General features: G+C 61.4%; 49 protein-coding genes, 1 pseudogene and 1 riboswitch (1 of these 51 cut by a window edge). Of the genes and pseudogenes, 31 read left to right on the forward strand and 19 right to left on the reverse strand.

Annotated elements, in window-relative coordinates:
- Positions 1-158: 158 nt before the first annotated feature.
- A complete protein-coding gene (locus FBY03_RS11080; protein WP_147172379.1) occupies positions 159-950 on the reverse strand; it encodes a hypothetical protein in 792 nt (263 codons plus the stop codon).
- 1,785 nt (positions 951-2,735) lie between these two features.
- Positions 2,736-4,301: a PAS domain-containing methyl-accepting chemotaxis protein gene (locus tag FBY03_RS11085; RefSeq protein WP_147172381.1), complete on the reverse strand. Its 1,566-nt coding sequence runs from the start codon at positions 4,299-4,301 to the stop codon at positions 2,736-2,738.
- A gap of 301 nt (positions 4,302-4,602) precedes the next feature.
- Between FBY03_RS11085 and FBY03_RS11090 the strand changes: the two genes are divergently transcribed.
- Complete coding sequence (locus FBY03_RS11090) at positions 4,603-6,036, forward strand: mannose-1-phosphate guanylyltransferase/mannose-6-phosphate isomerase (RefSeq protein ID WP_147172383.1); 1,434 nt, start codon at positions 4,603-4,605, stop codon at positions 6,034-6,036.
- Positions 6,037-6,137: 101 nt separating this feature from the next.
- Here the strand turns inward: FBY03_RS11090 and acnA are convergent, their stop codons facing one another.
- On the reverse strand, positions 6,138-8,879 hold the full coding sequence (acnA, locus tag FBY03_RS11095) for an aconitate hydratase AcnA (RefSeq protein ID WP_147172385.1): 2,742 nt from the start codon (positions 8,877-8,879) through the stop codon (positions 6,138-6,140).
- A gap of 171 nt (positions 8,880-9,050) precedes the next feature.
- Here acnA and rlmM point away from each other — a divergent pair, with 171 nt between their 5' ends.
- Entirely contained in the window at positions 9,051-10,106 is a 1,056-nt protein-coding gene (gene rlmM / locus FBY03_RS11100; protein WP_147172387.1) for a 23S rRNA (cytidine(2498)-2'-O)-methyltransferase RlmM, read from the forward strand.
- 21 nt (positions 10,107-10,127) lie between these two features.
- Here rlmM and FBY03_RS11105 read toward each other — a convergent pair whose 3' ends face one another.
- A complete protein-coding gene (locus tag FBY03_RS11105) occupies positions 10,128-10,319 on the reverse strand; it encodes a hypothetical protein (RefSeq protein WP_147172389.1) in 192 nt (63 codons plus the stop codon).
- A 144-nt stretch (positions 10,320-10,463) separates the two neighbouring features.
- Here FBY03_RS11105 and tusA point away from each other — a divergent pair, with 144 nt between their 5' ends.
- Both tusA and FBY03_RS11115 read left to right on the forward strand, forming a co-directional pair.
- Complete coding sequence (gene tusA / locus FBY03_RS11110) at positions 10,464-10,727, forward strand: sulfurtransferase TusA (protein WP_147172391.1); 264 nt, start codon at positions 10,464-10,466, stop codon at positions 10,725-10,727.
- Positions 10,727-11,323, forward strand: coding sequence for a gamma-glutamylcyclotransferase family protein (locus tag FBY03_RS11115; protein ID WP_147172392.1), 597 nt, complete (start codon positions 10,727-10,729; stop codon positions 11,321-11,323). Before tusA ends, FBY03_RS11115 begins: the two co-directional genes overlap by 1 nt.
- Here the strand turns inward: FBY03_RS11115 and FBY03_RS11120 are convergent.
- Positions 11,281-12,363 carry a DUF3080 family protein gene (locus FBY03_RS11120; RefSeq protein ID WP_147172394.1) on the reverse strand — a complete coding sequence of 361 codons (1,083 nt, stop codon included), beginning with the start codon at positions 12,361-12,363 and terminating at the stop codon, positions 11,281-11,283. The genes FBY03_RS11115 and FBY03_RS11120 overlap by 43 nt on opposite strands.
- Positions 12,360-13,742: an MATE family efflux transporter gene (locus tag FBY03_RS11125; protein ID WP_147172396.1), complete on the reverse strand. Its 1,383-nt coding sequence runs from the start codon at positions 13,740-13,742 to the stop codon at positions 12,360-12,362. The genes FBY03_RS11120 and FBY03_RS11125 overlap by 4 nt, the downstream gene beginning before the upstream one ends.
- A 157-nt stretch (positions 13,743-13,899) precedes the next feature.
- Here FBY03_RS11125 and pdxB point away from each other — a divergent pair, with 157 nt between their 5' ends.
- Positions 13,900-15,042 (forward strand): 4-phosphoerythronate dehydrogenase PdxB, encoded by a 1,143-nt coding sequence (pdxB, locus tag FBY03_RS11130; protein ID WP_147172398.1) that lies wholly within the window; start codon positions 13,900-13,902, stop codon positions 15,040-15,042.
- A gap of 199 nt (positions 15,043-15,241) precedes the next feature.
- On the opposite strand, the gene FBY03_RS23045 is transcribed toward pdxB, so the two are convergent.
- Entirely contained in the window at positions 15,242-15,412 is a 171-nt protein-coding gene (locus FBY03_RS23045; protein ID WP_178090634.1) for a PA1571 family protein, read from the reverse strand.
- A 174-nt stretch (positions 15,413-15,586) separates the two neighbouring features.
- Here FBY03_RS23045 and FBY03_RS11135 point away from each other — a divergent pair, with 174 nt between their 5' ends.
- The 4 genes from FBY03_RS11135 to FBY03_RS11150 all read left to right on the forward strand — a co-directional run bounded on the left by FBY03_RS11135 (position 15,587) and on the right by FBY03_RS11150 (position 19,420).
- Positions 15,587-16,702 carry an ATP-NAD kinase family protein gene (locus tag FBY03_RS11135; RefSeq protein ID WP_147172400.1) on the forward strand — a complete coding sequence of 372 codons (1,116 nt, stop codon included), beginning with the start codon at positions 15,587-15,589 and terminating at the stop codon, positions 16,700-16,702.
- Positions 16,703-16,774: 72 nt separating this feature from the next.
- A complete protein-coding gene (locus FBY03_RS11140; protein ID WP_147172402.1) occupies positions 16,775-17,215 on the forward strand; it encodes a thiol-disulfide oxidoreductase DCC family protein in 441 nt (146 codons plus the stop codon).
- Positions 17,202-17,609, forward strand: coding sequence for a DoxX-like family protein (locus FBY03_RS11145; RefSeq protein WP_147172404.1), 408 nt, complete (start codon positions 17,202-17,204; stop codon positions 17,607-17,609). Before FBY03_RS11140 ends, FBY03_RS11145 begins: the two co-directional genes overlap by 14 nt.
- A 32-nt stretch (positions 17,610-17,641) precedes the next feature.
- Positions 17,642-19,420 (forward strand): ABC transporter transmembrane domain-containing protein, encoded by a 1,779-nt coding sequence (locus FBY03_RS11150; RefSeq protein ID WP_147172406.1) that lies wholly within the window; start codon positions 17,642-17,644, stop codon positions 19,418-19,420.
- Positions 19,421-19,458: 38 nt separating this feature from the next.
- On the opposite strand, the gene rhtA is transcribed toward FBY03_RS11150, so the two are convergent.
- From rhtA to FBY03_RS11165, 3 genes are all read right to left on the reverse strand, one after another.
- On the reverse strand, positions 19,459-20,346 hold the full coding sequence (gene rhtA, locus FBY03_RS11155; RefSeq protein WP_147172407.1) for a threonine/homoserine exporter RhtA: 888 nt from the start codon (positions 20,344-20,346) through the stop codon (positions 19,459-19,461).
- 74 nt (positions 20,347-20,420) lie between these two features.
- The gene (locus tag FBY03_RS11160) at positions 20,421-20,702 is read right to left on the reverse strand and encodes a pyrimidine/purine nucleoside phosphorylase (protein ID WP_147172409.1); all 282 of its coding nucleotides are present in this window, start codon (positions 20,700-20,702) and stop codon (positions 20,421-20,423) included.
- A 79-nt stretch (positions 20,703-20,781) separates the two neighbouring features.
- Positions 20,782-21,324, reverse strand: coding sequence for an exonuclease domain-containing protein (locus FBY03_RS11165; protein ID WP_147172411.1), 543 nt, complete (start codon positions 21,322-21,324; stop codon positions 20,782-20,784).
- 93 nt (positions 21,325-21,417) lie between these two features.
- Here FBY03_RS11165 and FBY03_RS11170 point away from each other — a divergent pair, with 93 nt between their 5' ends.
- The 4 genes from FBY03_RS11170 (at position 21,418) to FBY03_RS11185 (ending at position 27,041) form a co-directional block, all read left to right on the forward strand.
- Entirely contained in the window at positions 21,418-22,296 is an 879-nt protein-coding gene (locus FBY03_RS11170) for an NAD(P)-dependent oxidoreductase (RefSeq protein ID WP_147172413.1), read from the forward strand.
- A 274-nt stretch (positions 22,297-22,570) separates the two neighbouring features.
- Entirely contained in the window at positions 22,571-24,790 is a 2,220-nt protein-coding gene (locus tag FBY03_RS11175) for an EAL domain-containing protein (protein WP_147172415.1), read from the forward strand.
- A complete protein-coding gene (locus FBY03_RS11180; RefSeq protein WP_147172416.1) occupies positions 24,790-26,688 on the forward strand; it encodes an ATP-binding protein in 1,899 nt (632 codons plus the stop codon). The genes FBY03_RS11175 and FBY03_RS11180 overlap by 1 nt, the downstream gene beginning before the upstream one ends.
- A 92-nt stretch (positions 26,689-26,780) precedes the next feature.
- Complete coding sequence (locus FBY03_RS11185) at positions 26,781-27,041, forward strand: YkgJ family cysteine cluster protein (protein ID WP_147172502.1); 261 nt, start codon at positions 26,781-26,783, stop codon at positions 27,039-27,041.
- 153 nt (positions 27,042-27,194) lie between these two features.
- On the opposite strand, the gene gltA is transcribed toward FBY03_RS11185, so the two are convergent.
- Complete coding sequence (gene gltA / locus FBY03_RS11190) at positions 27,195-28,469, reverse strand: citrate synthase (protein ID WP_147172417.1); 1,275 nt, start codon at positions 28,467-28,469, stop codon at positions 27,195-27,197.
- 361 nt (positions 28,470-28,830) lie between these two features.
- Here gltA and sdhC point away from each other — a divergent pair, with 361 nt between their 5' ends.
- The 10 genes from sdhC (at position 28,831) to FBY03_RS11240 (ending at position 41,476) form a co-directional block, all read left to right on the forward strand.
- Positions 28,831-29,205, forward strand: a complete 375-nt coding sequence (gene sdhC / locus FBY03_RS11195; RefSeq protein ID WP_025166397.1) for a succinate dehydrogenase, cytochrome b556 subunit — start codon at positions 28,831-28,833, stop codon at positions 29,203-29,205.
- The gene (gene sdhD / locus FBY03_RS11200; RefSeq protein ID WP_025166396.1) at positions 29,199-29,567 is read left to right on the forward strand and encodes a succinate dehydrogenase, hydrophobic membrane anchor protein; all 369 of its coding nucleotides are present in this window, start codon (positions 29,199-29,201) and stop codon (positions 29,565-29,567) included. Before sdhC ends, sdhD begins: the two co-directional genes overlap by 7 nt.
- A gap of 3 nt (positions 29,568-29,570) precedes the next feature.
- Positions 29,571-31,343: a succinate dehydrogenase flavoprotein subunit gene (gene sdhA, locus FBY03_RS11205; RefSeq protein WP_147172418.1), complete on the forward strand. Its 1,773-nt coding sequence runs from the start codon at positions 29,571-29,573 to the stop codon at positions 31,341-31,343.
- Positions 31,344-31,354: 11 nt separating this feature from the next.
- Positions 31,355-32,059, forward strand: coding sequence for a succinate dehydrogenase iron-sulfur subunit (locus FBY03_RS11210; RefSeq protein WP_147172419.1), 705 nt, complete (start codon positions 31,355-31,357; stop codon positions 32,057-32,059).
- A gap of 247 nt (positions 32,060-32,306) precedes the next feature.
- A complete protein-coding gene (locus FBY03_RS11215) occupies positions 32,307-35,138 on the forward strand; it encodes a 2-oxoglutarate dehydrogenase E1 component (RefSeq protein ID WP_147172420.1) in 2,832 nt (943 codons plus the stop codon).
- Between the two features lie 66 nt (positions 35,139-35,204).
- Entirely contained in the window at positions 35,205-36,422 is a 1,218-nt protein-coding gene (gene odhB, locus FBY03_RS11220) for a 2-oxoglutarate dehydrogenase complex dihydrolipoyllysine-residue succinyltransferase (RefSeq protein ID WP_147172421.1), read from the forward strand.
- 112 nt (positions 36,423-36,534) lie between these two features.
- Positions 36,535-37,971: a dihydrolipoyl dehydrogenase gene (gene lpdA / locus FBY03_RS11225; RefSeq protein WP_147172422.1), complete on the forward strand. Its 1,437-nt coding sequence runs from the start codon at positions 36,535-36,537 to the stop codon at positions 37,969-37,971.
- A 219-nt stretch (positions 37,972-38,190) separates the two neighbouring features.
- Positions 38,191-39,357 carry an ADP-forming succinate--CoA ligase subunit beta gene (sucC, locus tag FBY03_RS11230; RefSeq protein WP_147172423.1) on the forward strand — a complete coding sequence of 389 codons (1,167 nt, stop codon included), beginning with the start codon at positions 38,191-38,193 and terminating at the stop codon, positions 39,355-39,357.
- Positions 39,357-40,244 carry a succinate--CoA ligase subunit alpha gene (gene sucD, locus FBY03_RS11235; RefSeq protein ID WP_025166389.1) on the forward strand — a complete coding sequence of 296 codons (888 nt, stop codon included), beginning with the start codon at positions 39,357-39,359 and terminating at the stop codon, positions 40,242-40,244. Before sucC ends, sucD begins: the two co-directional genes overlap by 1 nt.
- A 164-nt stretch (positions 40,245-40,408) precedes the next feature.
- On the forward strand, positions 40,409-41,476 hold the full coding sequence (locus FBY03_RS11240) for an ABC transporter substrate-binding protein (RefSeq protein WP_147172503.1): 1,068 nt from the start codon (positions 40,409-40,411) through the stop codon (positions 41,474-41,476).
- Between the two features lies 1 nt (position 41,477).
- Here FBY03_RS11240 and FBY03_RS11245 read toward each other — a convergent pair whose 3' ends face one another.
- From FBY03_RS11245 to FBY03_RS11255, 4 genes are read right to left on the reverse strand one after another with little or no spacing between them, the layout of a single operon-like run.
- Complete coding sequence (locus FBY03_RS11245) at positions 41,478-41,699, reverse strand: DUF2970 domain-containing protein (protein ID WP_147172424.1); 222 nt, start codon at positions 41,697-41,699, stop codon at positions 41,478-41,480.
- 16 nt (positions 41,700-41,715) lie between these two features.
- The gene (locus FBY03_RS11250) at positions 41,716-42,354 is read right to left on the reverse strand and encodes a sigma-70 family RNA polymerase sigma factor (RefSeq protein ID WP_178090636.1); all 639 of its coding nucleotides are present in this window, start codon (positions 42,352-42,354) and stop codon (positions 41,716-41,718) included.
- A gap of 23 nt (positions 42,355-42,377) precedes the next feature.
- Positions 42,378-42,551, reverse strand: coding sequence for a hypothetical protein (locus FBY03_RS22965; protein WP_156088614.1), 174 nt, complete (start codon positions 42,549-42,551; stop codon positions 42,378-42,380).
- 9 nt (positions 42,552-42,560) lie between these two features.
- On the reverse strand, positions 42,561-42,818 hold the full coding sequence (locus FBY03_RS11255) for a VOC family protein (RefSeq protein WP_147172426.1): 258 nt from the start codon (positions 42,816-42,818) through the stop codon (positions 42,561-42,563).
- 184 nt (positions 42,819-43,002) lie between these two features.
- Between FBY03_RS11255 and FBY03_RS11260 the strand changes: the two genes are divergently transcribed.
- The 4 genes from FBY03_RS11260 to FBY03_RS11275 all read left to right on the forward strand — a co-directional run bounded on the left by FBY03_RS11260 (position 43,003) and on the right by FBY03_RS11275 (position 48,896).
- Positions 43,003-43,503, forward strand: coding sequence for a cytochrome C (locus FBY03_RS11260; protein WP_218570771.1), 501 nt, complete (start codon positions 43,003-43,005; stop codon positions 43,501-43,503).
- Positions 43,504-43,580: 77 nt separating this feature from the next.
- A riboswitch (cobalamin riboswitch) is annotated at positions 43,581-43,717 on the forward strand.
- A 121-nt stretch (positions 43,718-43,838) separates the two neighbouring features.
- Positions 43,839-48,149, forward strand: a complete 4,311-nt coding sequence (locus tag FBY03_RS11265) for a cobaltochelatase subunit CobN (RefSeq protein WP_178090638.1) — start codon at positions 43,839-43,841, stop codon at positions 48,147-48,149.
- Positions 48,149-48,619 (forward strand): MotA/TolQ/ExbB proton channel family protein, encoded by a 471-nt coding sequence (locus FBY03_RS11270; protein WP_256677915.1) that lies wholly within the window; start codon positions 48,149-48,151, stop codon positions 48,617-48,619. The genes FBY03_RS11265 and FBY03_RS11270 overlap by 1 nt, the downstream gene beginning before the upstream one ends.
- Positions 48,600-48,896 (forward strand): DUF2149 domain-containing protein, encoded by a 297-nt coding sequence (locus tag FBY03_RS11275; RefSeq protein WP_147172428.1) that lies wholly within the window; start codon positions 48,600-48,602, stop codon positions 48,894-48,896. Before FBY03_RS11270 ends, FBY03_RS11275 begins: the two co-directional genes overlap by 20 nt.
- 448 nt (positions 48,897-49,344) lie before the next feature.
- On the opposite strand, the gene FBY03_RS23245 is transcribed toward FBY03_RS11275, so the two are convergent.
- Together FBY03_RS23245 and FBY03_RS23250 are read right to left on the reverse strand one after the other, a co-directional pair.
- Positions 49,345-49,974 (reverse strand): MATE family efflux transporter, encoded by a 630-nt coding sequence (locus FBY03_RS23245; protein WP_256677916.1) that lies wholly within the window; start codon positions 49,972-49,974, stop codon positions 49,345-49,347.
- Between the two features lie 232 nt (positions 49,975-50,206).
- Positions 50,207-50,611, reverse strand: a pseudogene (locus FBY03_RS23250) (MATE family efflux transporter); the annotation flags it as partial.
- On the opposite strand from FBY03_RS23250, the gene FBY03_RS23255 reads away from it, so the two are divergent.
- Entirely contained in the window at positions 50,561-50,740 is a 180-nt protein-coding gene (locus tag FBY03_RS23255; protein WP_256677919.1) for a hypothetical protein, read from the forward strand. The pseudogene FBY03_RS23250 and the gene FBY03_RS23255 overlap by 51 nt on opposite strands.
- Before the next feature lie 148 nt (positions 50,741-50,888).
- Here FBY03_RS23255 and FBY03_RS11285 read toward each other — a convergent pair whose 3' ends face one another.
- Positions 50,889-51,356 (reverse strand): OsmC family protein, encoded by a 468-nt coding sequence (locus FBY03_RS11285; RefSeq protein ID WP_147172429.1) that lies wholly within the window; start codon positions 51,354-51,356, stop codon positions 50,889-50,891.
- A gap of 210 nt (positions 51,357-51,566) precedes the next feature.
- On the opposite strand from FBY03_RS11285, the gene FBY03_RS11290 reads away from it, so the two are divergent.
- Both FBY03_RS11290 and FBY03_RS11295 read left to right on the forward strand, forming a co-directional pair.
- Positions 51,567-52,496, forward strand: coding sequence for a ZIP family metal transporter (locus FBY03_RS11290; RefSeq protein ID WP_147172430.1), 930 nt, complete (start codon positions 51,567-51,569; stop codon positions 52,494-52,496).
- A gap of 68 nt (positions 52,497-52,564) precedes the next feature.
- Entirely contained in the window at positions 52,565-53,359 is a 795-nt protein-coding gene (locus tag FBY03_RS11295; RefSeq protein WP_218570772.1) for an alpha/beta fold hydrolase, read from the forward strand.
- 318 nt (positions 53,360-53,677) lie between these two features.
- Here FBY03_RS11295 and FBY03_RS11300 read toward each other — a convergent pair whose 3' ends face one another.
- The gene (locus FBY03_RS11300; protein WP_147172432.1) at positions 53,678-56,152 is read right to left on the reverse strand and encodes an autotransporter outer membrane beta-barrel domain-containing protein; all 2,475 of its coding nucleotides are present in this window, start codon (positions 56,150-56,152) and stop codon (positions 53,678-53,680) included.
- Positions 56,153-56,565: 413 nt separating this feature from the next.
- On the opposite strand from FBY03_RS11300, the gene FBY03_RS11305 reads away from it, so the two are divergent.
- Positions 56,566-56,758 carry the 5' portion of a Fe2+-dependent dioxygenase gene (locus FBY03_RS11305; RefSeq protein WP_147172433.1) on the forward strand. The gene runs 464 nt beyond the window's last position, so the window shows 193 of its 657 coding nt (coding positions 1-193); it begins with the start codon at positions 56,566-56,568; its stop codon lies off the right edge, out of view.

Below are 56,758 nucleotides of genomic sequence, written 5' to 3' on the forward strand. Positions count from 1 at the left end.
ACCGTGGCATCGCCCGGCGCCTCCCTGCGATTGGATGAGCTTGAGATTATCAGCCTGCGGATTGGCTGACAGCAGGTTTTTCTACAGCCTCAACGACTAAGCTAAGGGGCAGGCTTTAGCCTGTCCCAGTGAGCGAAGCGAACGACTTGAGCGCATTGTTATGTTGCATGGCGCGATGATTTTCTTGACAGAATTATGCATGCGGAAAAGTAAGCGCAGAGGAAGAGTACGAAAAAGTTTGCTGCAAGCCATTTATTCCGAACAGACAACATTTCTTCGGAATTTTTTTCTGCTAATTCAGTGCCGATATCGGCAATTTTCTTGTCGCGTTCGCAGGGAAAGGTTTCACTGATTTGTTTTATTTTTGTGGCTAATGGCTCGCCAAGAAACGCCTCCCTCATCTGTTTCGAGGTTTCTTTTGTGAGTGCGGTGTTTAGGGCGCCATAAATCATGGTGGTTAAAATTATTAATGCAGTGGCTCCAAGTTTTGCGAAGCTTGGCTTTAGGGCGGATAAAATCATGGTTGGTCCTGTAACATAACGATGGGTTAAGGGGCGGGCTTTAGCCCGTCCCAGCGAGCGGAGCGAGCGATTTGAACCGCTTGTTAGGCCGCGCCACGATGTAGCGCCGGCAACAAAACGTGATTGCTCAATGCCGCTGGATGTGTGGATTTGAACATGCGCGTGTGGGCTTTCAGATTGTGGGTTGGAGCATACGTGTGCGGGCGTGCAGATTGAAAGGGGCGAGCTTGAATACGCGTGCCGGCCGCGAGCCGGATGTGGGTGCACGCGGTGAAACGGCGAGAGCCAAGCACATGCTGCGGGTTGGATTTGTCCAAGCACCACAAACGATCGGGTAAGAACGAAAACGTTCTGAGTGGATTTTTGGCAACGCTGCCGATGAGCGATTTGCTGAGAGCAATACTTGTTATTTGATTGCATAACTTCCATGTTTGGTCTGCTTTTTCTTTGCCGCCTAACGTTTGGTTAAGGGGCTTGCTTTAGCAAGTCCCAGAGAGCGAAGCGAACGATTTGAACCACTTGTTAGGCATTTCAGGTCGTGCGCGATTTTGTGTGTTTGCAAAACCTTGTACCTCAAGCGAACGCAGAAAGCCGCCAATTTTTGAAACCGATGCTAAACGAAAGCCAAGCATCCGACAATTTGCAAACCAGCGCTGAACGTGACACGAGCGCAGCGCGATAAATTGTTAATTTGTGCCTGCCGATTATTCAAGCTTGAAATCCTTTTAAAGCACGAATTGAATTGAGTAGTACAAACGCCTTGCGGTGGAACTGATTAACGCAAAACTTACAACCCCGATAGCGATATTGAAAACGCTACAAAACCAACAAAAAACACTTACGGAGTGGGCCTAACGATTGGTTAAGGGGCGGGCTTTAGCCCGTCCCAGCGAGCGCAGCGAGCGATTTGAACCACTTGTTAGACCGTGCCACGGACTTGTGCCGGCAGCATAACTCAAGTGCTCAACGATGTTGGTGTGGGTTTGATTCAGGCGCGTGCCGGCCTTGCGATTCAACCCTACAGCGACCGAGTAGGCGCGAGCAGGACGTTCCTTTGCGCATGTGAATACTGTGGTGTCCTGGCGCAGATGGAGCGGACCGGATTCGTATGGCCGCCGCACAATCGCAGACTGGTTGCTTACTAGGTTTATTGACTGCATAACTTCCTTGTTCCACTCGCTTTTGCTTTGCCGTCTAACGTTTGGTTAAGGGGCGGGCTTTAGCCCGTCCCAGTGAGCGAAGCGAACGATTTGAACCACTAGTTAGAGCTACCTCGCTTGGTCCGGATTGCATTGGCTCTTTGCTGGTTTGCAGATGTACGTTCAAAGCCCCCGGGAATCGGAGGATCAGGTAGTAAAAGGGTAACTTTTGCTCCACACGCAGTACATAAGAATGCCGAAATAATTCCTGGTCCTGCCGGCTGGTGCAACCATTTACCTGCTCTAAACATTTGTTCTGCAAATTCCTCTGCGGCCTGAAGTGTGGAATTCAGAAAGATGGCACCTGCGAGGTTGGTTGGAATACTTGAGCAGGCCTGGCAATTCATTTGATTGGCTCTAACGAATGGTTAAGGGGCCGGCTTTAGCCGGTCCCAGTGAGCGCAGCGAACGATTTGAACCACTTGTTAGACCGCGCCACGGACTTGAGCCGGCAGCATAATGCACGTGCTCAGCGGTGTCAGTGGGAGGCTTGAAACAGGCGCGTACCGTGCTGCGGTTGGAACGTGTGCTGACCGAGCATGCGCGAACCGGACGTTCCTTTACGTTTGTGAATACCCGGGTGTCCTGGAGCAAATGGTGCGGGCCGGATTCGTACCGCCGCCGCGAAGTCGCAGACTGAATTCGTATTGTGTTTTTTGACTGCATAACTTCCATGTTCCGAATGCTTTGCTTTGCCGTCTAACTATAATTAGACACCAAATGGTGTGTTTAAACGCACCATTTGGTGTGATAACGCTTTCGCGGGTTTGGTGGATAACATTCCTTGTCCTTTCGTCTATCCCTGTCTGGACGGGGTGTTTGGGCGGGGCGGTGGTCGTATAAGGCAGTAATACACCACGGCCGATGCAGGCAAACAGCTCGGCTTTTGGGCGAAGTGTAGCCGGGCAAAGCTGGGTTGTGAGCGACGCTGTCGTTCTGCCTGGTGCAGAGGTTCTGCCTGAGGATGGCAGGACGTAAGAGGGCGCACCGAGCGAGGCCGGTGCGCCCTCTGGGTTTAGCGGTTGAAGCGCTCCACCAGGGCGTACTGGCCTTGCGCGGTGGCAGTCAGTTCGCCGCTGAGTTTGGCGGTGCTTTGCGCTTCGCCAGCGGTTTGGTCGGCCAGCTGGGCGATGTTGGTGATGTTGCGGTTGATCTCGTCGGCCACGGCGCTTTGCTCCTCGGCGGCGGCGGCGATCTGATCGGCCATGTCGGCGATGTTGGCCACCGAGTCGCTGATCCCCGCCAGGGCGTTGTCAGCTTGCAGGACGCGCTCGACGCCGTCGTCGGCTTGCTTGCGGCCGATCTCCATGGTCATTACCGCTTCTTCGGCGGTGCGCTGCAGCTTGGCGATCAGCTGGTGGATCTGCCCGGTGGATTCGGCGGTGCGCTGCGCCAGCGAGCGCACTTCGTCGGCGACCACGGCGAAGCCGCGGCCCATTTCGCCGGCACGCGCCGCTTCGATGGCGGCGTTGAGGGCGAGCAGGTTGGTCTGGTCGGCGATGCCCTTGATCACATCGACCACGCCACCGATCTCGTTGCTGTCCTTGGCCAGGCGGGTGACGGTTTCACCGGTTTCGCCGACCGACAGCGACAGGCGCTGGATCGCTTCGCGGGTTTCCGCGGCAATGGCGCGGCCTTGGCTGGTCAGGCGGTTGGCTTCCTGCGTGGCGATGGCGGTGCGCGCCACGTTGCTGGCCACCTCAAGCGTGGTAGCGGCCATTTCATTGACCGCGGTGGCGACCTGTTCGGTTTCCTGGCGCTGGCGATCCAGGCCGGCCGAGCTGTTGCGCGCCAGGGTGTCGGCTTGCTTGGCTTGCTGAGTCAGGTTCTGGGCACTGTCCTGCAGGCGGGTCAGGCAGGTCTTCAGGCGCGCGTCCTGGCTGAGCATGGCCATTTCCAGACGCCCTTGGTCGCCGCGGCTGTCGGTATACATCTGCGCGATCAGCGGATCGGACGTGGATTGCTCGGCCAGTTGCAGCAGGCGTTTGAGGCCTCGCTGTTGCCAGTTCAGCGCGACCAGACCGAGCGGCACCGAGAGCATCGCGGCGATGGCGAAGCCCCAGCTGGAGTCGAGCCAGGCGCCGAGCAGGAAGCCGATCTGGCTGATCAGGATAAAGGGCAGCCAATTTTGCAGGGTGGGTAACCACTGGTCGCGGCTGGGGACTGCCGACTTGCCAGCATTGAGTCGCCGGTACAGGGCCTCGGCGCGGCGCACTTGTTCGGCGGTCGGCTTGACCCGCACCGATTCATAGCCCACCAGCTTGCTGTTTTCCAAAACCGGGGTGACGTAGGCATTGACCCAATAGTGGTCGCCGTTCTTGCAGCGATTCTTGACGATGCCCATCCAGGGGCGGCCCTGCTTCAGGGTGGTCCACATATGCGCGAAGACGGCGGGGGGCACATCCGGATGGCGCACCAGATTGTGTGCCGAACCGATCAGCTCGTCCGGGCTGAAGCCGCTGACCTTGATGAAGGCGTCGTTGCAATAGCTGATCACACCCTTGCTGTCGGTGGTCGAGATCAGTCGCTGCTCGGAGGGATAGGTGCGTTCGCGTTGAGTGACGGGCTGGTTATTTTTCATGCTGTTCTTCCGTAAGGCCTACGACTGCTATCGGCATCTATCCGGCAAAATTGAGCCGTATGTTTGCGGCGCAGTGTAACCAGTTTCGGCACGCTGGCGAACAGCCAGGTAGCCCTTGTTGCAGTCCTGCTCGGGCGACTGGGGACGGCTTGCTATCCGGCTAATTGTCAGCAACCGGCGATGGAGTATGGAACACTACCCAACCCCCATTTGACAGGACGCTTCAGCGCTAGTCGGAGCCTGCTCTGCAGCGCTGAAGCTTCGATCTGGCAGCGATCAAGTGCTCATAGGAGAGACACACATGATTCCGGTGATTTTGTCTGGCGGCAGCGGCTCCCGGCTCTGGCCGCTGTCCCGCAAACTCTATCCCAAGCAATTTCTGGCCCTGGCCGGGGAGCACAGTCTGTTCCAACAGACCTTGCAGCGCCTGGGAGGCGAGGGTGTTGAACGACCGATCATCGTCTGTAACCAGGAGCACCGTTTCATCATCAACGAACAGCTCGATGCCATCGGTGTCAGCGCACAGGGCATGTTGATGGAGCCGTTTGGCCGCAATACCGCACCTGCGGTGGCCCTTGCTGCACTGCAGCTGTTGGCCGAAGGCCGCGACGAGTTGCTGTTGGTGCTGCCGGCCGATCATCTGATCAGCGACGAAGCCGCTCTGCGCCAGGCGCTGGCGGTGGGCCGTGCGGCGGCGGAAGAGGGCGAAATGGTGCTGTTCGGCATCCCCGCCGAACGTCCGGAAACCGGTTTCGGCTATATCAAGGCCGCGCGTCACGAGGACACTGCTGCGCTGATCCACGGCGCGTATCGGGTCGAGCAGTTCATCGAGAAGCCGGATATCGCTCGTGCCAGTGAGTTTGTCCGCTCCGGCGATTATTACTGGAACAGTGGCATGTTCCTGTTCCGCGCCAGCCGTTATCTGGAGGAACTGCGCACCTACGAAGCGGATATCTACGACACCTGTGCGTTGGCCTTGGCGCACAGCCAGGTCGAGCACCAAGTGACGCACATCGATGCGAAAACCTTCGAGTGCTGCCCAGACAACTCCATCGACTATGCGGTGATGGAGAAAACATCGCGGGCCTGTGTGGTCCCGCTCTCCGCCGGCTGGAGCGATGTCGGCAGTTGGTCGTCGCTCTGGGATGTCGGCGCCAGGGATGCGAACGGCAACGTGCTCAAGGGCGATGTGCTGGTGGAGAACAGCCACAACTGCTACGTCCACGGCAATTCTAAACTGGTGACCCTGCTCGGCATGGATGATGTGGTCGTGGTGGAAACCAAGGACGCGGTGATGATCGCCCGCAAGGATTGCGCACAGGATGTGAAGCAGCTGGTGGCCAGCCTGGACGCCGCCGGTCGCCAGGAAACCCGCAAGCATTGCCAGGTATACCGCCCCTGGGGCGAGTACGACTCGGTCGCTGCGGGCAGCCGTCACCAGGTCAAGCACCTCACGGTGAAACCCGGTGCACAGCTGTCCTTGCAGAGGCATCACCACCGCGCGGAGCACTGGATCGTAGTCTCCGGCACGGCGCTGGTGACCTGCGACGACAAGACCTTTCTGCTCACGGAAAACCAGTCCACCTACATTCCGATTGCCTCGGTCCATCGGTTGGCGAATCCCGGGAAGATCCCCCTGGAGATCATCGAGGTGCAATCCGGCAGTTACCTGGGGGAGGACGATATCGAGCGATTTGAGGATGTCTACGGGCGCAACGTGCACGCCGCGCCATAAGCGCTCAGGCGGAGCGCGGGTCGGCACGTGGATATTGTTTCGTAGGGGACGATAGGGTTGCTAAGCAATGGGCGCCGACGGACAGCGGCGCCCATTCAGGCTCAGTTGCGCAGCAGCTGACGCAGCACGTAATGCAGGATGCCGCCGGCCTTGAAATACTCGATCTCGTTGAGGGTATCGATGCGGCACAGCACCTCGAAACTCTCCCGCGTGCCATCCTCACGGCTGACTTCCACCATGAGCGTCATGTGCGGGTGCAGCTCCACGCCATCGAGGCCGCAGATGCCGAGTTTTTCCTTGCCGGTCAGCTGCAGGCTTTTGCGATTAACTCCGGCCTTGAACTGCAACGGCAGCACGCCCATGCCGACCAGGTTGGAGCGATGGATACGCTCGAAGCTCTCGGCGATCACCGCCTTGACCCCGAGCAGGTTGGTGCCCTTGGCGGCCCAGTCGCGGGAGGAGCCGGTGCCGTATTCCTTGCCAGCGACCACCACCAAGGGCGTGCCTTGTTCCTGGTAACGCATGGCCGCGTCATAGATCGACAGTTTCTCGCCACTCGGCACGTGCAGGGTGTTGCCGCCTTCCTCGCCGCCGAGCATTTCATTGCGGATACGGATATTGGCGAAGGTGCCGCGCATCATCACTTCATGGTTGCCGCGGCGGGAGCCGTAGGAGTTGAAGTCCGCCGGCGCCACGCCTTGTTCACTCAGATAGCGCCCGGCGGGGCTGTCGGCTTTGATATTGCCGGCCGGGGAGATGTGGTCGGTGGTCACCGAGTCGCCGAGCAGGGCGAGAATCCGCGCCTGATGGATGTCGCCGATATGTGGCGGCGCGTCGGCGATGTCCTCGAAGAACGGTGGATGCTTGATATAGGTCGAGTCGGCCTGCCAGGCATAGGTATCGGCCTGCGGCACCTGGATCGCCTGCCATTGCGCATCGCCGGCGAAGACTTCGGCGTATTCCTTGTGGAACATGGCCGTGTCGACCTTCTGGATCGCCTCGGCGATTTCCTGCTGACTCGGCCAGATGTCCTTGAGGTACACCGGTTTGCCGTCCTTGCCGTGGCCCAGGGGCTCTTCGCCGATATGCATGCGCACGCTGCCGGCCAGGGCGTAGGCCACCACCAGGGGTGGCGAGGCCAGCCAGTTGGTTTTCACCAGCGGATGCACCCGGCCTTCGAAGTTGCGGTTGCCGGACAGTACCGAGGCCACCGTCAGGTCATTCTGCTGGATGGCGCGCTCGATCGGCTCGAGTAGCGGCCCGGAGTTGCCGATGCAGGTGGTGCAGCCGTAACCGACCAGGTCGAAACCCAGTTCGTCCAGATACCGGGTCAGCCCCGCGGCCTTGAAGTAATCGGTCACCACCTTGGAGCCCGGTGCCAGCGAACTCTTCACCCAGGGCTTGCGTTTCAGGCCTTTTTCCACAGCCTTCTTCGCCAGCAGCCCGGCGGCCATCATCACGCTGGGGTTGGAGGTGTTGGTGCAGGAGGTGATAGCCGCGATCACCACGGCGCCATCCCTGAGGCGATGGGTCTGGCCGTCGTGCTCATAGTCGACCTCACTGTGCAGTTCAGCGCTGCCCACTGCGGCACCACCGCCGCCTTCGTTGAGCAGGCGGTTTTCATCTTTGGGGCTGGCTTTCATCTGCAGGCCCATGAACTCATCGAAGGCCTTACTCACCTTGGATAGGACTACTCGGTCCTGCGGTCGCTTGGGGCCGGCCAGGCAGGCTTCGACGCTACCCAAGTCCAGCTCCAGGCTGTCGCTGAACAGCGGCTCCTGGCCCTGTTGGCGCCACAGACCCTGGGCCTTGCAATAGGCCTCGACCAGCTTGACGCTTTGTTCCGGGCGCCCGGACAGGCGCAGGTAGCCCAGGGTGATCTCATCCACCGGGAAGAAGCCACAGGTAGCGCCGTATTCCGGGGCCATGTTGGCAATGGTCGCGCGGTCGGCCAGGGGCAGGTCGGCCAGGCCGTCGCCGTAGAACTCGACGAACTTGCCGACCACCCCTTTGCTGCGCAGCATCTGGGTGACGGTCAGCACCAAGTCGGTGGCGGTGATGCCCTCCTTGAGCTTGCCGATGAGTTTGAAGCCGATCACCTCGGGAATCAGCATCGACACCGGCTGGCCGAGCATTGCCGCTTCCGCCTCGATACCGCCGACGCCCCAGCCGAGAATACCCAGGCCATTGATCATGGTGGTGTGCGAGTCGGTGCCGACCAGGGTGTCGGGAAAGGCGAAGGTCTCGCCGTCTTCTTCCTTGGTCCAGACCGTGCGGCCGAGGTATTCCAGGTTGACCTGGTGGCAGATGCCGGTGCCCGGCGGTACCACGCTGAAATTGTCGAAGGCATGCTGGCCCCAGCGCAGAAAGGCGTAGCGCTCGCCGTTGCGCTGCATTTCGATCTTGACGTTTTGCCCGAATGCCGCGGCCGTGGCGAACTTGTCGACCATCACCGAGTGGTCGATGACCAGGTCCACGGGGGACAGTGGGTTGATCTTCTGCGGGTCGCCGCCGGCCTTGGCCATGGCGTCACGCATGGCGGCCAGGTCGACGATCGCCGGAACGCCGGTGAAGTCCTGCATCAACACCCGCGCCGGACGGTATTGAATCTCCCGTTCCGAGCTGCGCGTGTTCAACCAGTCAGCCATGGCCTGCAGGTCGGCGCCGGTGACGGTCTGGCCATCCTCCCAGCGCAGCAGATTCTCCAGCAGCACCTTGAGCGACATCGGCAGGGTGTCGAGGTTGCCGAGCGTCTTCGCCGCTTCCGGCAAGCTGAAATACTGGTAGGTCTGGCCGTCGACTTCGAGGCTGCGACGGCTGTTCAGGCTATCTTGGGACGGCATTGCGTATCTCCTTATGGCTCGCACGGTGTAAGCCAGGTGTCGTGCAACAGAGTCTTAAAGTTAGCTCTGTTTGGCCGGGGTTGCCCTGTAACTGGACAGAGTGCAGGCACTTGGGGTTCCCGACTCCGTTATGATGCGCGCCTTGTGGAGAGCCCCGATGAATACCCCCCTATGAATACATTGTTACTGCACTGCCGCCCCGGTTTCGAGAATGAGGTGTGTGCGGAAATCGCCGAGCACGCCGCCCGCCTGGAGGTGGCCGGTTACGCCAAGGCCAAACCGAGCACCGCCTGCGCCGAATTCATCTGCACCGAGCCGGAGGGGGCCGAACGCCTGATGCGCGGCGCGCGTTTCAGTCAGCTTATTTTTCCGCGGCAGTGGGCACGCGGCGTGTTTATCGACCTGCCGGAACTGGATCGCATCAGCGTGCTGCTGGCCCACCTGGCCGACGCCCCAACCTTCGGCAGCCTGTGGCTGGAAGTGCTGGATACCAACGACGGCAAGGAGCTGTCGAACTTCTGCAAGAAGTTCGAGGCACCGCTGCGCAACGCCCTGAGCAAAGCCGGCAAGTTGGTCGAAGACTCGCACAAACCGCGCCTGTTGCTGACCTTCAAGAGTGGTCGCGCGGTGTTCGTCGGCATGGCCGAGACGAATAACTCGGCGCAGTGGCCAATGGGCATCCCGCGTCTGAAGTTTCCCCGTGAAGCGCCGAGCCGTTCGACCCTCAAGCTCGAAGAGGCCTGGCACACCTTTATTCCGCGTGAGCAGTGGGACGAGCGGCTGTCGGACGAGATGACCGGCGTCGACCTCGGCGCCGCGCCGGGTGGCTGGACCTACCAACTGGTCAGGCGCGGCATGCTGGTGACCGCCATCGACAACGGTCCCATGGCCGAAAGCCTGATGGAGACCGGGTTGGTTCAGCACCTGATGGTCGATGGCTTCACCTGGAAGCCCAGGCAGCCGGTGGACTGGATGGTCTGCGACATAGTCGAAAAACCCGCGCGCAGCGCCGCGTTACTGGAAACCTGGATCGGCGAAGGCCTGTGCCGCGAGGCGGTGGTCAACCTCAAGCTGCCGATGAAACAGCGCTACGCCGAGGTGCGCCGGCTGCTGCAGCGCCTGGAAGAGGGGTTTGCCGAGCGCAAGATCAAGGTGTCGATCGCCTGCAAGCAGCTGTATCACGACCGCGAAGAAGTCACCTGTCATCTGCGCCGCCTGGGCAAGTAACCGCGCCGGTTTATCGGCGGCTCACCTCGCGTCCTGGCTGGTGGTCGGTTGCGGTCTGAGCCAGTAACTCTGCTTGTGCCCACGCGCCTCGAACTCGCGCAGCAGGGCTTCGGCTGCGGCGCGGGTCAGGTTGTCGCGCACGACGAATTCGTTGCCGTTGTCGTCCAGACGCAACAGACACCAGCGCGGCGGGGGTGGCGAGCGGTCGGGCATGCGATGACCTGTGGCGAGTGTAGGAGGGCGCTGCAAGGCGCAGTCCCAGAGTAGCAACCTCATGCGCAGGCGACTATCCGACCGGCATAGGTGACCTGAGGGGGGCTTTGCGCGAGAATAGGCGCCTGTTCCTGGAGCCTGCCGATGTCTCAGCAACCCAACACAACTCACGAAGTCACCCACGATGCCGTTCTCGATGCCAGCGGGCTGAACTGCCCGGAGCCGGTGATGATGCTGCACAACAAGGTGCGCGACCTGCCGGCCGGTGGCCTGCTCAAGGTGATCGCCACCGACCCCTCGACCCGCCGCGATATCCCCAAATTCTGCGTGTTCCTCGGCCATGAGCTGCTGGAACAAGCCGAAGAGGCCGGCACTTACCTGTACTGGATTCGCAAGAAGGCCGACTAATGCCAGGCAATGTGGGAACTACTGCGCTCGGTTGTGCGGCGTTAGAAGCAGACTCAGATGCTCATTTACCCCACGTAAACTGCGCTTCTGAGCCTGCTTCTGCCTTGCCCAACCTTCGCTCGCTACGTTCTCACACCGCCTGGACAGGTTGGTATTTCGCTTACGGCTCGAACATGAACCCGGCCCGCATGCAGGCGCGCGGGCTGAAGGTCGCTGAGGCGCTGTCGGGACGCTTGCCGGGTTATGCCTTGTGCTTCAACAAGCGCGCGGTCGATCGTCCGGGTTGTGCCTACGCCAATATTCGCCATCAGCGCGACGGGCTGGTGGAGGGCGTGCTCTATCGCCTGGCCGAGCCGGATGAGATCGCCAAGCTCGATCCATTCGAGGGCACGCCGATCTACTACAGCCGCGAACGTTTGCCGATCCTCACTGCGCAAGGTGTGCAGCCGGCCTGGGTGTATATCGCCAATCCGCTGTTTCGCCAGGACGGCCTGCTGCCGGCGCGCGACTATCTGGCGCATCTGCTGGCCGGCCGCGAGTTCCTCTCCGAGGCCTATTGGTCGGCGTTGGCGGCCTGGCCGTTCCAGCCGGATTGACCCGGCGCCAGACCGCAGCTTTTCAAGGTCTGCTGCCAGGCCCGCACATGAGCGGCGTTCGCCGCGACAAATTCGGCCCATAACGACTGCTCCGGCCCGACCAGCCTGAGCAGGTACGCCTGTGTCAGCGGTGGAATCTGCGCGACCGTGCTGAGTTGGCGCAGGCTGTCGCTCCAGACCTGGCCACGTTGATGCACCTGGGCCAGATAAGGCTGCAAACCGCCCGCGTAATACTTGACGAAGATGTTCTGCAGAATGCGCCCGCGCGCTGTCGGCTGACCCAGTGGGCAGACCGGCCGGCGTTGCTGCCTGCTTGCCAATACCCGACTGGCCTGGTTCAGGGTATGGCTGAGGCTCGCCAGGCTGGTGATCAACTGGCCGCCTTGGGGGCTGGCGTGCAGGGCGAAGAACAGCGGGTCGAGTTGCGCCGCCGGTGGCGGCAAGGCATCGGGTAGCGAATGCCCCAATGCGCTCAGTTGCGCCAAGGCATCCAGTGCCGCCTGGTCCTCGGCGGGGGCAGTGGGTAATGCCTGCTCGGCAAAGCGCAGATAACGCTCGACCTCCGGGCTGGCGTTCAGGGCGTTCCAGAACACCGGCAGCAGCTGGGCACGCTTGGCCGTCGCCAGATTGCTGAGTGTGGCCAGCAGCGCGTGCTCCTCAGCGGCCTGCAGATGGGCCAGACAGGCGTCGATAGCGCGTAGCAGGTCACCCTCATAGGCCAGGCGGCTACTCGGCACCAGCTGTTTGCCGAGGCTGCTGTTACGCAGGCTGATCTGTTGTTGCAGGTCAGGGCAGCGGCGTACATCGATCAGCAGATCGAGCAGGCCAATGCGTATCTCGGGAATTTCTCCAACCCGCTCGCGCCTTGGCGGCAGGCGGTAGCGCAGCAGTTGCGTGCGGTCGAAGTCAGCGGCGTCGCTGCTTTCGGCGGCGTTGCTCAGGCGCTGCAGGTAATCGGCTTGCAAGGCCAAGCCATCGTCGGCCGGGCGGCACGCGGCCAGGAGCAGAATAAAAAGCAGGGCGAGAGGCTTGACGCTCATGACGTCAGTTTAGCCGCCCGAATACGCCGCCGAGCGCTGCTGGCCAGGCGCATCGCCAGCATGATCGCCGCGCAGGTCAGACCCACCACCAGGCCTTGCCAGAGCCCGCGCGGGCCGCTGGGTTCGTCGAGCCAGTCGGACAGACCGAGGCTATAGCCGACCGGCAAACCTATGCCCCAGTAGGCGAACAGGGTCAAGAGCATGGTCACCCGCGCATCCTGATAGCCGCGCAACGCGCCGGCGGCGGTAACCTGGACGGCGTCGGAAAGCTGGAACAGCGCCGAATACACGATCAGCGAGGCGGCCATGGCGATCACCGCCGGATCGGGGCTGTAAATCTGCGCGATCTGTTCGCGCAGCAGCAGGATCAGGCTGGCGGACAGGCAGGCGTACCCCAGGGCGGTGGCCATGCTCACCGCCGCGGCGAAGCGCGCGCCGCGTGGGTCGCCGCGGCCCAAGGCCTGGCCGACCCGCACGGTGGCCGCCATGCCCAGGGAGTAGGGGATCATGAACACCATCGAGCTGAAGTTCAGGGCGATCTGGTGGCCGGCCACCACGGTGGCGCCGAGACCACCGATCAGCAGGGCGATCACCGCGAAGATGCTCGACTCGGCGAACACCGCGATGCCCATCGGCAGGCCGATATTCAGCAGGCGCTTGATCACTGGCCACTGTGGACGCTCGAAGCGGCTGAATAACTGGCTTGGCCGGTAATAGGGCGCCCACTTCACCCACCAGAGCATACCCAGCATCATGAAGCCCATCACCAGCGCAGTGGCCCAGCCACAGCCGACACCGCCCATGGCTGGCAGGCCGAACTTGCCGTAGATGAAGATGTAGTTGGCCGGAATGTTCAGCAGCAAGCCCAGCAGGCCCAGCACCATGCTCGCCCGGGTATGGCCGAGGCCGTCGCTGTAACAGCGCAGTACGTGATACAGCGCCACCGCCGGAAAGCCGCAGGCCACGGCGCGCAGGTAACCCATGGAGGGGGTGACCAGGCTCGGTTCGACATCCATTAGTCGCAGGATGAATTCGGCGTTCCACAGCATGACCGCCGCGCAACAACCGACCGCCAGCGCCAGCCACAGCGCCTGGTGTACCAGGGGGCCGATGGCCGCTTGCTCACCGGCGCCGAAGCGCTGTGCGACTTTCGGCGTGGTGGCCAGGAGGATGCCGGTCATCAACAGAAATACCGGCACCCAGATCGAGTTGCCCAGCGCCACTGCCGCCAGGTCGCGCGGGCTGACCTGGCCGGCCATCACCGTGTCGACAAAGCCCATGGCGGTATGCGCCAGCTGGGCGATGATGATTGGCGTGGCGAGGATCAGCAGGCTACGCAGCTCGGTGCGCACACGCCGCAGGCGGGATTCGGCAGGCATTGAGGACGTCCAGTCATGCTCGGGGAAAACCGCGCAGTCTACGCCTTGACGCCTTGGTCAGGAAAGTCTGTTGTTACTGCCTAGGCGGTAGTGTGTGCAAGGGCGACTGCGCTCGCCAGCTGGCTTAGAATAGCCGTCTGACTTGCGGAGCCTTGCCATGCGAATAGTCGCGGACGAAAACATCCCCTTGCTCGATGAGTTTTTCAGCGGTTTCGGCGAAATTCAGCGCATGCCCGGCCGCGCCATCGACCGCGCGGCAGTGGCCGATGCGCAGGTGCTGCTGGTGCGCTCGGTAACCCGAGTCGATCGGGCGCTGCTGGAAGGCAGCACGGTACGTTTCGTCGGCACCTGCACCATTGGCACCGACCATCTCGATCTCGATTACTTGCAGCAGGCCGACATCGGCTGGGCCAACGCGCCCGGCTGCAATGCCCGCGGGGTGGTCGACTACGTACTCGGCAGCTTGCTGGTGTTGGCGGAACAGCAGGGCGTTGAACTGCCTGCGCGCACTTATGGCGTGGTCGGCGCCGGCCAGGTCGGTGGACGCTTGGTCGAGGTGCTGCGTGGGCTGGGCTGGCGCGTGCTGGTTTGTGATCCGCCGCGTCAGGCCGAGGAGGGGGGCGACTTCGTCAGTCTGGAGCAGGTGCTGGCCGAGTGTGATGTGCTCAGCCTGCACACGCCCCTCGAACGCGAGGGTGAACACGCGACCCATCATTTGTTCGATGCCGCCCGGCTGGCGCAACTCAAGCCCGGCACCTGGCTGATCAATGCCAGCCGTGGCGCGGTGGTGGATAACAGGGCGCTGCGCGACTTACTCGCGCAGCGCGCCGATCTGCAGGTGGTGCTGGACGTCTGGGAAGGTGAGCCGCAGGTGGATATCGAGCTGGCCAAGCTGTGCCGCCTCGCCACCCCGCATATCGCCGGCTACAGCCTGGACGGCAAGCTGCGCGGCACGGCACAGGTCTATCAGGCGGCTTGCCAGCGCTTGAGCGTGACGCCGACCCTCGGCCTGGATGAGCTGATGCCGACACCTTGGCTGAGCGAATTGAGCCTGGATGCCAGCGCCGATCCCGCTTGGGCCTTGGCCATGGTGTGCCGCGCGGTGTACGACCCGCGCCGCGACGATGCGGATTTTCGCCGCAGCCTGGCCGGTACCCTTGCCGAGCGCCGGACTCGGTTCGACCTGTTGCGCAAACATTACCCCGCGCGCCGGGAAATCGACGGCCTCAGCGTGCGCCTGAGTGGCGAGGCGCCGGCGTTGGCGCACATGGTTCGGGCACTTGGGGCGACGCTGGTCTAAGGTCGCCAGTTCGCGCTCCAGTCGCGGCCGGTCCCGGTTTCGGCTTGGCTCGCGGCGAACTTACGCCGGGCTGGCCCGTACGGTGCCGGAGCGGATCACGCAATCCATCCATTCGACAAGCTTGCAGGCAGGCCGCAATGGGTAGCGCCCGTTGCAAGACGCACGACGCCCGGCGCGTGCGGATGCAACGGGCGAGGTGTCAGCTCGGCGGGTTTGCTGCTTTAATCTGCTCGTCCAGCTCACGGCAGGCACGTTGGATCATCTGCTCGGTGATTGGGATCTCGCGGCCCTGAGCGTCGATGATCGCGCCGGCAGCCACTTGTTGCAGGCGGGTATCATGCTGTTCGTGAGTCTGTTGGTTCGGGTGCATTAGCTGTCTCCTCATCAGGGGGTGGCTGCACTCTAGAAGAGCCGGATGACTGCACTGTGACAATCATTGGTGGCAACCTGACGCCATCCATCCGGTCGGGCGGTGACGGCGCTATCACTGTGCCAAAAAAAAACAACGAGTTGAAAAGGTCCTCTAGGGTCCCATGAGGTGGTTATGTCGAGGTTTCACCTGGGGTTGATCATCAACCCGCTGGCTGGTTTGGGCGGTCCTGCGGGGCTCAAGGGCAGTGATGGAGTTGCCGAGCAGGCGCTGGCGCTGGGCAGTGAACCGCGCGCGGCGTTGCGTACACGCACCGCCTTGGAATGCCTGCGGCCGGTGCAGCAGCGCCTGGAGTTTCTGACCTTTCCCGGACCGATGGGCGCGGACCTGCTGAGCGAGATGGGTTTTGCCTACCGCCTGCTGGGTGAGCTGGGCGATGGCCCGACCAGTGCCGCCGACACCCGCGGCGCGGTCGAGGCTCTGCAGGAGGCCGGGGTGGCGCTGATTCTGTTCGCCGGCGGCGACGGTACCGCCCGCGATGTCTGCGCTGCGGTGCGTGAAGACCAGCCGGTACTGGGCATTCCGGCCGGGGTGAAAATCCACTCGGGGGTCTATGCGATCAGCCCGCGCGCCGCCGGCGAGTTGACCCGGCGCCTGGTCGAAGGCGGCCTGGTGCGCCTGGCCAGTGGCGAGGTGCGCGACCTGGATGAAGCCGCGTTGCGCGAGGGCAAGGTTGCCGCACGCTGGTATGGCGAGCTGTGCGTGCCGGAAGAGGGCGGTTATGTGCAGCAGGTGAAACAGGCCGGGGTCGAGTCCGAAGAACTGGTGCTGAGCGATCTCGCGGCCTGGCTGGAAGACAGTTGGGAAGCGGATGTGCGTTATATCTTCGGCCCCGGTTCGACGCTGCATGGCCTGGCGCAGAACCTGGGACTACAGACCACCCTGCTCGGGGTCGATGTGATCGAAAATGCTCAGGTGATCGCCCATGACGTCAACGAGGCGCAGCTCTACGAACTGGTGGCCGATTACCCCGCGCGGCTGCTGGTCACCGCCATTGGCGGTCAGGGCCATATTCTCGGCCGTGGCAATCAGCAGATCAGCCCACGGGTGCTGCGCGCCGTGGGCCTCGATCACCTCAGGGTGGTGGCGACCAAGCGCAAGCTCGGTACCCTGCACGGACGCCCCCTGCTGGTCGACAGCGGTGACGTGGAGCTGGATGATGCCTTCCCCGACGTGGTGCGGGTGTGGGCCGGTTACAAGGAAGAGCTGCTCTATCCGCTGAGCCGCTAGGACTGCTACCTGGCAGCAGTCGGTGCAGGAGCATGGGCAGCGAAGATCGAGATGGTTGGAGGGCTGTGTAGTATGACCGATGGCGATCGCCCCGCATTTCTCCGTCCCGGCGAGCGGCTGGTGCTGTTCGATGGGGTGTGCAAACTGTGCAACGGTTGGGCGAAGTTCCTCATTCGTCACGATCGCCAGCAGTTGTTCAAGTTGGCCTCGGTGCAGTCGCCCGAGGGTCAGGCAGTGCTGCGCTGGCTGGGTTTGCCCACCGAGCAGTTCGACACCATGGCCTATGTCGAGGGCGCCGAGCTGTTCGTGCGCTCCGGCGCGGTGCTGCGCATCCTCGCCCTGCTGCCGTGGCCGTGGCGCGTGTTCGCGGCGCTGCGCGTCTGCCCCAGGCCGCTGCGCGACTGGGGATATGACCGCATCGCCCTGAATCGCTACCGCTTGTTCGGCCGTTATGCCAGCTGCGTGCTGCCGGCGCCCGACCACGCACGACGCTTCCTGCATGACGACGCCTGAGCACAACCGGCTGCGGCAAATCGGCTGGTTGGCTCGTGTCGCCCTGGCGCTGGTGCTTTTCTGGCACGGTCTGGTGCCGAAGCTGCTCTGGCTGAGCGCCGATGAGGTCGCGATGATTCAGGCCCACGGCATCGTCGAGGTCGAGTGGCTGGCCACGCTGGCCGGTGTCGGCGAAATTGCATTGGCGGTGTTGCTGCTGATCGTCCGCAGGCGCTGGCCGTTGCTGTTGGCCGCGCTGTTTTTGCTGCTGTTGCTGGTTGATGTGGCGCTGTTTAGCCCCCATCTGTTGGTACAGGCCTTCACTCCGGTTTCGACCAACTTGGCCGCATTGGCATTATGCCTGGTGGCCTGGCTGGCTGATTCAGCCACGCTTGGCAGGACGAGCCCCGAATAACCTGGGTCTGACGGCCCATCTGCGAGTGCCGCATGCTATCGATTCTGTCCTCCCGCCAGCGTAATGCCTTACGCATGGCGGCGCGCTTCGTCGCGCCCTACCGCTGGCGGGTGATTGGCGCCTTGCTGGCGCTGATGTTCACTGCCGCTATTACCCTGTCGATGGGCCAAGGCATCAAACTGCTGGTGGACCAGGGTCTGGCGACCCAGTCGCAGCAGGCGTTGAACCACTCGATCCTGTTGTTCTTCGTGTTGGTGCTGGCCCTGGCGCTGGGCACGTTCACCCGCTTCTATCTGGTGTCGTGGATCGGCGAGCGGTTCGTCGCGGATATCCGTAAACGGGTGTTCAATCACCTGATCGGTCTGCATCCGGGCTTCTACGAAAGCAATCGCAGTTCGGAGATCCAGTCGCGCCTGACCGCCGATACCACCTTGTTGCAGTCGGTGATCGGCTCGTCGTTGTCGATGGCGCTGCGCAACGTGATCATGCTGGTCGGCGGCATCGTGCTGCTGATCGTCACCAACCCGAAACTCAGTGGCATCGTGCTGTTGGCGTTGCCGCTGGTGGTTGCGCCGATCCTGATCTTCGGCCGCCGGGTACGGCAGTTGTCGCGCTTGAGTCAGGACCGGGTGGCCGATGTCGGCAGCTATGTCGGCGAGGTGCTCGGGCAGATCAAGACGGTGCAGGCCTATAACCATCAGGCCGAGGACAAGCGCCGGTTTGGCCAGTCCGCCGAGGCCGCGTTCGACACCGCACGCAAGCGTATCGCCCAGCGCGCCTGGTTGATCACCGTGGTGATCGTGCTGGTGCTCGGTGCGGTGGGGGTGATGCTCTGGGTCGGCGGCATGGACGTGATCGCCGGCACTATCTCCGGTGGCGAGTTGGCGGCCTTCGTGTTCTACAGCCTGATCGTCGGCGCCTCCTTCGGCACCCTTAGTGAGGTGATCGGTGAGTTACAGCGCGCCGCCGGCGCCGCCGAGCGGATCGCCGAGTTGCTGCAGGCACGCAATGAAATCACTCCGCCGACGAGCGATCCGCTGGTGTTGGCGCAACCGCCACAGGGGCGGATCGAGCTGCAAGGGGTGCGATTCGCCTATCCATCGCGACCCGCGAGCTATGCCGTCGATGGCATCAGCCTGAGTGTCGAGCCCGGTGAAACCCTGGCCCTGGTCGGCCCGTCCGGTGCGGGTAAGTCCACCCTGTTCGATTTGCTGCTGCGCTTCTTCGATCCGCAGCAGGGCCGCATCCTGATCGACGGCCAGGCAATCGAGCGGCTCGACCCCCTTGAGTTGCGCCGCTGCTTCGCCCTGGTGTCGCAGAACCCGGCGCTGTTCTTCGGTACGGTCGAGGACAATATTCGCTACGGCAGGCTCGGCGCCAGTCACGCCGAGGTCGAGGCGGCGGCGCTGGCCGCGCATGCGCATGAGTTCATCATGCGGTTGCCGCAGGGTTACCAGACTCACCTGGGTGACGCCGGTTTGGGGCTGTCCGGCGGCCAGCGCCAGCGTTTGGCGATTGCCCGCGCGCTGCTGGTGGATGCGCCGATCCTCTTGCTCGATGAGGCCACCAGCGCCCTGGATGCGGAAAGCGAACACCTGATTCAGCAGGCCTTGCCGCGCCTGATGCAGGGGCGTACCACGCTGGTGATTGCCCATCGCCTGGCCACGGTGAAGAGTGCCGACCGCATCGCGGTGATCGAGCATGGCAAGCTGGTAGCCGTCGGCCGGCACGCCGAGCTGGTGGCGACTAATCCGTTGTATGCACGGCTGGCGGCCTTGCAGTTCAATGAGGACAGTGTCGAGTCGGCTTAACCCTTCACGGCTTGCTGTCAGCGTGTCGGCCGAGGATCTTACAAGGCCACGTTTTCGATGGGCTTTGCGTGTGGCTTGATGGTGGCCGCTGCCCCCGCCGAGGCGAGGATGATGGCGCCGACGGCCAGCCACTGGGTCACGGTCAGCTGCTCGTTGAGAATCAGCAGTGCGGAAAAGGCGGCTATGGCCGGCTCCATGCTCATCAGCGTGCTGAAGGTGCGCACGGGTAGCCGCGTCAGGGCGACCATCTCCAGGCTGTAGGGCAGGGCGGATGACAGCACTGCCACGGCAAGGGCCAACGGCAGCAGCTGCACAGAGAACAGGCTGCTGCCGGCGTGCCACAGCCCTACCGGCATGACCAGCACGGCGGCGATCAGCGTGCCGAGGACCACGGTGTGCGAGCCATGCTCGGCGCCGGCTTGCTTGCCGAAAATGATGTACAGCGCCCAGCACAGCCCCGCCGCCAAAGCCAGGGCCATGCCCAGTGGGTCCAGGGACGACTCGCTGTCAGGACTGGGCAGGAGTAACCAGAGGCCGAATATCGCCAAGGCCACCCAGACGAAGTCGAGCAGGCGTCGCGATGACAGCAGCGCCAGCGCCAGTGGACCGGTGAATTCGAGCGCCACGGCGACGCCCAGCGGAATGCTGTTCAGCGATTTGTAGAACAGCAGGTTCATGCAGCCGAGAGAGAGCCCGTAGGTCAGCAACGAGCGGCACGAGCGCAGGGTGACGCGCGCTCGCCAGGGGCGCATAAACAGGCAGAGGATCAGCGCGGCCAGACTGAGGCGAAGCGCCGTGGTACCTTCGGCGCCGACCAGGGGGAACAGACCCTTGGCCAGGGATGCACCGCTCTGAATCGAGGCCATGGCCACCAGCAGTAGGGCGATGGGCAGCAGTACCAACGAGGCGCGAGAGGAGCGGGGCATGGGGCATCCGGCCAGAATCTAATGAGCAATAAAAAACCGGCCACCCGGGCCGGTTTTTCGTGGTGCCGCAGAGCTTAGCGATATTCGCAGAGGTAGGCCGTCTCAATAGCGACCTGCAACTGGAATTTGCTATCGGCCGGCACGGTGAACTGACTGCCGGCGGCAAAGGTTTGCCAGTCGTCGCTGCCCGGCAGCTTAACCGTCAAGGCGCCGCTGATGACATGCATGACTTCCAGTTGGTTGGTGCCGAACTCGTACTCGCCGGCGGCCATTACGCCGATCGAGGCAGGGCCTTCAGGCATACCGAAGGCGATGGATTTGACGTTGCCGTCGAAGTATTCATTGACCTTGAACATCTGTAATTCCTCGCAAGGGGCGGAAAAAGGTCGCCAGTATGCCCAAGCCTTTTCGGTGCGTCATCCGCTTTGCAACGAGTTAACTGGTGAGCACCAGCGGCAGCAGCCGAGCGGTATTGCGCGCATCGACCAGCGCACGATGTTGCTGGCCGCTGAACGGTAAGCCGGCCAGTTGCAGGGCCGTATTAAGGCCGACCGGACGCGCTAATTGGCGCACCTCGGCGAAGCGACGTTTCAGGTTGAGGTGCGGCACCCGACTCAGGCAACTGACCAGTTGGTATCGCTGCCAGTCTTGTTCGAACTGGCGTCGATCGTACTCGCCCCAGCTTGCCCAGCCGGCCAGGCGCGGCTTGTGGGTCAGCAGCCAGCGCTCGAATTGTGGCCAGGTGCTGGTCAGCGGCACCGCCTTGTCGACATCGGATTGGCTTATATGCGTGAGTTCGCGGCAGAAACTGGTGAGGTAGGGGCGGCGTAGCGGGCGTACGAAACGCTGAAAATGATCCACTTCGTGACCGTCAGCGCGAACCAGGCTGGCGCCGATCTCGATGATCTCCATCTCCTCCAATGGCCAGCCACCCTCTTCGGTGGTGGCCTCCAGGTCGATTACTAACCAGTGTCCCATAGGCTCTCCATTGCGCTGGGGCAGTATGCAAGGGCTTATCAGGCCCGGCAAACCCCATGTTAGGCTGTGCGGCCATGATTACGGAGGTGTGCTATGGCGAAGGTTGCCTATATCGGGCTGGGCGTGATGGGTTACCCGATGGCGGGGCACTTGGCCCAGGCTGGGCATGAGGTGTGTGTCTTCAACCGCACGGCGGCCAAGGCCAGGCAATGGGTCGCGGAGTTTTCCGGGAGCAGTGCGGCGACCCCGCGCGAGGCCGCCGATGGCGCCGAGTTGGTGATGGTCTGCGTCGGCAACGACGATGACTTGCGCAGCGTGGTGCTGGGCGCCGATGGCGCTTTGGCCGGGATGGCATCGGGGGCGCTGTTGGTCGATCACACCACCGCCTCGGCGAATGTCGCGCGGGAGCTGGCGGGCCATGCGGCCGAGCGCCAGCTGGGCTTTCTCGATGCACCGGTGTCCGGTGGCCAGGCCGGCGCGCAGAATGGCGTCCTTACGGTGATGGTCGGCGGCGAGCCGGCGGACTATGCGCGGGCGGAGTCGGTGATCCAGGCCTACGCGCGGATGATCAAGTTGATGGGGCCGGTAGGCAGCGGTCAGCTGACCAAGATGGTCAATCAAATTTGTATCGGCGGTTTGGTCCAGGGCCTGTCCGAGGCACTGCACTTTGCCCAGTGCGCCGGGCTCGACGGCGAGGCGGCGATGGAGGTGATCAGCAAGGGTGCGGCACAGTCCTGGCAGCTGGAAAATCGCCACAAGAGCATGTTGGCCGGCGAGTTCGACTTCGGTTTCGCGGTCGACTGGATGCGCAAGGATTTGTCCATTCTGCTCGAAGAGGCGCGGCACAATGGCGCACAACTGCCGGTCACGGCGCTGGTCGACCAGTTCTATGCCGAGGTGCAGACCCTGGGAGGAGGCCGCTGGGATACTTCCAGCCTGATCGCCCGCTTGAAGGCGCCGAACAAGCCCTGAGCGTTCGGGCTCGTTGGGCCGTTGATGGCAGCCTGGTTCGGGTCGCCAATGCGCTTGGCCAGGCAGTCTTTTCAACTGGATATGCGCATCGCGACCGCCATTAGGTAGAGACGATCCAGGCCTTAACTGTGCGGTCTTGCGTTTCTCCGATACAGTCCGAATGCATTTTTGCTGAATCGCGTGCAGCGCATTTTTCCTGCCTATACTTCGCCTGCAACCCTCTCGGATTGGTTGTGCTCCAGTCATCCAGCGATGAAACAGGCGGACGCACTTCATGGACGATCAACTGATTTTCCTCGACGATGACTCATCATCCACCGTTGATCGGCCTGTCTGGCGGGTGCTGGCAGTCGATGACGATACCGACTTTCAGCGTGCCACTGCATTTGCCCTGAATGGCTTGGATGTGCTCGGCGGGCGCATCGAATTGTACCAAGCCTTCAGTTACCGTGAGGCCTCGATGCTGCTGGCCAAGCAGCATGACTTCGCGCTGATTCTGCTCGACGTCGTGATGGAAACCGATGATGCCGGTCTGCGCCTGGTCAAGGCCCTGCGTGAGGTCATCGGCAATGCCGAGACTCGAGTGGTGTTGTTGACTGGCGAGCCAGGTATGGCGCCGGTGCAGGAGGTCATGGGCGACTATGACATCAACGATTATTGGACCAAGAGCGAGTTAACCGCCGAGCGTTTGCTCACGGTGCTGACGGTGGGTGTGCGTGGCTATGCCCAGCTAAAGGCCGTGGCGCGAGCGCGACGGGGCTTGCAGATGATCGTGGAGTCGAGCAATGCACTGTTCAGTTCAAAGGATACCCACGAACTGTCGGCAAAAATTCTCTCGGAGATTGCCTCGTTGCTGGACCTGCAAGCCGAGGGGATCGTCTGTGTGCGGGCCGAGGACGGCGATGCCGGCGTGAGTCCTACGGCGCGGATTGTCAGTGCCAGTGGCCGCTTTTTTCATGCCATCGACGGCAGCCTCGACGGTTTGGATGATTTTGACGTCTCGACCGCTCTGCAACGCTGCTTGCAGGAGCAGCGAACGTTGATGCTGGACAGTTGTACGGTGTTGTTTTTTCCACGTTTTCAAGCCGGGGCCGATTACGCGTGCTATGTCGCGACCGAGCGGCGCTTGGACGACACCGAGCTGGAACTGCTCAAGGTGTTCAGCGCCAGCATTAGTCGAGGGTTGTACAACGTTTCGCTGTTCAGTCGCCTGGAGGAGATGGCCTATCAGGACGATCTGCTGAAAATCCCCAATCGCAATGCCTTGAGCCGCATGCTCGACTTGCACTTGAGAAGCGAAAGCAAGGCGCAGCAAGTGCTGGTGCTGATCGATATAGATGACTTCTCCGGCGCCAACACGGCGTTCGGCACCGGATATGGTGACTTCATCCTCGGCCTGGTGGCCAAACGGTTGCGCGAAGTGTTTGAGGCTAATGTGCTTGTAGCACGGGTAAAAGATGATCTGTTCGCGGTTATCGGCCCGGAAGCGCAAGTGCGTGCCGAGGACATCGTGGCACTGTTCCGCCACAACAACCGACCCCATGAGCTGGGGCAGGTGCACAGTCTGAGCAGTGCGACGCTGCGTTTGGCTGACTTTACGGGTAATGCCAATCAGGCGTTAAGTGCTGCCCGTCTGACTCTTAAAGAGGCCAAGCAGAGCGGGCATAACCAGCATGCCTTCTATGCTCCGCAGTTACAGAACGCCCATGCCGATTCCTACCGTACCTTGCTCGCGTTACGTGATGCCGCCGATGTCGGGCACATCAGCATCGAGCTGCAGCCACAGATTAACCTGCGCAGTCGGCAGGTCATTGGTGTCGAAGCCTTGGCCCGCTGGCGGCGTAAGGATGGAGCAATGGTGCCACCGGCTCAGTTCATCCCCCTGGCCGAGACGACTGGCTATATCTTGCCGCTGGGTGATCTGCTATTGCGCCTGTCGATGGCTGCGGCCAGCCAGCTGGCCGCAGCCGGCTACCCGCAGCTGCGCGTTGCGGTCAATGTCTCCGCCCTGCAGCTGTTGCAGTCGGATTTCGTCAAGCGCTTCAGTTGCCTGTTGGCTGCAGCAGGCGTGGCGTCGACGCAGATGGAGATTGAGATCACCGAGTCGGTAGCCATGCGCTCGTTCGAGACTGTGTGCGAGCAGCTGGGTGCCCTACGCGCGATGGGCGTCACCATCGCCATCGACGATTTTGGCACTGGGTTCTCGTCCCTTAGCTATCTGCGTTGCCTGCCAGCCGATCGCTTGAAGATTGATCGCAGTTTCATCATGGAGATCGGTGAGGTGCCGAGTCAGCAATTGATCGCCGACGCGATCATCAAGATCGCCTCACGAGTCGGTATGCAGGTCATTGCAGAGGGCGTGGAAACCCCGGAGCAGGCGGGTTGGATACTCGATCAGGGCTGCCATGAGGCGCAAGGTTTTCTATTTGCCAGACCCATGCCGATTACTGCCTTGATCGACTGGCTAGGTAACTGGTCAGAAAACCGGGCGTGATGACCGTATCGCGTATGCATAGATCCGCTGTGCTGCTGCGCAACCTGGCGATAATGTTCTTGCCTTGGGCATTGCTGATCCTGCTGCTCAGTGTTTTGCTCTATGAGCGCTTGCTGGACGGTAGGTTGGCGCCACTGTTACGGGATCAGCAAGCCAGTATTACCGAGGGGCTTGGCGCCCTCAATCGTCGCTTATCGAGCGTGCGCGGCAACTTGTTGTTTCTAACTCAGCAGCCGTTACTGGCGCAGATGCTCGAGCGTAGTGGTGAGGCGCAGCGCCAGCAGTTGGTTGAATTGTTCACCGAGTTCTCGGCCAGTACCCGTGACTACGATCAGATCCGCTGGCTGGACGAGCTTGGGCAGGAGCGGGTGCGGGTGGACCTGCGGGATCAGAAGGTTTACCAGGTACCAGTTGCCGAACTGCAGAACAAGGCTGACCGCTACTACTTCACGGAAAGCATGCAGTTGCCTGCTGGGGCCTTCTACCTGTCACGGTTCGACCTCAACCAAGAGCGAGGGGGAGTTGAACAACCACTCAAACCCATGCTGCGTGCGGCGATGCCGGTTTTTGACAGCGCGGGAAAGCGTCGTGGTGTGGTGGTGCTCAATTACTTGGGAAAAATCTTGCTAGATCGCCTGCAGCAAGTGGCCGACGCTTACGGCGACAGCCTGAGTCTGGTGGATCATGAGGGGTTCTGGATGCTGACGTCCCACTCCGCGGGGGCTTGGGGGTTCATGCTGGGTAAGCCCGATGCGACATTGGCCAGCCGCTACCCGCTGAGCTGGGAGCGAATGGGTGAGGAGTCTTCTGGGCATTTCAGTGATGACGCGGGTATCTGGTCGTTCGCACATTTCGATCCGGCGCTGAGTGCCGATAATGAAGAGGGCGCCAAGGGCGTTGCTGACAGTTGGATGCTGGTCTCCTTATTGCCGCAGGAAAGTGTGAGTGATACCGAACGGGAGGTGTTGTGGCGAGTTCTGCTATGCGCGGGGCTTATGCTGGCAGCGGGTCTCGCCGTAGTGTTGCGTCTGTCGCAAGCCGAGAGTGCGCGTGATCGTGCGCGGCGCGGGTTGGAGCGACGTGGTGAGGAGTTAGCGTTCAGCAACGACGAATTACAGAATACGCTGGAGCAGTTGCGGCGAACCCAGAGCGCGCTGATTCAGGCGGAGAAACTCTCATCCTTGGGGCTTCTGGTGGCTGGTGTCGCGCATGAGTTGAATACTCCAATCGGTGCGGCGAGCATGGCGGCTTCGACCTTGCAGAAGAGTGATGAGCAGTTACGCCAAGCGCTTCAGGGCGGGTTGCAGCGTTCGATTCTGGAGCGCTACATGCAGCGTAATGCGGAGGGCCTGGAGATCGTTCTGGGTAATCTAGCGCGTATGGCGCAGCTGACCCGGGCGTTCAAACAGTTGGCCAGCGACCGGGCGAGTACCGAACGTCGTCAGTTTGACCTGGTTAAGCTGGTGCATGAGGTGATGCTGATCTTTGCCCCGAGGCTGAAGCAGGTGCCCCATCGCGTCTGCCTGGAGCTGCCTGAGTGCATGATCCTGGACAGCTACCCGGGACCAGTCGGGCAGATCCTGCAGAATTTGATTGAGAATGCCTTATTACACGCTTTTCAGGTCGGTATGCATGGCGTCATCACCGTCCGTGCCGACTTCGATTCGCTGCGGCGCCTGTGTCGGGTCGAGGTGAAGGATAATGGTTGTGGCATGAACGAGGATGTACTGGCACGAATCTTCGATCCTTTTTTCACTACGCGGCGAGGTTTGGGGGGGACGGGGCTCGGATTGCACATCACCCATCAGCTGGCAGTAGACATCCTGGGGGCGAAGCTGCAAGTGAATAGCCAGTTGGGGCAGGGTACGCAGTTTCTTCTGTGGTTGCCGCAGGCCTGAGTTCGGGTGCGGATGGCTGCTAATAGACCCCGTTATTGGGTAAAATTCCCGAGTTAATCCGATATTTCGATTGCTGTGGGGTCTTTATCGTCATGAACTGCCGTCCTGGTTGTGGTGCCTGTTGTATCGCGCCTTCGATCAGCTCCCCTATCCCCGGTATGCCGTTGGGCAAATTGGCGGGCGAACGTTGCGTGCAATTATCTGCCGAGAATCATTGTGCTTTGTTCGGCAAGCCAGAGCGCCCGGCTGTTTGCTCGGCGTTTTTGGCCGAACTGGATACCTGCGGTGCGAGCCGCGAGGAGGCGATCCAATTGCTGGGTTGGCTGGAGCAAAGTACCGCGTTGGCATGCTGAGTTTCTGCGATGCTGAGCTGGCATATCGGCTCTAAGCGTCTGGTGGTTGGGGTATTGGTCGCGAAGTGACGTTGAAGTTTTTATGGATGTAAAAAAGGCTGCCATTTGGCAGCCTTTTTTATCGCATTGACCAGTCTGGACGTAGCAGGGCGCTTATTTTTCCAGATCGCGTTGCGGGTAGCCGGTATACAGCTGGCGTGGACGGCCAATCTTGTAGGGGCTGGAGAGCATTTCTTTCCAGTGCGAAATCCAGCCGACGGTCCGTGCCAGGGCAAAGATCACGGTGAACATGCTGGTAGGAATGCCGATCGCCTTGAGAATGATGCCCGAGTAGAAGTCAACGTTCGGATACAGCGAGCGCTCGATGAAGTAAGGGTCGGTCAGGGCGATCTCTTCGAGACGCATGGCCAGTTCCAGTTGCGGATCGTTGGTGATGCCCAGTTCTTTCAGGACTTCATCGCAGGTCTGCTTCATCACGGTGGCGCGCGGATCACGGTTCTTGTACACGCGGTGGCCGAAGCCCATCAGCTTGAACGGGTCGTCCTTGTCCTTGGCCTTGGCGATAAAGGTATCGATGTTCGATACATCGCCGATCTCGTCGAGCATGCTCAATACGGCTTCGTTGGCGCCGCCGTGTGCAGGCCCCCACAGGGCAGCGATGCCTGCAGCGATGCAGGCGAACGGGTTGGCGCCACTGGAGCCGGCGAGGCGTACAGTGGAGGTCGACGCGTTCTGCTCATGGTCGGCGTGGAGAATGAAGATCTTGTCCATCGCGTTAGCCAACACCGGGCTGATCGGTTTGATCTCGCACGGGGTGTTGAACATCATATGCAGGAAGTTTTCCGCGTAATTCAGATCGTTGCGCGGGTACATCATCGGCTGGCCCATGGAGTACTTGTACGTCATGGCAGCGAGGGTCGGCATCTTGGCGATCAGGCGCATGGCCGAGACTTCGCGGTGATGCGGGTTATTGATGTCGAGAGAGTCGTGGTAGAAGGCAGAAAGCGCGCCGACTACGCCGCACATGATGGCCATCGGGTGGGCGTCGCGGCGGAAACCGTTGAAGAAGGTTTTCAGTTGCTCATGAACCATGGTGTGGTTCTTGATGGTGCTGACGAACTGGGCCTTCTGTTCTGCATTGGGCATTTCGCCGTTGAGCAGCAAATAGCAGGTTTCCAGGTAGTCCGATTTGTCGGCCAACTGCTCGATGGGGTAACCGCGGTGCAGAAGAATGCCCTGCTCGCCGTCGATATAGGTGATTTTCGACTCGCACGAAGCAGTGGACATAAAGCCAGGATCAAAAGTGAAACGGCCCGTGGCGGTTAGGCCCCGTACGTCGATTACATCGGGACCAACGGTGCCGGTTAAAACGGGCAGCTCGACGGGGGCTGCGCCCTCGATGATCAACTGCGCTTTTTTGTCAGCCATGTGTGGCCTCCTAGTTATGCTTGAAATCATCTGACAGCCCCCCACGCAGGGCCCGCATCACTATAGTGAGATAAATTCGAAAGTCAATTTACGAAAACCCAAGCAGCAGAAGGGTTTAAGCGTGTTTTTAGCGGAAAAAGGCCGCTATTTACGCCATTTATAGGGCGTGTGCAATCCACCATTAGGTCGAGGCCTTTGCATTGTCATTAGTAACCTAACTGTCTATACTCTGCGCCCGACCGCTAAGGGCTTTGAGCCCGCATTCTGGCGGTTGTCACTCCTTGGGTGATGGGTACCTGACCAGTGCACTTCCCGACAACTTTGCCCTGATAGTTAGGGGCTCTCAGTGTGATAAAAAGCCGTGAATAGCCAACGACCTGTAAACCTAGACCTTAGGACTATCAAACTCCCAGTCACCGCTTACACGTCCATTCTTCACCGCATTTCCGGTGTCATCCTCTTTGTTGGTATTGCCGTGCTGCTGTTCGGGCTCGACAAGTCGCTGGCGTCCGAGGAAGGCTTCGCTCAGGTGAAAGAATGTTTGACCAGCCCGCTGGCCAAATTCGTGATTTGGGGATTGCTGTCCGCTCTGCTGTACCACCTGGTGGCCGGTGTGCGCCACTTGATCATGGACATGGGCATCGGTGAGACGCTGGAAGGCGGCAAGCTGGGCTCGCAAATCGTTCTCGTCGTCGCGGCGATCGTGATCCTGCTACTGGGGGTGTGGATATGGTAACTAATGTCACGAACTTCTCGCGTTCGGGCCTCTATGACTGGATGGCGCAGCGGGTTTCAGCAGTCGTTCTCGCGGCTTATGTCCTGTTTCTGCTCGGTTTCGTAGTGATTAACCCAGGTATGGGTTATGCCGAGTGGCATGGTCTGTTCTCCAATAGCGCAATGCGTATCTTCAGTCTGCTGACATTGGTAGCGCTTAGCGTGCACGCCTGGGTTGGCATGTGGACGATTTCCACCGACTACCTGACGCCGATGGCGCTGGGTAAATGGGCCACTGTCGTGCGTTTTCTCTTTCAGGCCGCGTGTGGCATTGCCATGTTCGCGTTTTTTGCCTGGGGTGTGCAGATTCTTTGGGGTATCTGATTCATGACTAACATTCGTACTCTTTCTTATGACGCCATCATCATAGGTGGCGGCGGTGCAGGCATGCGTGCCGCGCTGCAACTGGCTCAAGGCGGCCACAAGACCGCAGTAGTCACCAAAGTGTTCCCGACGCGCTCGCACACAGTTTCAGCGCAAGGTGGTATCACCTGCGCCATCGCTTCGGCCGACCCGAACGACGATTGGCGCTGGCACATGTACGACACCGTCAAGGGTTCCGATTACATCGGTGACCAGGACGCTATCGAGTACATGTGTTCGGTTGGCCCGGAAGCGGTATTCGAGTTGGAGCACATGGGGCTGCCGTTCTCCCGCACCGAGCAGGGACGCATCTATCAGCGCCCGTTCGGTGGTCAGTCCAAGGACTTCGGTCGTGGCGGCCAGGCTGCTCGTACCTGCGCAGCGGCCGACCGTACCGGCCACGCGCTGCTGCACACCCTGTATCAAGCCAACCTGAAAGCCAATACCTCGTTCCTTAACGAGTGGTATGCGGTCGATCTGGTGAAGAACCAGGATGGCGTTATCGTTGGTGTCATCGCTATCTGCCTCGAGAGTGGCGAAACCGTTTATATCCGTGCCAAGGCCACAGTGCTGGCGACCGGCGGCGCTGGCCGTATCTATTCGTCCACGACCAATGCCCTGATCAATACTGGCGACGGCGTGGGCATGGCCCTGCGTGCCGGTGTGCCGGTACAAGACATCGAAATGTGGCAGTTCCACCCGACCGGTATTGCCGGTGCCGGTGTACTGGTCACCGAAGGTTGCCGCGGTGAAGGTGGTTACCTGATCAACAAGCATGGCGAGCGTTTCATGGAGCGCTATGCGCCGAACGCCAAAGACCTGGCCGGCCGCGACGTGGTTGCGCGCTCCATGGTCAAAGAGATCATCGCCGGTAACGGCTGTGGTCCCGACGGCGATCACGTGATGCTCAAGCTCGATCACCTCGGTGAAGACGTTCTGCATAGCCGCCTGCCAGGCATCTGCGAGCTGTCGAAGACCTTCGCTCATGTCGATCCTGTCGTTGCACCGGTTCCGGTCGTGCCGACCTGCCATTACATGATGGGCGGCGTTGCCACCAATATTCATGGTCAGGCGATTACCCAGGATGCCAACGGTAACGACAAGATCATTGACGGTCTGTTTGCCGTGGGTGAAGTGGCTTGCGTATCGGTGCACGGTGCCAACCGTCTGGGCGGCAACTCGCTGCTCGATCTGGTGGTATTCGGTCGCGCAGCGGGCCTGCACCTGGAAAAAGCGCTGAAAGAAGGTGTCGAGCACCGTGGTGCCTCCGAGACCGACATCGAGCAATCGCTTAATCGTCTGTCTGGTATCAACGAACGCAGCACCGGCGAAGATGTAGCGCCGTTGCGTAAAGAACTGCAGAGCTGCATGCAGAATTACTTCGGTGTATTCCGTACCGGCGAATACATGCAGAAGGGTATCAAGCAGTTGGCTGACCTGCGTGAGCGTATTGCGACTGTCAAGATTTCCGACAAGAGCCAGGCGTTCAACACCGCACGTATCGAAGCGCTTGAGCTGCAAAACCTGCTCGAAGTGGCCGAGGCGACTGCGATTGCGGCAGAGACTCGTACCGAATCCCGTGGTGCGCATGCCCGTGAAGATTTCGAAGAGCGTGATGACGAAAACTGGCTGTGCCACTCCTTGTACTTCCCGGGCGAGAAGCGCGTGACCAAGCGTGCCGTCAATTTTGCACCGAAGACAGTACCAGTGTTTGAACCCAAGATTCGGACTTACTAAGGGTGACGGATATGTTGCAAGTCAGTGTTTATCGTTACAACCCTGACCAGGACGCGGCGCCGTTCATGCAGGAGTTTCAGGTCAATACCGACGGCAAGGACATCATGGTCCTCGACGTGCTGGCCCTGATCAAGGAACAGGACGAGGGTTTCTCCTATCGTCGTTCCTGCCGTGAAGGCGTCTGTGGTTCCGACGGCATGAACATCAATGGCAAGAATGGTCTGGCCTGTATCACTCCGCTGTCGGCGGTGGTGAAGAACAACAAGCTGATTATTCGTCCTTTGCCGGGTCTGCCAGTTATTCGTGACCTGGTCGTCGATATGAGCATCTTCTACAAGCAGTACGAGAAGGTGCAGCCGTTCCTGCAAAACGATACCCCGGCGCCGGCGATTGAACGCCTGCAGACGCCGGAAGAGCGCGAGAAACTGGATGGGTTGTACGAGTGCATTCTGTGCGCCTGCTGCTCGACCAGCTGCCCGTCGTTCTGGTGGAACCCGGACAAGTTCCTCGGTCCAGCGGCACTGCTGCAAGCCTATCGTTTTCTGGCCGACAGTCGCGACACCAAGACCGATGAGCGTCTGGCCGCACTGGACGATCCGTTCAGTGTGTTCCGTTGCCGCGGCATCATGAACTGCGTGAATGTCTGCCCGAAGGGTCTCAACCCGACCAAGGCAATCGGTCACGTACGCAATATGTTGCTGCAAAGCGGTACCTGATTCATTTGCTGTACCCGTGACACCTGCGGCGCTGGAATCGCTTTTGGCGCCGTAGTTTTAGCTCGAACCGCAGCTCACAAAGCCGTGGTTCTTATTTGAAAAATATGACGACCAGCAGGGGCATCCGGGCTGGTGCCCGGACTATCTGCGGGATCCGTGGTGGCTTTACCGAAGTCGCTGCTTCAAGACTTCGGAAGCCCGCGCGGTTTCTACGCCGGTGGTGTCCCCTTACCGAGGGTGACCAAGCATGCAAGAAAGCGTGATGCAGCGCATGTGGGACAGTGCCCACCTATCCGGTGGTAACGCTGCCTATGTGGAAGAGCTCTATGAGCTTTACCTGCACGATCCCAACGCTGTGCCAGAAGAGTGGCGCACCTACTTTCAGAAGTTGCCGACTGACGGCAGCGCCGCTACTGATGTATCGCACTCCACGGTTCGCGATCATTTCGTGTTGCTGGCTAAAAACCAGCGCCGCGCCCAACCGGTATCTGCCGGCAGCGTGAGCAGTGAGCACGAAAAGAAGCAGGTCGAAGTCCTGCGGATGATCCAGGCTTATCGCATGCGCGGCCACCAGGCTGCCCAGCTCGATCCGCTCGGCCTCTGGCAACGTCCGGCTCCGGCCGATCTGTCGATCAACCACTATGGGTTGACTGACGCCGATCTGGATACCACGTTCCGCACCGGTGGCTTGTACATCGGCAAGGAAGAGGCGAGCCTGCGCGAAATTCATCAAGCGCTGCAACAGACCTACTGTCACACCATCGGTGCTGAATTCACCCATATCGTCGATTCCGAGCAGCGCAGCTGGTTTCAGCAGCGTTTGGAAAGCGTGCGCGGTCGTCCGCAGTTCTCTGCCGAAGTGCAGAGTCACCTGCTCGAGCGCCTGACCGCAGCGGAAGGGTTGGAAAAGTACCTGGGCACCAAGTACCCGGGTACCAAGCGTTTCGGTCTCGAGGGCGGCGAGAGCCTGATTCCGTTGCTCGATGAAGTGATCCAGCGCTCTGGCGCCTATGGCACCAAGGAAATCGTCATCGGCATGGCCCACCGCGGCCGTCTCAACGTACTGGTCAACACCTTCGGCAAGAACCCGCGCGACCTGTTCGACGAGTTCGAAGGCAAGAAGACCGAAGGCTTGTCTTCCGGTGACGTTAAATATCACCAGGGTTTCTCGTCCAACGTCATGACCGCTGGCGGCGAAGTGCACCTGGCGTTGGCGTTTAACCCGTCGCACCTGGAAATTGTTTCTCCGGTGGTCGAGGGCTCAGTGCGTGCCCGTCAGGACCGTCGCAGCGATGTGGTAGGTGAAAAAGTATTGCCGATTTCCATCCACGGCGATGCGGCGTTCGCCGGTCAGGGCGTGGTCATGGAAACCTTCCAGATGTCGCAGACCCGCGGTTACAAGACGGGCGGCACCATCCATATCGTGATCAACAACCAGGTGGGCTTCACCACCAGTCGTGCCGAGGACTCGCGTTCCACCGAGTACTGCACCGACGTGGCGAAAATGATCCAGGCGCCGATCTTCCATGTGAATGGCGATGATCCGGAAGCCGTGCTGTTTGTCACTCAGTTGGCCGTCGATTACCGCATGCAGTACAAGCGCGACGTGGTCATCGATCTGGTGTGCTACCGCCGCCGCGGTCACAACGAGGCCGATGAGCCGAGTGGTACCCAGCCGCTGATGTACCAGCAGATCAGCAAGCAGCGCACCACCCGTGAGCTGTATGCCGAAGTTTTGACCAACGCCGTCAGCCACTCCGTGGATGATGTGCAGTTCAAGATCGACGAATACCGCACCGCGCTGGATAACGGTCAGCACGTGGTCAAGAGCCTGGTCAAAGAGCCGAACAAGGAACTGTTCGTCGACTGGCGTCCGTACCTGGGCCATGCCTGGACTGCGCGCCACGACACGCGCTTCGATCTCAAGACCCTGCAGGATCTGTCCAACAAGCTGATGGAAGTGCCTGAGGGCTTCGTCGTGCAGCGCCAGGTGTCGAAGATTCTCGAAGACCGCCAGAAGATGAGCGCCGGGGCGCTGCCGATCAACTGGGGCTACGCCGAAACCATGGCCTATGCCACCTTGTTGTTCGAAGGCCATCCGATTCGCATCACAGGTCAAGACGTCGGTCGTGGCACCTTCTCGCACCGTCATGCGGCGCTGCACAATCAGAAGGACGGCGCTACCTATCTGCCGTTGCAGAACCTGTATGAGGGGCAGCCACGTTTCGATTTGTACGACTCTTTCCTCTCGGAAGAAGCCGTGTTGGCCTTCGAATACGGCTATGCCACCACCAAGCCCAACTCCCTGGTGATCTGGGAAGCCCAGTTTGGTGACTTCGCCAACGGTGCCCAGGTGGTGTTCGACCAGTTCATTTCCAGTGGCGAGCACAAGTGGGGCCGGCTCTGTGGCCTGACCATGCTGTTGCCGCATGGTTATGAAGGTCAGGGGCCTGAGCACTCCTCGGCCCGTCTGGAGCGTTACCTGCAACTGTGCGCCGAGCACAACATGCAGGTCTGCGTGCCGACCACGCCGGCACAGATCTACCACTTGTTGCGTCGCCAGGTGATTCGTCCGCTGCGTAAACCCTTGGTGGTGTTGACGCCCAAATCGTTGCTGCGCCACAAGATGGCCACTTCGACCTTGGAAGACCTGGCTGAAGGCTCGTTCCAGACCGTGATTCCTGAGGTCGACACTATCGACGCGAAGAAGGTTGATCGGCTGATTCTGTGCAGTGGCAAGGTCTACTACGACTTGCTGGAAAAACGTCGCAACGAAGGCCGTGAAGACATCGCGATCGTGCGTATCGAGCAGCTCTATCCGTTCCCGGAAGATGATCTGACCGAAGTCTTGGCGACCTACAAGAACCTCAAGCACATCGTCTGGTGCCAGGAAGAGCCAATGAACCAGGGCGCCTGGTACTGCAGCCAGCACCACATGCGTCGCGTCGCTACTGCGCACAAGAAGACTCTGTTCCTCGAGTACGCCGGTCGTGAAGCATCCGCGGCCCCCGCTTGTGGTTATGCATCGTTGCACGCCGAACAGCAGGCAAAACTGCTGCAAGACGCCTTTACTGTTTAACGCCTTCGCGCAAGAGGCGGCCTGAGCCGCCTCGTAGAAGAAACCGAATTTAAGGAACCTCACACAATGGCTATCGAGATCAAAGCCCCTACTTTCCCGGAATCGGTTGCCGACGGCACCGTTGCGACTTGGCACAAGAAGCCCGGGGATGCGGTTAAGCGTGACGAGCTGATCGTCGACATCGAAACCGACAAGGTGGTGATGGAAGTCTTGGCCGAAGCGGACGGCGTGCTCGCTGAGATCGTCAAGAACGAAGGCGATACCGTGCTCAGCGGTGAACTGTTGGGCAAGTTGACCGAAGGTGGTGCAGCCGCTGCACCTGCCGCGGCGGCCGCTCCGACAGCCGCATCGGCAGCTCCTGCCGCTGCCGGCGAGGATCAAATCCTTTCGCCCGCTGCGCGCAAGCTGGCGGAAGAAAATGGCATCGACCCGAACAGCATCGCCGGTTCGGGTAAGGGCGGGCGCGTGACCAAGGAAGATGTAGTCGCCGCCGTTGAGGCCAAGAAGAACGCTCCGGCTGCTGCGCCTGTCGCCAAGCCGGCTGCAAGCGCCACCGCCGCGCCGATGCTCGCCGCTGGCGACCGTGTCGAGAAGCGCGTGCCGATGACGCGGCTGCGGGCCAAGGTTGCCGAGCGTTTGGTTGAAGCTCAGTCGAACATGGCGATGCTGACCACCTTCAACGAAGTCGACATGACTGAAGTCATGGCGCTGCGTTCGAAGTACAAGGACCTGTTCGAGAAGTCCCACAACGGCGTGCGCCTGGGTTTCATGTCGTTCTTCGTCAAGGCCGCTACCGAGGCGCTGAAGCGATTCCCCGCAGTCAACGCTTCGATTGACGGCACCGACATCGTGTACCACGGCTATGCCGACATCGGTGTTGCCGTGTCCAGTGATCGCGGTCTGGTGGTTCCAGTTCTGCGTAACGCCGAGCTGATGAGTCTGGCTGAAATCGAAGGCGGCATCGCCACCTTCGGTAAGAAAGCCCGCGACGGCAAGCTGTCGATGGACGACATGACTGGCGGTACGTTCACCATCACCAACGGTGGTACATTCGGTTCGATGATGTCGACCCCGATCGTCAACCCGCCACAGGCGGCCATCCTGGGCATGCACAACATCCTGCAGCGTCCAATGGCGATCAACGGTCAGGTGGTTATCCGTCCGATGATGTACCTCGCACTGTCCTACGATCACCGTTTGATCGATGGCAAAGAAGCCGTGACCTTCCTGGTTACCATCAAGAACCTGCTGGAAGACCCGGCTCGTCTGCTGCTGGATATCTGATTTCGTAGGTGGGGCCGATCGGCGATGATCGGTCTTTCGCCGAAACCAACAGCTTCGTCCCACGACAGCCTCCATACGAGGCTGTCCGGTTTGATTCGAGAAGGAATGACACATGACCCAAAAATTCGACGTGGTAGTGATTGGCGCGGGCCCTGGTGGCTATGTAGCTGCCATTAAAGCGGCGCAACTCGGTCTTAAGACCGCGTGCATCGAGAAGTACCAGGACAAGCAGGGCAAGATTGCCCTTGGCGGTACTTGCCTGAACGTCGGTTGCATTCCGTCCAAGGCATTGCTGGACAGCTCCTGGAAGTATCACGAAGCCCAGGAAGGCTTTGCGATCCACGGTATTACCGCCAAAGGCGTAACCATGGATGTGCCGGCAATGGTCGGTCGCAAAGACACTATCGTGAAGAACCTGACCGGTGGCGTAAGCACGCTGTTCAAGGCCAATGGCGTCACATTGTTGGAAGGTCATGGCAAACTGCTGGCGGGTAAGCAGGTTGAAGTGACTGCCCTGGACGGCAGCACTCAGGTTATTGAAGCGGAAAACGTGATCATCGCGTCCGGCTCCAAGCCAATCGATATTCCGCCGGCTCCGGTTGATCAGGATGTGATCGTCGATTCGACTGGCGCCCTGGATTTCCAGAGCGTACCCAAGACCCTCGGTGTAATCGGTGCCGGTGTCATCGGTCTGGAGCTGGGTTCGGTTTGGTCGCGTCTGGGCGCTGAAGTCACCGTGATCGAAGCCCAGGACAAGTTCCTCCCGGCTGCCGACGACCAAATCGCCAAAGAAGCGCTGAAGACCCTCACCAAGCAAGGCTTGAAGATCCGTCTGGGCGCACGCCTGACCGGTTCCGAAGTGAAGAAGAAGCAGGTTGTTGTCAGCTTCACCGACGCCGAAGGCGAGCAGAAGATGACCTTCGACAAGCTGATCGTTGCGGTCGGCCGTCGTCCGGTGACCACCGACCTGCTGGCTGCCGACAGCGGCGTGGACATGGATGAGCGCGGTTTCATCTTCGTTAACGACCAGTGCGCCACCAGCGTGCCGGGCGTATACGCCATCGGTGACGTGGTGCGCGGCGCGATGCTCGCACACAAAGCCTCGGAAGAGGGCGTGATGGTTGCCGAGCGTATCGCCGGCCACAAAGCGCAGATGAACTACGACCTGATCCCCTCGGTGATCTACACCCACCCGGAAATCGCGTGGGTCGGTAAGACCGAACAGCAGCTCAAGGGCGAAGGCGTCGAAGTCAAGGTTGGTACCTTCCCATTCGCTGCCAGCGGTCGGGCCATGGCGGCCAACGACACCGGCGGTATGGTCAAGGTCATTGCCGATGCCAAGACCGACCGCGTACTGGGCGTTCATGTGATTGGCCCGAGCGCGGCAGAGTTGGTGCAGCAGGGTGCAATCGGTATGGAATTCGGCACCAGTGCTGAAGACCTGGGGATGATGGTGTTCTCCCATCCGACCCTGTCCGAAGCGCTGCACGAAGCGGCCTTGGCGGTCAATGGCGGTGCCATTCACATCGCCAACCGCAAGAAGCGCTGAGTAACAGGCTGTAAGTCGCTGTGTCGGCCTTTCACTCGACTGAGTGAGCGGCTGACGCAGAAGATTTTTGGATAACAAGAACCACGACGATCTGCCCGCGTCGAGTTTAGGCATACGCGCGGAACGTACGTCGGACTGCTCTCGAGAGCGGTCACAGGTGGTGCGGCACCACAAGTGCAGCATCGAATGCGCAATACCTAACGAAGACGGTAGACAAGCATGAATCTCCATGAGTATCAGGGTAAGCAGCTGTTCGCTGAATACGGCCTGCCCGTATCCAAGGGCTTCGCGGTAAACACCCCGGAAGAAGCCGCAGCAGCCTGCGACAAGATTGGTGGCACCGAATGGGTCGTTAAGGCCCAAGTACACGCCGGTGGTCGCGGTAAAGCGGGCGGCGTAAAGCTGGTCAAGAGCAAAGAAGACGCCAAGGCCTTCGCTGCCAACTGGCTGGGCAAGCGTCTGGTGACTTACCAGACTGACGCCAACGGTCAGCCGGTTAACCAGATCCTGGTTGAGTCCTGCACCGACATCGCCAAGGAACTGTACCTGGGTGCAGTAGTCGATCGCTCGAGCCGTCGCATCGTGTTCATGGCGTCCACCGAAGGTGGCGTGGACATCGAGAAGATCGCTCACGACACCCCTGAGAAAATCCTCAAAGCCACTATCGATCCGCTGGTCGGCGCACAGCCGTTCCAGGGGCGCGAACTGGCCTTCCAGTTGGGCCTGCAAGGCGATCAGATCAAGCAGTTCACCCACATCTTCGTTGGCTTGGCCAAACTGTTCCAGGACTACGACCTGGCGCTGCTGGAAGTGAACCCGCTGGTGATCAAGGCCGACGGCAACCTGCATTGCCTGGACGCCAAGATCAACATCGACAGCAACGCCATGTACCGTCAGCCGAAGCTGCGCGCCATGCACGATCCGTCCCAGGACGATCCGCGCGAAGCCCATGCTGCCAAGTTCGAACTGAACTACGTGGCACTGGAAGGCAACATCGGCTGCATGGTCAACGGTGCTGGCCTGGCCATGGGCACCATGGACATCGTCAACCTGCACGGCGGCAAGCCAGCCAACTTCCTCGACGTAGGTGGCGGCGCGACCAAAGAGCGCGTGACCGAAGCCTTCAAGATCATCCTGTCCGACAGCAACGTGGCTGCCGTACTGGTGAACATCTTCGGTGGCATCGTGCGTTGCGACATGATTGCCGAAGGCATCATCGGCGCAGTGAAAGAAGTCGGCGTGAAGATCCCGGTAGTCGTACGTCTGGAAGGCAACAACGCCGAACTGGGCGCCAAAGTACTGGCTGAAAGTGGCTTGAACATCATCGCGGCAACCAGCCTGACCGACGCTGCTCAGCAAGTCGTCAAAGCTGCGGAGGGCAAGTAATGAGCGTCCTGATCAATAAAGACACCAAAGTAATCTGCCAGGGCTTCACCGGCTCGCAGGGTACCTTCCACTCCGAACAAGCCATCGCCTATGGCACCAAGATGGTTGGCGGCGTGACTCCGGGCAAGGGTGGCACCACTCACCTGAACCTGCCGGTATTCAACACCGTGCGTGAAGCGGTCGAGCAAACTGGCGCTACCGCCAGCGTGATCTACGTACCGGCTCCGTTCTGCAAGGATTCCATCCTTGAAGCGGCCATGGGCGGCATCAAGCTGATCGTCTGCATCACCGAAGGCATCGCGACCATCGACATGCTCGAAGCCAAGGTCAAATGCGACGAACTGGGCGTGGTCCTGATCGGCCCGAACTGCCCAGGAGTGATCACGCCGGGCGAGTGCAAGATCGGCATCATGCCAGGTCACATTCACCTGCCAGGCAAAGTCGGCATCGTGTCGCGTTCCGGCACCCTGACCTATGAAGCCGTGAAGCAGACCACCGACGCCGGCTTCGGCCAGTCCACTTGCGTGGGCATCGGTGGCGACCCGATTCCGGGCTCCAACTTCATCGACATCCTCAAGCTGTTCCAGGAAGACCCGAAGACCGAAGCGATCGTGATGATCGGTGAGATCGGCGGTTCCGCTGAAGAAGAAGCTGCTGCCTACATCAAAGCTAACGTGACCAAGCCGGTGGTGTCCTACATCGCTGGTGTGACTGCTCCTCCGGGCAAGCGCATGGGTCACGCCGGCGCCATCATCTCCGGTGGTAAAGGTACTGCAGACGAGAAGTTCGCCGCTCTGCAGGACGCCGGTGTTAAAACCGTGCGTTCCCTGGCTGACATCGGCAAGGCCCTGGCCGAGCTGACCGGTTGGGAAGTCAAGAACGCCTAAGCGTTGCTGACGATGAAAAGGCCACCTTCGGGTGGCCTTTTTTGTGGGTTTGCCGAGCACCGGCAGTCAAGCGACGGGGCCGTCGCTTTATACTGAGCGCGCTTTTATAGGAGAGGCTCGTGTTCAGGTTTGCTGTCAGTGGTGTGTTTGCTGTGTGGTTCTCGATGCTGGCAGGTCTGGCGCAGGCAGCAGTTTCAAGTCCGGTCGGCGGAGTGCAGGAGCCTGCCTCTGTGGTGTTTCTCAATCCCGGCTATTCCAACGAGCCGTTCTGGGTCGGTTACACCGAGTTCATGCAAGCCGCCGCCGACGATCTCGGCATTCGGCTGCGGGTGGTCTACGGCGAGCGTGATCCGAAATTGCTGCTCAGCCGCGCGCGGGATGTGCTGGAGAGTCCCGAACCGCCGGACTATCTGGTATTCGTCAATGAAATGTACACGGCCCCTGAGTTGCTGCGCCTGTTTGCCGAGAGCCCAATCAAACTGTTCTCCCTGCACAGCACCCTGACGCCGGCGCAGCAGCGCATCGTCGGCGGTACCCGCGAGCGCTATCGCAACTGGATCGGTAGCCTGGTGCCGAATGATGAGGAGGCCGGTTATCTGATGGCCACGGCGCTGATCGACAAGTTGCATGGTCAGTCGGGGGCCATGCTGGCGTTTTCAGGGGTACGCAATACACCTTCGGCGACTTTGCGTGAGCAGGGCATGCAACGAGCTTTGGCGGAGCACCCGGAAATCAAGTTGCAGCAACTGATGTATGGCGAGTGGAGCCGGCAACGTGCCTATGAGCAGGCGCGGGTGCTGTTGCCGCGTTATGCCGATCTCAGTCTGGTGTGGTCGGCGAATGACGAGATGGCGTTCGGTGCCATGCGTGCCGCGCAAGAGTTGGGCCGCCAGCCAGGCAAGGATCTGCATTTTTCCGCGCTGAACAATTCCGAAGAGGTTTTCAACGCTCGGGTGGAAGGCCAATTGTGCGTGTTGGTCGGTGGCCATTTCACCCTGGGCGGTTGGGCCATGGTGTTGTTGCACGACTATCACGCCGGACAGGATTTCGCCGCACGGGGCGGTAAGGACCGTGTGGCGCCCTTGTTCCGCCTGATCGACGCGGAGCAGGCAAGCCGGCTGTCGAAGCGCTTGAAAGTACCCGGTTACGGGCTGGACTTCCGTCAGTACAGTGCGGTTTACCGGCCGGCAATCAAGGACTACCGCTTTTCCATCACAGCGTTGCTGCAGTGACTTAGATACCGGCGAAGTGCAGCACCAGCTTGACCACCGCGAAAAGAACCAACACGAATACCAGGGTAAACAGCAGGCCGAGGATGATGAAGTGGCTGGGCTTGCCGCGGCTGAAGTCGCGGCTACGGTTCTTGCCGCTCTGCACGCCTAAGGCGGCGGCCAGGACGCTCTGCAGCATTTCCCAGAGTGTCAGTGGTTTGTCGTCGTTTTTCCGTTCGTCCATAGGCACCTCCTGTGCATCAGCTTAGTGGCTTTGGCTGGTTTTGCCTGCGGCTGCTTCGGCAATCCGTCGGGGTTGCCGTGCCCGCAGCGCAGCTCGGCGCGCACTGCGCCACGGCCTGGGTGTCGTAGTCGAGAATCTGCCCGCTGTGCGACAGCTCGACGCGGCAGCAGGCGATGAGCTGTTCCTGCAGCAAGCGCCGGCCACGGCTGGCGCGGGTCTTCACCGCGGCGAGGGACAGACCCTGGGCCTGCGCCACCTCACGCAGCGGTTGGCCCTCGAACTCGGCGGCCAGCAGGGTCTCGCGGTACAGCGCTGGCAGCCGCTCGGCCAGCGGCCGCAGGCAGTGAGACAGCTCGATACGCAGGGCTTCGCTCTCGTCATTAGGGACTTCGGCCAGATCCTCTGGCAGCGCCTCGGTCGGACGTTTGCGCCGGTGGTGGTCGATAGCCGCATTGCGGGCCACCGCATACAGCCAGGCACTCGGATGTTTCGGCGCAGGCGCCTGCGCGCGTTCTGCGAGCAAGGCCTTGAGAATCACGTCATGCAGCAGGTCTTCGGCGGTCTGGGTGTCGCCAGTGTGCCGCCGCAGGAAGGCCAGCAAGGCTATGCGCAGTTCTGGGTAGATGGCCGCGATGCCTGGGTTTTCTGGGCTCAACGAGGGGCTCCTCGATATGGCCATTAAATGTCGCGCTTATCGGCGGGGGCGCAACAGGCACCCAGCGCCAGCTCGCGCGGGCTACGTTTGACCCCGTGAATGGGGGCCTCGCCGTGGCTGGTAAAGATATCCCAGGCGATGCCCAGCGGATCGTGCAACCAGCCTTTTTCGGACTGGGCATAGCAACAGCTTGTCACCGCCTCATCCTATACCGTCACGTTAGCGCGTTTGAGGGCATAGGTCATGGCCCTGAGTTCCTTCCGCGACTCGGTCTGCAGCCCCAGGTGATCCAACCCGGCGCCATGGCCGAGCTGCGACAGGGCGAAGTTCAGCTTTGGATCATCGAGCAACCATTTGGCGTAGTCGCTGCGCTGCAGGCTCGGCGGGCTGCCGAACAGCGCGCTGTAGAAGCCCACGGCTTGTTCTAGGTTCGGTACGGACAGGTGGACATGAACGCGTTTCATGGCGAGTTCCTACGCAATGGTTGGCCGACGAGCCGGCCGCTTTTCGATAAGACGCAGGCGTTCGGAAAAGGTGGCAAGGTCACTTTGCTTGCCACCTTTTTCGGGGAGTTGCGTCTTTCTGCTAACGGCCACCCATGGCCGGGCGCGCACGACTAGCGCGGTGAACTGAAGAAGAGGGCAGGAGATGAAGCAGCGGTTCGATTACCAACGGTTGGGCAAGGGGCTAGGTGCGCTGCTGCTGGCCAGCAGCCTGGGCATGGGGCGAGTACAGGCCGAAGACGCCGCGACGACGGATATCGCGCGGGGTCGCTACCTGGTGCAAGCCAGTGCTTGCAATGACTGCCACACCCCGGGCTACCCGGAAGCTGCCGGGAGGGTCGATGAACAGTTGTGGCTCACCGGCAGCGACCTGGGTTGGCGCGGGCCGTGGGGCACCACCTATCCGTCCAACCTCCGGCTGGTGGTGCAGCGCCTCGATGAGGCGCAGTGGCTGACCCATGCGCGCAACCAATGGCGTCCGCCGATGCCCTGGTTCAACCTGCGCGACATGAGCAATGCCGACCTCACCGCGATCTATCGCTACCTCCGCCATCTGGGTCCACAAGGGGCGCCGGCGCCGGCCTATGTAGCCCCGAATCAGGAGCCGCGCGGGCCCTATGTGCTATTTCCGATTGCGCTGGAATAAAAGCCGTATGCCCAGGCGCGCATGCTTGCTCTCGTCCCACCCGCCGCGTATGGTTGCGCCCGACTCGGCCGGCAGGCCGGGTCGATGGAGACTGAGGTGCCCGAAGCATTCGGGGTAAATGGGAAGTTCAGTGCAAGCTGACGCTGCCCCCGCAACGGTAGGGTCGATGAACCATCGACCGAGCCCGACACCAGCCCAATCTCCTCAAGGCAAGTCGCGGTGGGCGATTTCCCGGTCGGAAGCTTTGCTGTCCTGATACCCCCAGCCCTGATGCTGCGGCGTCAGGGCTCCGTCCGTATTGCATGCCCACTGGTTTTTTATCCATTGGAGTGGGCATGACACCTCTTATTCGCCGTCTCGGTCTGGCCCTGTTGCTGGGGTGCACCGCTCCCTGGGCGGGCGCCGCGCAGATCAACGCCGCCAAGCAGATCAACGCCATAGTCTCGCAATACAGCGCGGCCGAGTTCGCCAGCGCCGTGGCGCAGTTCAAGCAACTGAATCCCGAGTGGCGGGTCAGTGCGCGCACTCCGCAGCAACTCGGCAACCTCGGCGATCCTGAGCTGCGCCAGTGGCTGGATGAAAGTCAGCTGCTGCTCGGCGTCGGCCTGTTCGGCGCCGAGGCCGAACGCCTGACGCCGCTGCTGGCTCAAGCCACTCCGGCGGAACTGCTGCTGATGCACAGCGAGCATGGCCTGGTGCAGCTCAGTCGCAGCCAGGGTCGTCGGTTGTTCAGCTCACGCGAGCAGGCCGAGCAGCTGGGCCGCGCCAAACCAGAAGGTGAGCTGGCCGCCTGGGACGCCCAACAGCAGGCGAATTACCCGCAGCAGGCGCCGTGGATCGCCGCGCGCAGTTACTGGCAGGCCGGCGGTATCGACAATATCAGCGGCCTGCTCGGCTGGTTGGCGGCGCGTCAGGACGCTTCGGTCAAGGTACCATCGGTGCAGCCGCGTCCGGCCTTGCGCTTCTACCAGAATGGCGCGGTGCGTCCCGCCGCGGCGCTGCAACTGGCCGGCGCTGGCCTGGTGGCGTTGATCGACCATGGCCGCGCCGACCGTGCCGGCGATCGCGAGTTGAACGATCAGCTGTGCCAGCGTCTGCAAAGCCGTGGCTTGGCCTGTGTCAGCCTGTTCGCCGACTGGGGACCGGGTTCGGTCGAGGCGCTGCGCTGGTTGAAAGAGGCGCAGCACCCACCGCTGGTGGCCATCGTCGCGCTGCAGGATTTCGTCATCGGTGGCGGAGAGGGGCGTGAGCAGGTCACCGCGCACCTCGAACAACTGAATGTGCCGGTGCTCAAGGGGCTGCGCCTGGATGATCGCGACGAAACCGGCTGGCAGCTGTCCAGCGATGGACTGGCGCGCGACAAGGTGCATTACCAGCTGGCCATGCCCGAGCTGCAGGGCAGCAGTCAGGCGACGGTGCTGGCTGCCTGGCAGGATCAGCAGATCGACCCCCTGTCCGGGATTCGCTTCGGCCTGAGTACGCCTCTGGCGGGCCAGCTTGATAGGTTCACCGCGCGCATCGACAAGTGGCACGCCTTGCAGCGCAAGGCCAATGCCGACAAGCGCCTGGCCGTCATCTATTACAACCACCCGCCGGGCCGGCACAACATCGGCGCGGACAACCTGGATGTGCCGCAGTCGCTGTTCGAGATACTCCAGCGGCTCAAGGCCGAGGGCTACGACACCGGCGAGTTACCCGAGTCGCCGACGGCGCTGCTCGACCTGCTGCAGGCGCGCGGGGTCAACCTGCCGGAGCAGGGCGATGCCTTGGCGGCCATGGCGCAGAAGGTGCAGACCTTGAGTGCCGAGGCCTACCGCCAGTGGTTCAAGACCCTGCCGCAGGCGTTGCAGGCGGAGATGGTGCAGGGCCCGCTGGGCTACTGGCATGCGCAGTTGCGTCGCGCGCTTGAGGGCGGCCGGCTGCAGATCGCCGCCGGTATTCTCAAGAATGGCTCCGGTGAATTGCACCATGTACTGGATGGCGTGGTGCACCCGGCGCGACAGCGTGCGCTGGACCTGCTGGCCCAGCTCGAAAGCCTCTACCGCGCCGCGCTCGAGGCACCGGCGCAAGCCGACTGGGCCGAGGCCGAACAACTGATTCAGGCGCTGGCCGCCACCGGCATCGAGGGCCTGCGCGGCTGGGGCGAGGCGCCGGGTTATGTGATGGTGCAGAACGACCGGTTATTGCTGCCGGGCATCCAGTTCGGCAAGGTGTTCGTCGGCCCGCAGCCGCCGCGCGGCTGGGAAATCGATCAGGAACTGCTGCACGCCAACCTGGTATTCCCACCGCCGCATCAGTACTTGGCGCTCTACCACTGGCTGCGCGACGACTTCAAGGCCGATGCGCTGATCCACCTCGGCCGTCATTCCACCTACGAGTTCCTGCCACGTCGACGTGCCGGCTTGAGCGACGAGGATTACTCGATGCAGATAGTCGGTGACCTGCCGAGTATCTACCCCTACATAGTCGACGGTGTGGGCGAGGGCATCCAGGCCAAGCGGCGCGGCATGGCGGTGATGATCGACCACCTGACCCCGCCGCTAGTGGCCACCCCGCTGTACGACGACCTGCTCAAGCTGCGTCAGCTGGTGGAGAGTTTCGAGGCCGGTGCCGGTCAGGGCGAAGGTCCGGCGCGGCGCGCCACCATTGCCGAGATCAAGCGCCTGGTCGGCAGTTCCGGGCTGGAGGCGGAACTGCGCGAGTCCATGGCCGAGCCGCTGCAGGCGCGTGGCATCGACTTCGAGCAGGCCGACGACGACCTGCTGGTACACGAGGTTGGCCACTACCTGACCAACATCCAGGAGCGCTTCATGCCCATGGGCCTGCACGTGTTCGGCAAGCCCTGGACGAGCGAGGCGGTGGACACTCTGATGCAGTCCATGGGTAGCGACAAGGCGGCGTTTCGTCAGGCACTGGTGGATTCGCCCGCCGCCGAGATGACTGCGCTGCTCAATGCCCTCAACGGTGGTTTCGTCGCGCCGGGCAAGGGTAACGATCCGATTCGCACCCCCGAGGCGCTGCCCACCGGGCGCAACTTCCATGCCCTGGACAGCAGCCTGCTGCCCAGTCGCATCGGCTATGGCATCGGCCGGCAGATGGCCGAGCAGGCGCGCGCCCGTGAGATGCCCGCCGATGGCCGCGAGGCGGTGATTCTCTGGGCCTCGGATACGGTGCGCGACGAGGGCGCGATGATCGCCTTCGGCCTCGACCTGCTCGGCGTCGAACCGCAGTGGAACAGTCGCGGCATAGTCGAAGGCATCCAGTTGCGCGCACTGAACGAGGGCGAGCAACGCCGCGACCTGGTCTTCACCACCTCGGGACTGTTTCGCGACCTGTATGCCGATCAACTGGCGTTGCTGGAACGGGCGGTGTTGCTGAGCCTGAATGCCTCCAGTGCACGCATTCGACGTGACTACCCGGCCCTGCGTCCGGCCCTGGCGGCGGCCCTGGCGCCGCTGCAGGATCAGGCCGCGGCGGGCGATGAAACGCTGACGCGCAACCGGGTCGCCGCGCACTGGGTGGAAGATGCCGCGCGGCAACTGAAGGCTGGCCTGAGCGCCAGCGAGGCCGGGCAACTGGCCTCGCTGCGGTTGTTCGGCGTGGCGCCGGGGGCCTACGGTGCCGGGATCAATAGCCTGGTCGAGCGCTCCGGCAGCTGGCAGCAGCGCGGCGAACTGGCCGACGCCTACGTGCGGCGTATGGGCCATGCCTATGGCCTGCAGCATCAGGGCGAGGCGGCCCAGGCGGTGTTCGCCGCCAACCTCAAACAGGTCACGCGGACCTACCTGGGGCGCTCCAGCAATCTCTATGGCTTGCTGGATAACAACGACGCCTTCGACTACCTGGGCGGTCTAAGCCTGGCGGTGGAGCAGCTGTCCGGCAAGACCCCGGAGAGCTTCGTCAGCTGGCACAACGACCCAACCAAGGTGCGCCTTGAGCCTTTGCAGCAGGCGTTGCTGGCCGAGTTGCGCGGGCGCTTTCTCAACCCTGCGTGGATCAAGGCGCTGATGCAGCACGACTATGCCGGCGCACGCACCATGGGCAGCGAGTTCCTCGAATACCTCTGGGGCTGGCAGGTGACCAATCCTGAAATCATCACCGAGCAAGCCTGGGAAGACGTCAAGGCGGTGTACATCGACGACCGCTATGAGCTGGAACTGGATCAGTTCCTCGAACAGGGGCACAACGTGCATGTAAAGAGCAACATGCTCGCGGTGATGCTGGTGGCGATCCAGAAAGACTTCTGGCAGGCCGACGCGGCCACGGTGCAGCAACTCGGCGAACAGTTCGCCCGCCTGGTGATCGAACATGGCTTGCCAGGCAGCGGGCACACCCGCCCCGACCACCCGATGCTGCAGTGGTTGCTGCCCCAGTTACCGGCCGAGTTGCGCGCGGGGCTGGCGCAACGCATGCAGGCCGCGCAACTGCCGCCACAGCGCGCCGCCGTGCCGAGCAGCGTCAGCGAGATTCAGGCCACCGAGCAGCCCGCAGCCGCTGAGCAGGATGCCGGGCAGGCGGACGAACACAGCGCGCAGGGCGGACAAGCAGTGGCCGAACACCTGTGGCTGGGCTTGCTCGCACTGGCCCTGTTGCTCGGTTTGGGGATGTGGCGCGGGCGCGGAGCGCAATTGGCGAAAGGAGCCTGATGATGTTGGATAGCGAGATTTTCACCTGGGTCCACCAACTGGTCGGCTGGCTGCTGCAGCCGGTGACCCTGGCTTTGTTGCTGCTGGTGGCCGTGACCGTGTGGGACATCGGCGTGGCCTGTGGCGAGTGCCTGGGCGGGCTGCGTCGCTGGCGGACCCTGCCACAGGAGCAGGTCGAACGACGGGCGCGCAAGCGTCTGGAACGTTGCGATCTGATCGCCCGACTGGGGCCGATTCTCGGCCTGATGGGTACCCTGATCCCGCTCGGGCCGGGCTTGGCGGCACTGGGCGACGGCGACATCCAGGTGCTCAGCGTGGCCATGCGCGTAGCCTTCGATGCCACGGTGCTGGGGCTGCTCGGCGGCATGGGCGGCTTCGTCCTCGGGCGCCTGCGTCGGCGTTGGTACGACGAGCTGTTGGATAGCATGCAGCGCGAGCAGGAGGTCGGCGATGAGTCGTTGGCGATCTAGCCGTTTCGACGAGGTGGATAGCGATCCACTCAGCTCGCTGGCCAACCTGGTCGACCTGATGCTGGTGTTCGCCTGCGGCCTGCTGGTGGCGCTGGCGGCGGAGACCGATGTGCTGCAGCAATTGCAGACACCAAAACAGCCGCAGAGCGTCGAGCGCGGCCGCGAGTTGCCGCGCCTGCCGGACAGCTTGCAAGGGCAGGGCGGCGAGGGTCTGGAGAGCGTCGGCCAGGTCTACCGTGACCCGCAGACCGGCAAGTTGATCCTGATCGGCGATTGATTGGCGGCCGCCAGGCGGTATGTTTGAGCACCGCTGCTGGGTTACGCCGCTGCGCGACTAACGCCAGCCTACAACAGCTATCCATAGCCTGGATGCAATCCGGGGCCGGCTACCAACTGTTCGACGATTCCCTGGATTTCATCGAGGCTACGCTCTGATCGGTGATTGATCAGCGGCCGATCAGGAGAAATGTTCGAGCACCATTGCTGGGTTACGCCGCTACGCGGCTAACGTCAGCCTACAACAGACATCCGTAGCCCGGATGCAATCCGGGGCTCACTCTCAGCTATCCGACTGAGCTCCTGGATTTCATCCAGGCTACGCTCTGATCGGTGATTGATCGGCGGCCGTCAGGTGGAATGTATGAGCACCATTGCTGGGTTACGCCGCTGCGCGGCTAACACCAGCCTACGCGCGATGACGCCGCTGGTAGATTACGGTTAGCCGGTTACAGCTGAATTCGCGTCCAGTCGCGGCGTTGCCACATCACGGCAAAGATAGCCGAGGCCAGACCGCGCTGGAGTATCTGCAGGCTCCAGATCGCCAGGAGACCATAGCCCAGCACCGGGCCGAGCAGGTAGGCCAGGGGCAGGAAGAATAGCCACTGGTTGCCCAGGCTGACGGCCATTACCGTGCGGTTGGCGCCTGCCCCGAGCAGGGCCTGGGTCAGTACCAGCGCGGTGGCGTCTATGACCATGCCCAGGCCCGTCAGGCGCAGTGGCCAGCTACCGAGTTCGATCAGCGCCGGGTCGCTGACGAACAGCCGCAGGATCAGTTCGGGAACCAGCCAGAACGGTGCGCCCAGCAGCGCCAGGCCGATGGCCGCGACCTTGACCACCTCCCAGCCCCAGCGGTGGGCGCTGTCGAAGTCCTCGGCGCCCAGGCTCTGGCTGACCAGCGTGGTGGCGGCCATACCCAGGCCGATGGCCGGCAGAATCAGGAACAACGCCAGGTTGATCAGCACGTGGGCCACCGCCAGCTCGGCGGTGCCGACCCGGCCGATGATCCAGAACAGCGCGGTGATCCCGGTGGCGAAGAAGAACTGCTGCACGGAGTTGGGCAGCGACAGGCGCAGCATGCGGCTGACTTCGCCCGCGGCTCGGCCAGCGGCTGAGGAAGCCTTGATGGTTGGCGCTGCGCCAAGTCTGTACGGCATAGATCGCTGAGCCGAGGTACAGCGCCAGGGTGGTGCCCAGACCGGAGCCGGGCGCGCCCATGCGTGGCAGGCCGAACAGGCCATGGATCAGCGAGTAGCTAATCAACACGTTGGCCACATGCATGATCACCAAGGTGCGCATATACACCCCGGAGCGATGGCTGCCGTTCCAGTAGCCGCGAAAGGCGAAGTTCACCCCCACCGCGAATACCGCCAGCACCCGCCACTCGAAATACTCACCGCCGATCTGCCGCACCGCCGCGTCAGTGGTGAGCAGCGCGATGATCGGCTGGGCGAAGCTCCAACACAGCAGCATCAGCGGCAGGGCCAGGCAGAGGGCGATCAATAGCCCGGCATTCAGCGGCGCGGCGATTTCATCCGCACGGCCCTCGCCACGTCGGCGCGCGACCAGCGCCTGGACCCCGGCGCCGAGGCCCATGACCAGGGCGATGGCCATGAAATTGGCGTAGCTACCGATGCCCACGCCGGCCAGGGAGGTTTCGCCAAGATGACCGACCATGGCGGCGTCGACCAGGTTGAGCAGGCTCTGACTGAGCATGCCGCCGATGATCGGCAGGCCGAGGCTGAGGATCTGTTTGAGGCGTTGACGCTCGATCATGCGGGTTCGCTGTTGGCGAAAAAAAAATCCGGCGGGCACAGCTCAGCACCGGAGAGGTCGGCATCTTAACCCAGACGGCTATTTACGCGGGAGGCGGTGGCGGCTGGCTTGATAGATATAGGGCGCTGCGCCACCGCGAGATATGGGCAGATCAACCGCTATTCATCAGCTTCATGTCAGCGGTCGTTTCCAAGGGCGTGCTGAGGTGGGCGCACCTTCAGTCCAACACCGGCTCGCAACGCACCTCGGTCTTCACCGAGTTGGCGATAAAGCACGCCTCATGGGCCTGGTGATGCAGCTCATGCAGCTGTTCGCTGCTGGGTTGCAGCGCGCCGCCGAAGCTTACCCGTGGACGCAGCAGCACTTCGGTCATGGCCACGCGGCCCTCGGCATTTTTGGCCATCACGCCCAGCGCCTGATCCTGGTAGCGATCCACCTGAAAGCCCTGCTTGGCCGCCACCGAGAGGAACCACAGCATATGGCAGCTGGACAGCGAGGCGACGAAGGCTTCCTCCGGATCGACAGGCTGCTCATCGGACCAAGGCAGTGGCACTACATGGGGCGAAGAGGAGGCCGGTACTGTCACGCCGCCATCGAAGCTCCAGCGGTGGCCGCGGCTGTAGCGGTTATCCAGAAAGTTCTGATCGCCACGTTGCCAGAGGATTTCAGCGCTGTACTGGGCCATTGCATTGCTCCATGCGAGAGGGGGCTCAGGTTGAGTCGGGCATGACAGTAAACGTAGTATCGCGTCGATTTGACCCGGTTGTGCAGTGTTTGGCGCGTCAGCGCTTCGCGCATTACTGCCAGGCCCTATCGACCTGATAGAGGCGCCGGTCTTGTTCGCGGCGCTGGGTGAGGGGATAGTCGGGCTCACCGTTAACTGTGAAGTGCCAGCATGGATACCACCTACAACCCGCACGCCTCCTTTCGCGCGGCCTGGATTGCCCAGGCTCAGGCCTACCCATGGGTCACCTTGGGGCTGGGTGTTGCGCTGCTGGCGATTCTCGGCCTGTTGCTCAGCAGCGGAATCAACGCCTTCGATGGGCAAAATCCAGTATCGGTTCGCTATGCCCTATTTGGCGGCAGTGCAGGCTTCGCCGCCACGGCCTTCGGTGCGTTGCTGGCTATCGGGCTACGTCGCATCTCCACGCGCACCCAGGACAGCATGCTCGGTTTCGCCGCCGGGATGATGCTCGCCGCCAGTTCCTTCTCGCTGATTTTGCCAGGGATAGACGCTGCCCAGTCGATAACCGGCAGCAGCCTGCTGGGAGCCGGCACCGTGGTGGTGGGGCTGGGATTGGGTGTGTTGCTGATGCTTGGCCTGGATCGCTTTACCCCACATGAGCACGCAAGCACCGGTCCCTGTGGGCCTGACTGCGAGCGGATCAATCGCGTCTGGTTGTTCGTCTTCGCCATTACCTTGCACAACCTGCCGGAAGGCATGGCCATTGGCGTCGGCTTTGCCGGTGGCGATCTCGGTGTCGGCATCCCCTTGGCCAGCGCCATTGCCATCCAGGACATTCCCGAAGGTCTGGCTGTGGCGTTGGCGCTGCGCACCAGCGGACTGTCAGCCCTGAGTGCGGGCCTGATTGCCGTCGCCACTGGCCTGATGGAACCTGTCGGTGCGCTGGTTGGCGTCGGTATTTCCAGTGGCTTCGCCATTGCCTATCCGCTGAGTCTGGGGCTGGCGGCCGGGGCGATGCTGTTTGTGGTCTCGCACGAAATCATTCCGGAAACCCACCGCAACGGCCATCAAACCCCCGCGACCCTGGGCTTGATGGGCGGTTTTGCGGTGATGATGTTCCTCGATACGGCCCTGGGATGATTCGTTCAATAGCGGCTGTCGGCTGCAGGTGCCTTAGGCGGTGCATCACTGTATTCATCTTTGCCATATTGCTGAGCGCCTGTATCGGTGGTGATCTGCAGGCGCGGCGCGCGGCCTCGGCGATGACGGCCACCGAGGCGGGTTGGCAGCGCAGTCATCTCGACACCGGAGTCTTTGTGCTGACGGCCTTCGCTCCGCCAGGGCTGCGGCAGACTGCTACGCTGACCGTTTATATCGAAGGTGATGGGTTGGCCTGGATTAACGCCTCCACTCCTTCCCTCGATCCCACCCCCTTGAATCCGTTGGCATTGAAGTTGGCGTTGCGTGACCCTTCCGGTACTGCGGTCTATCTGGCTCGACCCTGTCAGTTTGTTTCAGGCCAAGATAAGCGTGGCTGCCAACGCAAATACTGGACCAGCCAACGTTTTGCCCCAGAAGTGATAGCGGCCAGCCTCAACGCGGTCGAGCAACTCAAGCAGCGTTTCGGTGCGCAGCGCCTGGTGCTGGTCGGCTATTCCGGTGGTGCTGCGGTGGCGAGCCTGGTGGCTGCGCAACGCCGGGATGTCGAACGCTTGGTCACTGTCGCCGGGAACCTCGACCACCGTTCCTGGACCACGGCTCATCATCTATCACCGCTGCAGGGCTCGCTCAATCCGGCGGATGCCTGGGCGCAGCTGCAATCGGTACCGCAAACCCATTTTGTCGGTGGCCGGGACAGGATTATCGGTGCATCTGTCGTGCGGGCCTACGCCGAGCGCTTTGCACCTGGCGCACCGCTGTCCATCCAGGTGATGCCGACATTCGACCATCACTGTTGCTGGGTCGAGCAGTGGCCGGACATGCTCCAGCGGCTAGCGCCCTGAGCGTGGTACTTAATCGTTCGTGGTGAGGCGTCGGAGGTAATGATGCTGCTTTTTGAAAGGTCGTCTCGCCATAGGGGGAAGAGGGGTGATAGTCAAACCCAGAGGGAGACGGCATTGGCGATTACACCGACGTCTGCTCGTGGTTGTTCCTAAGCTGGCCTGCAGCTTGACTCAAGCGCTTCAGTACACTCAATCAACTCGCGCCGGGGCTAGGAAGCAGCCTGGCTCAGGCAGGTCGGGCTTTCTCATGTGGCTAGAAGCAAAAAATCCCCGCACTGGCAAGCCAGCGCGGGGATTCAGGGCAGTGCCGTAGGTGGTTTAGATATCCCAGCGCAGCTTCACCGAAGCGGTCTGGTTCAGGAAGCTCTCACGGTGCTCGGCATCGTAGCGCAGCGAGATTTCCATGCCGTTATCGGTGTTGGTGGTCAAACCCAGGCCCGCACGCTGCAACCATGGGCTCGGCTCCAGCCCTCGGGTGACGAAGCTCGCCCCGGGCTCGCCGGCGAAGCTGGCGGTGATGCTGGACTGACTGTTCAGCGCGTCGTAACCCACGCCCAGGTTGGCATTGACCGTCATGCCCGGCATGAACTCGTGGCTGAGTTTGCCATCCACACCGAAAATCAGCTGGTCGGTGCTACTTGAGTCGACCTTGAGGTTGGCACTGGAACCTTTCTCGGTATAGCCCTCGTCCTTGATCCAGGTGTAGTCGGTGCGCACGGATGGAGTGAAATAAGTGCTTTCGCTCAGTGTGTAGGTCCGCGCCAGTTCAACCCCGGCGGTGGCCACCAGACTGCTGTAATCGGCCTTGGCGGTTTCGCCGAGGAACAGGATGTCGCGCTTGCCGGCGGTGTTGTTCTGGCCAATGCCGGCCTGGAAGCTCAGCTCCATGTCCCGATCCAGGCTGTGGCTGCCGTAACCGAGCAGTTGATAGACATCCACCTCGGCGCTGTTGGGCGCTTTCTTGGAATTGCCGTCGATATCGGCCTTGGCATAGGCGAAGGCAACACCGATACGGGTGGCGTCGGACACAGTGCCGTCGATGCCGAGCGCCAGGCCGGCGGTGTTGGCCTCGAAGCCAGAAGCGCCGTTGCGATCATTCTGGTCGGCCAGCGAGCCGAATGGCTTGAGCCAGACCTTGTGATCGCCGTAGAACTCGTCGCCCGAAGACATGCCGCGGTTGGACTCGATGCGCGACTGGATCACCCGATTGATGCCGGCAAGGGCCGAGTTTGAAGCGATGGCGCTGCTGCCGGCGAACAACGGCAGTGTCTGGGACACGGCGTCAGAGACTTCCTGCTCGGTGCCGAGACGACCCAGAGCATCGATGACGGTCTGCATGTTGGGGTTGGCGGTGCCGCGATCGATGATACTGTCCAGGGCACCGGCGGCGCCCAGGCCACTCGGGTTGTTGCTGGCAGTTACCGCATCGACTGCAGTCAGGCCCTTGACGATCTTGAAGTCGATATGGCCGTCTTCGCCTTGACTCGACAGGCTCTGGAAGTTGAACAGTGCGCTGTTGTCGGCGACCTGTGTGAAGTTGCCGTTCAGGTAGCTGGTGCTGACCACTCGGTCGAGGGTCTGGCCGATCGCCAGGCTGTTGACTTCCTGGACATCGACAAAGGCGTTACCGGCGATGTTTGCCGTGCCGCCGACATAGAGTTGGCTGTAATGATCTTCGCCGCTGCCGTCGGCCATGATGCGCAGGGTACCGGTTGCGGTCTGGGTGAAGTCGCCTGCTACGTAACCCGCGTCCGCTGCCATGGGCAAATCGATCAAGCCGGCGTTGGTGACGGTCACGCCGCTGCCGCCGAGGGAGAGCTTGCCGCGTAGTACGCCGCTCCCCATGTTATTGATGCTGCTCGCACCTTCAGAGCCATAGTTCAGAATTGAATAACCCTCGCCGCCGTTAGCCGCAGTGCCACTGATGGTGCCAAAGTTGTTTACTCCACCGCCAAACATGTAGCCGGTGTATAGGCCAACCGCCAGGCCTTCGCTGCCATCGGCGAGGGCTGCGTTGATGGTGCCGTGGTTGTTCAAGTTGCCTGAAAAATAATTGCTGTATACCGCGGCTGCTATCCCATCCTGAGCATTCAGGCTGGCGTTGATCTGGCCTTGGTTAGTCAGGGTGCCATAGAAGCTCAGTGCGGCGACCCCTACAGCAACGCCATTGAGTCCGCTCGCAGTCGCGCTTATGGTGCCGGTGGCTTGGTTATCAATCAGGGCATCGGCCGCAACCCCGTTATTGATATAGAGGCCGACTGCTTCCGCGTAAGCAGCTGTCGAAGTGCTAGTTGCTCTGATAGCGCCGCTGTTGCGCACAATGCCCTGCATGCCTGGAGAGCCGCGCTCGACAATGCCATAGGCAAAGCTGTCTCTGGAGTCGTTGGATACCGAGGTGCCGCTGATGATGCCAGTGTTGGTCAGGCTGCCCAGCAGTTCGCCCTGAACGTCTACTCCGGTGATAGCCGACCAATAGTCCTCACCCAGACCGCTGGAAATGATGCTGCCGTTGTTGGTCAGGCTGCCCTGTACAGGACCGCCCTCAGAGAAGCCCAGGTCGCCGAAGTAGAGTACGGCGGCCTCGTTGACGGTGCTGATGGTCACGCCCTGGTTGACCACTGTGTCTGCTGAGCTGCTCGGGGTGCATTGCCCTTGATCGGCGCTGATGATCTGGGCGCAAGAAGGGGTCGCCTGAGCCTGAGTGATGTACAGCCCATTGGCGCAGAGTGCGGCAATGGCGCTGTGCAGGGCGGTGGCTTTCCATTGCGGGCGAGGCGACTGTCCATTCGACATAAAAGGTGCGTCCTTTAGGAGAAAATGCGATAAATTTCACAAAAGTACGCAATAGTATCGATATGCCATCTACTCCACCATTAGTTGATTCAACGCAGGCTGCAAATATCCACGCCGCAGGACTCAATCAACATGACTGCGAGCTGCAGTTAAATTCGCCGGTATTCCGTAAAAAGGAGGGCGTGGTCTATATCAGCCGCTATACGGACTGCGTGCGCCTGCTGAGCGAGCGCCTACACATCCCTGTACATGCCAACTTTATCGACTCGAAGAATGGCGGGGAGGTCGGCCGGGGTGGTAGGCCTGATGATTCGTGCGGGTGGCCCTGATCGAGGGGGCATTTAGACAGTCTGGATTAGTGCATGGGCAGGTAGAATTCCGGCGGAGCTCAAGTTCACCTACAGGTCACTGCTTTGAATTACGTCATCATCGAGAACGCCCTACCTGCCGATCTTCTTTGCGCAATTGCCGCGGCCATTCAGGCTGGCCCCTTCGAGTGCGGCAAGAATACGGCGCAGGGTATGGCCAGGACGGCCAAGAGTAACTTGCAGTTATCTTCGGAGGTCCATGGGCAGCTGCTGGACAGGATCGGCATGGCGATTTACT

Origin of the sequence: Pseudomonas sp. SJZ079, from assembly GCF_007993865.1 — a bacterium.
Taxonomy (GTDB): domain Bacteria; phylum Pseudomonadota; class Gammaproteobacteria; order Pseudomonadales; family Pseudomonadaceae; genus Aquipseudomonas.

Excerpts from the sequence above, each read along its gene's own strand:
- FBY03_RS11080 (WP_147172379.1), bottom strand. The coding sequence starts at position 950 with ATGGAAGTTATGCAATCAAATAACAAGTATTGCTCTCAGCAAATCGCT.
- FBY03_RS11085 (WP_147172381.1), bottom strand. The coding sequence starts at position 4,301 with ATGAAAAATAACCAGCCCGTCACTCAACGCGAACGCACCTATCCCTCC.
- FBY03_RS11090 (WP_147172383.1), top strand. The coding sequence starts at position 4,603 with ATGATTCCGGTGATTTTGTCTGGCGGCAGCGGCTCCCGGCTCTGGCCG.
- acnA (WP_147172385.1), bottom strand. The coding sequence starts at position 8,879 with ATGCCGTCCCAAGATAGCCTGAACAGCCGTCGCAGCCTCGAAGTCGAC.
- rlmM (WP_147172387.1), top strand. The coding sequence starts at position 9,051 with ATGAATACATTGTTACTGCACTGCCGCCCCGGTTTCGAGAATGAGGTG.
- FBY03_RS11105 (WP_147172389.1), bottom strand. The coding sequence starts at position 10,319 with ATGCCCGACCGCTCGCCACCCCCGCCGCGCTGGTGTCTGTTGCGTCTG.
- tusA (WP_147172391.1), top strand. The coding sequence starts at position 10,464 with ATGTCTCAGCAACCCAACACAACTCACGAAGTCACCCACGATGCCGTT.
- FBY03_RS11115 (WP_147172392.1), top strand. The coding sequence starts at position 10,727 with ATGCCAGGCAATGTGGGAACTACTGCGCTCGGTTGTGCGGCGTTAGAA.
- FBY03_RS11120 (WP_147172394.1), bottom strand. The coding sequence starts at position 12,363 with ATGAGCGTCAAGCCTCTCGCCCTGCTTTTTATTCTGCTCCTGGCCGCG.
- FBY03_RS11125 (WP_147172396.1), bottom strand. The coding sequence starts at position 13,742 with ATGCCTGCCGAATCCCGCCTGCGGCGTGTGCGCACCGAGCTGCGTAGC.
- pdxB (WP_147172398.1), top strand. The coding sequence starts at position 13,900 with ATGCGAATAGTCGCGGACGAAAACATCCCCTTGCTCGATGAGTTTTTC.
- FBY03_RS23045 (WP_178090634.1), bottom strand. The coding sequence starts at position 15,412 with ATGCACCCGAACCAACAGACTCACGAACAGCATGATACCCGCCTGCAA.
- FBY03_RS11135 (WP_147172400.1), top strand. The coding sequence starts at position 15,587 with ATGTCGAGGTTTCACCTGGGGTTGATCATCAACCCGCTGGCTGGTTTG.
- FBY03_RS11140 (WP_147172402.1), top strand. The coding sequence starts at position 16,775 with ATGACCGATGGCGATCGCCCCGCATTTCTCCGTCCCGGCGAGCGGCTG.
- FBY03_RS11145 (WP_147172404.1), top strand. The coding sequence starts at position 17,202 with ATGACGACGCCTGAGCACAACCGGCTGCGGCAAATCGGCTGGTTGGCT.
- FBY03_RS11150 (WP_147172406.1), top strand. The coding sequence starts at position 17,642 with ATGCTATCGATTCTGTCCTCCCGCCAGCGTAATGCCTTACGCATGGCG.
- rhtA (WP_147172407.1), bottom strand. The coding sequence starts at position 20,346 with ATGCCCCGCTCCTCTCGCGCCTCGTTGGTACTGCTGCCCATCGCCCTA.
- FBY03_RS11160 (WP_147172409.1), bottom strand. The coding sequence starts at position 20,702 with ATGTTCAAGGTCAATGAATACTTCGACGGCAACGTCAAATCCATCGCC.
- FBY03_RS11165 (WP_147172411.1), bottom strand. The coding sequence starts at position 21,324 with ATGGGACACTGGTTAGTAATCGACCTGGAGGCCACCACCGAAGAGGGT.
- FBY03_RS11170 (WP_147172413.1), top strand. The coding sequence starts at position 21,418 with ATGGCGAAGGTTGCCTATATCGGGCTGGGCGTGATGGGTTACCCGATG.
- FBY03_RS11175 (WP_147172415.1), top strand. The coding sequence starts at position 22,571 with ATGGACGATCAACTGATTTTCCTCGACGATGACTCATCATCCACCGTT.
- FBY03_RS11180 (WP_147172416.1), top strand. The coding sequence starts at position 24,790 with ATGACCGTATCGCGTATGCATAGATCCGCTGTGCTGCTGCGCAACCTG.
- FBY03_RS11185 (WP_147172502.1), top strand. The coding sequence starts at position 26,781 with ATGAACTGCCGTCCTGGTTGTGGTGCCTGTTGTATCGCGCCTTCGATC.
- gltA (WP_147172417.1), bottom strand. The coding sequence starts at position 28,469 with ATGGCTGACAAAAAAGCGCAGTTGATCATCGAGGGCGCAGCCCCCGTC.
- sdhD (WP_025166396.1), top strand. The coding sequence starts at position 29,199 with ATGGTAACTAATGTCACGAACTTCTCGCGTTCGGGCCTCTATGACTGG.
- sdhA (WP_147172418.1), top strand. The coding sequence starts at position 29,571 with ATGACTAACATTCGTACTCTTTCTTATGACGCCATCATCATAGGTGGC.
- FBY03_RS11210 (WP_147172419.1), top strand. The coding sequence starts at position 31,355 with ATGTTGCAAGTCAGTGTTTATCGTTACAACCCTGACCAGGACGCGGCG.
- FBY03_RS11215 (WP_147172420.1), top strand. The coding sequence starts at position 32,307 with ATGCAAGAAAGCGTGATGCAGCGCATGTGGGACAGTGCCCACCTATCC.
- odhB (WP_147172421.1), top strand. The coding sequence starts at position 35,205 with ATGGCTATCGAGATCAAAGCCCCTACTTTCCCGGAATCGGTTGCCGAC.
- lpdA (WP_147172422.1), top strand. The coding sequence starts at position 36,535 with ATGACCCAAAAATTCGACGTGGTAGTGATTGGCGCGGGCCCTGGTGGC.
- sucC (WP_147172423.1), top strand. The coding sequence starts at position 38,191 with ATGAATCTCCATGAGTATCAGGGTAAGCAGCTGTTCGCTGAATACGGC.
- sucD (WP_025166389.1), top strand. The coding sequence starts at position 39,357 with ATGAGCGTCCTGATCAATAAAGACACCAAAGTAATCTGCCAGGGCTTC.
- FBY03_RS11240 (WP_147172503.1), top strand. The coding sequence starts at position 40,409 with ATGCTGGCAGGTCTGGCGCAGGCAGCAGTTTCAAGTCCGGTCGGCGGA.
- FBY03_RS11245 (WP_147172424.1), bottom strand. The coding sequence starts at position 41,699 with ATGGACGAACGGAAAAACGACGACAAACCACTGACACTCTGGGAAATG.
- FBY03_RS11255 (WP_147172426.1), bottom strand. The coding sequence starts at position 42,818 with ATGAAACGCGTTCATGTCCACCTGTCCGTACCGAACCTAGAACAAGCC.
- FBY03_RS11260 (WP_218570771.1), top strand. The coding sequence starts at position 43,003 with ATGAAGCAGCGGTTCGATTACCAACGGTTGGGCAAGGGGCTAGGTGCG.
- FBY03_RS11265 (WP_178090638.1), top strand. The coding sequence starts at position 43,839 with ATGACACCTCTTATTCGCCGTCTCGGTCTGGCCCTGTTGCTGGGGTGC.
- FBY03_RS11270 (WP_256677915.1), top strand. The coding sequence starts at position 48,149 with ATGATGTTGGATAGCGAGATTTTCACCTGGGTCCACCAACTGGTCGGC.
- FBY03_RS11275 (WP_147172428.1), top strand. The coding sequence starts at position 48,600 with ATGAGTCGTTGGCGATCTAGCCGTTTCGACGAGGTGGATAGCGATCCA.
- FBY03_RS23245 (WP_256677916.1), bottom strand. The coding sequence starts at position 49,974 with ATGCTGCGCCTGTCGCTGCCCAACTCCGTGCAGCAGTTCTTCTTCGCC.
- FBY03_RS23255 (WP_256677919.1), top strand. The coding sequence starts at position 50,561 with ATGACCGACCATGGCGGCGTCGACCAGGTTGAGCAGGCTCTGACTGAG.
- FBY03_RS11285 (WP_147172429.1), bottom strand. The coding sequence starts at position 51,356 with ATGGCCCAGTACAGCGCTGAAATCCTCTGGCAACGTGGCGATCAGAAC.
- FBY03_RS11290 (WP_147172430.1), top strand. The coding sequence starts at position 51,567 with ATGGATACCACCTACAACCCGCACGCCTCCTTTCGCGCGGCCTGGATT.
- FBY03_RS11300 (WP_147172432.1), bottom strand. The coding sequence starts at position 56,152 with ATGTCGAATGGACAGTCGCCTCGCCCGCAATGGAAAGCCACCGCCCTG.